This window comes from Flavobacterium seoulense, from assembly GCF_000695795.1.
GTDB classification, from domain to species: domain Bacteria; phylum Bacteroidota; class Bacteroidia; order Flavobacteriales; family Flavobacteriaceae; genus Flavobacterium; species Flavobacterium seoulense.
In genome coordinates, this window is sequence record NZ_JNCA01000014.1 from 1 (window position 1) to 57,671 (window position 57,671).

General features: G+C 32.9%; 68 protein-coding genes (1 of these 68 running past the window's edge). 4 read left to right on the forward strand and 64 right to left on the reverse strand.

The genetic code is table 11. The features are described 5' to 3' along the window. From FEM21_RS16705 to rpsL, 63 genes are all read right to left on the reverse strand, one after another. A partial coding sequence (locus FEM21_RS16705; protein WP_035659171.1) for a hypothetical protein occupies positions 1 to 270 on the reverse strand: 270 nt, incomplete at its 3' end. 68 nt (positions 271 to 338) lie between these two features. Continuing rightward, positions 339 to 1,793, reverse strand: coding sequence for an MATE family efflux transporter (locus FEM21_RS07115; protein WP_160171309.1), 1,455 nt, complete (start codon positions 1,791 to 1,793; stop codon positions 339 to 341). A 77-nt stretch (positions 1,794 to 1,870) separates the two neighbouring features. After that, positions 1,871 to 3,052: a hypothetical protein gene (locus FEM21_RS07120; protein WP_035659173.1), complete on the reverse strand. Its 1,182-nt coding sequence runs from the start codon at positions 3,050 to 3,052 to the stop codon at positions 1,871 to 1,873. Continuing rightward, positions 3,049 to 3,603: an acyltransferase gene (locus tag FEM21_RS07125; RefSeq protein WP_236353568.1), complete on the reverse strand. Its 555-nt coding sequence runs from the start codon at positions 3,601 to 3,603 to the stop codon at positions 3,049 to 3,051. The genes FEM21_RS07120 and FEM21_RS07125 overlap by 4 nt, the downstream gene beginning before the upstream one ends. Beyond that, the gene (locus FEM21_RS07130; protein WP_035659174.1) at positions 3,590 to 4,369 is read right to left on the reverse strand and encodes a HisA/HisF-related TIM barrel protein; all 780 of its coding nucleotides are present in this window, start codon (positions 4,367 to 4,369) and stop codon (positions 3,590 to 3,592) included. The genes FEM21_RS07125 and FEM21_RS07130 overlap by 14 nt, the downstream gene beginning before the upstream one ends. Next, positions 4,369 to 4,980, reverse strand: coding sequence for an imidazole glycerol phosphate synthase subunit HisH (hisH, locus tag FEM21_RS07135; RefSeq protein WP_035659175.1), 612 nt, complete (start codon positions 4,978 to 4,980; stop codon positions 4,369 to 4,371). The genes FEM21_RS07130 and hisH overlap by 1 nt, the downstream gene beginning before the upstream one ends. Then, positions 4,977 to 6,122 (reverse strand): N-acetyl sugar amidotransferase, encoded by a 1,146-nt coding sequence (locus FEM21_RS07140; protein ID WP_035659177.1) that lies wholly within the window; start codon positions 6,120 to 6,122, stop codon positions 4,977 to 4,979. Before FEM21_RS07140 ends, hisH begins: the two co-directional genes overlap by 4 nt. A gap of 33 nt (positions 6,123 to 6,155) precedes the next feature. Continuing rightward, a complete protein-coding gene (locus FEM21_RS07145) occupies positions 6,156 to 6,899 on the reverse strand; it encodes an oxidoreductase (protein ID WP_035659178.1) in 744 nt (247 codons plus the stop codon). Continuing rightward, the gene (locus FEM21_RS07150; protein WP_035659179.1) at positions 6,892 to 7,818 is read right to left on the reverse strand and encodes a Gfo/Idh/MocA family protein; all 927 of its coding nucleotides are present in this window, start codon (positions 7,816 to 7,818) and stop codon (positions 6,892 to 6,894) included. The genes FEM21_RS07145 and FEM21_RS07150 overlap by 8 nt, the downstream gene beginning before the upstream one ends. Next, positions 7,815 to 8,537, reverse strand: a complete 723-nt coding sequence (locus FEM21_RS07155) for an acylneuraminate cytidylyltransferase family protein (protein ID WP_035659181.1) — start codon at positions 8,535 to 8,537, stop codon at positions 7,815 to 7,817. The genes FEM21_RS07150 and FEM21_RS07155 overlap by 4 nt, the downstream gene beginning before the upstream one ends. Position 8,538: 1 nt before the next feature. Then, the gene (locus FEM21_RS07160) at positions 8,539 to 9,585 is read right to left on the reverse strand and encodes a nucleotidyltransferase family protein (protein ID WP_035659182.1); all 1,047 of its coding nucleotides are present in this window, start codon (positions 9,583 to 9,585) and stop codon (positions 8,539 to 8,541) included. Next, entirely contained in the window at positions 9,582 to 10,685 is a 1,104-nt protein-coding gene (gene neuC / locus FEM21_RS07165; protein WP_035659184.1) for a UDP-N-acetylglucosamine 2-epimerase, read from the reverse strand. Before neuC ends, FEM21_RS07160 begins: the two co-directional genes overlap by 4 nt. Beyond that, the gene (gene neuB, locus FEM21_RS07170) at positions 10,685 to 11,704 is read right to left on the reverse strand and encodes an N-acetylneuraminate synthase (RefSeq protein WP_035659185.1); all 1,020 of its coding nucleotides are present in this window, start codon (positions 11,702 to 11,704) and stop codon (positions 10,685 to 10,687) included. The genes neuC and neuB overlap by 1 nt, the downstream gene beginning before the upstream one ends. A gap of 2 nt (positions 11,705 to 11,706) precedes the next feature. Further along, positions 11,707 to 12,330 (reverse strand): acetyltransferase, encoded by a 624-nt coding sequence (locus FEM21_RS07175; RefSeq protein ID WP_035659186.1) that lies wholly within the window; start codon positions 12,328 to 12,330, stop codon positions 11,707 to 11,709. After that, a complete protein-coding gene (locus FEM21_RS07180; protein WP_035659187.1) occupies positions 12,320 to 13,465 on the reverse strand; it encodes a LegC family aminotransferase in 1,146 nt (381 codons plus the stop codon). The genes FEM21_RS07175 and FEM21_RS07180 overlap by 11 nt, the downstream gene beginning before the upstream one ends. 2 nt (positions 13,466 to 13,467) lie before the next feature. Next, entirely contained in the window at positions 13,468 to 14,655 is a 1,188-nt protein-coding gene (locus tag FEM21_RS07185) for a UDP-N-acetylglucosamine 4,6-dehydratase (protein WP_201448282.1), read from the reverse strand. Between the two features lie 3 nt (positions 14,656 to 14,658). Further along, entirely contained in the window at positions 14,659 to 15,726 is a 1,068-nt protein-coding gene (locus tag FEM21_RS07190; RefSeq protein ID WP_035659189.1) for a Wzz/FepE/Etk N-terminal domain-containing protein, read from the reverse strand. A gap of 71 nt (positions 15,727 to 15,797) precedes the next feature. Next, complete coding sequence (locus FEM21_RS07195; protein ID WP_035659191.1) at positions 15,798 to 18,209, reverse strand: polysaccharide biosynthesis/export family protein; 2,412 nt, start codon at positions 18,207 to 18,209, stop codon at positions 15,798 to 15,800. A 27-nt stretch (positions 18,210 to 18,236) separates the two neighbouring features. Then, positions 18,237 to 19,244, reverse strand: coding sequence for a mannose-1-phosphate guanylyltransferase (locus FEM21_RS07200; RefSeq protein ID WP_035659192.1), 1,008 nt, complete (start codon positions 19,242 to 19,244; stop codon positions 18,237 to 18,239). A 10-nt stretch (positions 19,245 to 19,254) separates the two neighbouring features. After that, positions 19,255 to 20,550, reverse strand: coding sequence for a nucleotide sugar dehydrogenase (locus FEM21_RS07205; protein ID WP_035659193.1), 1,296 nt, complete (start codon positions 20,548 to 20,550; stop codon positions 19,255 to 19,257). Positions 20,551 to 20,957: 407 nt separating this feature from the next. Next, on the reverse strand, positions 20,958 to 21,422 hold the full coding sequence (locus FEM21_RS07210) for a UpxY family transcription antiterminator (protein WP_035659323.1): 465 nt from the start codon (positions 21,420 to 21,422) through the stop codon (positions 20,958 to 20,960). 118 nt (positions 21,423 to 21,540) lie between these two features. After that, on the reverse strand, positions 21,541 to 22,932 hold the full coding sequence (locus FEM21_RS07215; RefSeq protein WP_035659194.1) for a UDP-glucose 6-dehydrogenase: 1,392 nt from the start codon (positions 22,930 to 22,932) through the stop codon (positions 21,541 to 21,543). 72 nt (positions 22,933 to 23,004) lie between these two features. Then, on the reverse strand, positions 23,005 to 23,988 hold the full coding sequence (locus FEM21_RS07220) for an SDR family oxidoreductase (RefSeq protein WP_035659196.1): 984 nt from the start codon (positions 23,986 to 23,988) through the stop codon (positions 23,005 to 23,007). A 25-nt stretch (positions 23,989 to 24,013) separates the two neighbouring features. Beyond that, entirely contained in the window at positions 24,014 to 26,449 is a 2,436-nt protein-coding gene (locus tag FEM21_RS07225; protein WP_035659197.1) for a polysaccharide biosynthesis tyrosine autokinase, read from the reverse strand. Between the two features lie 16 nt (positions 26,450 to 26,465). After that, positions 26,466 to 27,257 (reverse strand): polysaccharide biosynthesis/export family protein, encoded by a 792-nt coding sequence (locus tag FEM21_RS07230; RefSeq protein WP_035659198.1) that lies wholly within the window; start codon positions 27,255 to 27,257, stop codon positions 26,466 to 26,468. Positions 27,258 to 27,327: 70 nt separating this feature from the next. Continuing rightward, positions 27,328 to 27,948, reverse strand: coding sequence for a recombination mediator RecR (gene recR / locus FEM21_RS07235; protein ID WP_035659199.1), 621 nt, complete (start codon positions 27,946 to 27,948; stop codon positions 27,328 to 27,330). Between the two features lie 106 nt (positions 27,949 to 28,054). Then, positions 28,055 to 28,420: a CoA-binding protein gene (locus tag FEM21_RS07240; RefSeq protein ID WP_035659200.1), complete on the reverse strand. Its 366-nt coding sequence runs from the start codon at positions 28,418 to 28,420 to the stop codon at positions 28,055 to 28,057. Between the two features lie 94 nt (positions 28,421 to 28,514). Further along, entirely contained in the window at positions 28,515 to 29,450 is a 936-nt protein-coding gene (gene ctlX / locus FEM21_RS07245; protein ID WP_035659202.1) for a citrulline utilization hydrolase CtlX, read from the reverse strand. Positions 29,451 to 29,534: 84 nt separating this feature from the next. Next, complete coding sequence (locus FEM21_RS07250; RefSeq protein ID WP_035659203.1) at positions 29,535 to 30,812, reverse strand: citrate synthase; 1,278 nt, start codon at positions 30,810 to 30,812, stop codon at positions 29,535 to 29,537. A gap of 156 nt (positions 30,813 to 30,968) precedes the next feature. Continuing rightward, on the reverse strand, positions 30,969 to 32,261 hold the full coding sequence (eno, locus tag FEM21_RS07255) for a phosphopyruvate hydratase (RefSeq protein WP_035659205.1): 1,293 nt from the start codon (positions 32,259 to 32,261) through the stop codon (positions 30,969 to 30,971). Between the two features lie 207 nt (positions 32,262 to 32,468). After that, a complete protein-coding gene (gene carA, locus FEM21_RS07260) occupies positions 32,469 to 33,569 on the reverse strand; it encodes a glutamine-hydrolyzing carbamoyl-phosphate synthase small subunit (RefSeq protein WP_035659206.1) in 1,101 nt (366 codons plus the stop codon). A gap of 192 nt (positions 33,570 to 33,761) precedes the next feature. After that, a complete protein-coding gene (gene rplQ, locus FEM21_RS07265; RefSeq protein WP_035659208.1) occupies positions 33,762 to 34,259 on the reverse strand; it encodes a 50S ribosomal protein L17 in 498 nt (165 codons plus the stop codon). A gap of 63 nt (positions 34,260 to 34,322) precedes the next feature. Then, positions 34,323 to 35,315, reverse strand: a complete 993-nt coding sequence (locus FEM21_RS07270; RefSeq protein WP_035659211.1) for a DNA-directed RNA polymerase subunit alpha — start codon at positions 35,313 to 35,315, stop codon at positions 34,323 to 34,325. A 21-nt stretch (positions 35,316 to 35,336) separates the two neighbouring features. Then, positions 35,337 to 35,942: a 30S ribosomal protein S4 gene (rpsD, locus tag FEM21_RS07275; RefSeq protein ID WP_035659213.1), complete on the reverse strand. Its 606-nt coding sequence runs from the start codon at positions 35,940 to 35,942 to the stop codon at positions 35,337 to 35,339. An 89-nt stretch (positions 35,943 to 36,031) separates the two neighbouring features. Then, the gene (gene rpsK / locus FEM21_RS07280; RefSeq protein WP_026714629.1) at positions 36,032 to 36,415 is read right to left on the reverse strand and encodes a 30S ribosomal protein S11; all 384 of its coding nucleotides are present in this window, start codon (positions 36,413 to 36,415) and stop codon (positions 36,032 to 36,034) included. 8 nt (positions 36,416 to 36,423) lie between these two features. Continuing rightward, positions 36,424 to 36,798 (reverse strand): 30S ribosomal protein S13, encoded by a 375-nt coding sequence (rpsM, locus tag FEM21_RS07285; RefSeq protein ID WP_035659214.1) that lies wholly within the window; start codon positions 36,796 to 36,798, stop codon positions 36,424 to 36,426. A gap of 2 nt (positions 36,799 to 36,800) precedes the next feature. Then, entirely contained in the window at positions 36,801 to 36,917 is a 117-nt protein-coding gene (ykgO, locus tag FEM21_RS16400; RefSeq protein ID WP_002987490.1) for a type B 50S ribosomal protein L36, read from the reverse strand. A 10-nt stretch (positions 36,918 to 36,927) separates the two neighbouring features. After that, on the reverse strand, positions 36,928 to 37,143 hold the full coding sequence (gene infA, locus FEM21_RS07290) for a translation initiation factor IF-1 (RefSeq protein WP_026714631.1): 216 nt from the start codon (positions 37,141 to 37,143) through the stop codon (positions 36,928 to 36,930). A 4-nt stretch (positions 37,144 to 37,147) separates the two neighbouring features. Next, positions 37,148 to 38,494, reverse strand: a complete 1,347-nt coding sequence (gene secY / locus FEM21_RS07295; RefSeq protein ID WP_035659216.1) for a preprotein translocase subunit SecY — start codon at positions 38,492 to 38,494, stop codon at positions 37,148 to 37,150. A gap of 14 nt (positions 38,495 to 38,508) precedes the next feature. Further along, positions 38,509 to 38,961 (reverse strand): 50S ribosomal protein L15, encoded by a 453-nt coding sequence (rplO, locus tag FEM21_RS07300; RefSeq protein WP_035659218.1) that lies wholly within the window; start codon positions 38,959 to 38,961, stop codon positions 38,509 to 38,511. An 11-nt stretch (positions 38,962 to 38,972) separates the two neighbouring features. Then, the gene (gene rpmD, locus FEM21_RS07305; RefSeq protein WP_026707002.1) at positions 38,973 to 39,155 is read right to left on the reverse strand and encodes a 50S ribosomal protein L30; all 183 of its coding nucleotides are present in this window, start codon (positions 39,153 to 39,155) and stop codon (positions 38,973 to 38,975) included. A 12-nt stretch (positions 39,156 to 39,167) separates the two neighbouring features. Then, positions 39,168 to 39,692, reverse strand: a complete 525-nt coding sequence (rpsE, locus tag FEM21_RS07310) for a 30S ribosomal protein S5 (protein ID WP_085949269.1) — start codon at positions 39,690 to 39,692, stop codon at positions 39,168 to 39,170. A gap of 3 nt (positions 39,693 to 39,695) precedes the next feature. Beyond that, a complete protein-coding gene (rplR, locus tag FEM21_RS07315; protein ID WP_035659219.1) occupies positions 39,696 to 40,046 on the reverse strand; it encodes a 50S ribosomal protein L18 in 351 nt (116 codons plus the stop codon). 11 nt (positions 40,047 to 40,057) lie between these two features. After that, positions 40,058 to 40,600, reverse strand: coding sequence for a 50S ribosomal protein L6 (gene rplF, locus FEM21_RS07320; RefSeq protein WP_035659220.1), 543 nt, complete (start codon positions 40,598 to 40,600; stop codon positions 40,058 to 40,060). Positions 40,601 to 40,618: 18 nt separating this feature from the next. Beyond that, entirely contained in the window at positions 40,619 to 41,017 is a 399-nt protein-coding gene (gene rpsH, locus FEM21_RS07325; protein WP_035659221.1) for a 30S ribosomal protein S8, read from the reverse strand. A gap of 141 nt (positions 41,018 to 41,158) precedes the next feature. Continuing rightward, positions 41,159 to 41,428, reverse strand: a complete 270-nt coding sequence (gene rpsN, locus FEM21_RS07330; RefSeq protein WP_026714637.1) for a 30S ribosomal protein S14 — start codon at positions 41,426 to 41,428, stop codon at positions 41,159 to 41,161. Positions 41,429 to 41,431: 3 nt separating this feature from the next. Continuing rightward, positions 41,432 to 41,983: a 50S ribosomal protein L5 gene (gene rplE / locus FEM21_RS07335; RefSeq protein ID WP_035659223.1), complete on the reverse strand. Its 552-nt coding sequence runs from the start codon at positions 41,981 to 41,983 to the stop codon at positions 41,432 to 41,434. Between the two features lie 2 nt (positions 41,984 to 41,985). Next, complete coding sequence (gene rplX / locus FEM21_RS07340; protein ID WP_035659224.1) at positions 41,986 to 42,300, reverse strand: 50S ribosomal protein L24; 315 nt, start codon at positions 42,298 to 42,300, stop codon at positions 41,986 to 41,988. 11 nt (positions 42,301 to 42,311) lie between these two features. Beyond that, positions 42,312 to 42,680 carry a 50S ribosomal protein L14 gene (gene rplN / locus FEM21_RS07345; protein WP_026714640.1) on the reverse strand — a complete coding sequence of 123 codons (369 nt, stop codon included), beginning with the start codon at positions 42,678 to 42,680 and terminating at the stop codon, positions 42,312 to 42,314. Positions 42,681 to 42,682: 2 nt separating this feature from the next. Further along, on the reverse strand, positions 42,683 to 42,940 hold the full coding sequence (gene rpsQ, locus FEM21_RS07350) for a 30S ribosomal protein S17 (protein ID WP_024981515.1): 258 nt from the start codon (positions 42,938 to 42,940) through the stop codon (positions 42,683 to 42,685). Positions 42,941 to 42,956: 16 nt separating this feature from the next. Then, a complete protein-coding gene (rpmC, locus tag FEM21_RS07355; RefSeq protein WP_035659227.1) occupies positions 42,957 to 43,148 on the reverse strand; it encodes a 50S ribosomal protein L29 in 192 nt (63 codons plus the stop codon). Between the two features lie 11 nt (positions 43,149 to 43,159). Further along, positions 43,160 to 43,585: a 50S ribosomal protein L16 gene (gene rplP / locus FEM21_RS07360; RefSeq protein ID WP_008464295.1), complete on the reverse strand. Its 426-nt coding sequence runs from the start codon at positions 43,583 to 43,585 to the stop codon at positions 43,160 to 43,162. Between the two features lie 18 nt (positions 43,586 to 43,603). Then, a complete protein-coding gene (gene rpsC, locus FEM21_RS07365) occupies positions 43,604 to 44,353 on the reverse strand; it encodes a 30S ribosomal protein S3 (RefSeq protein WP_035659230.1) in 750 nt (249 codons plus the stop codon). A gap of 6 nt (positions 44,354 to 44,359) precedes the next feature. Next, a complete protein-coding gene (rplV, locus tag FEM21_RS07370; protein WP_035659231.1) occupies positions 44,360 to 44,773 on the reverse strand; it encodes a 50S ribosomal protein L22 in 414 nt (137 codons plus the stop codon). Positions 44,774 to 44,779: 6 nt separating this feature from the next. Next, positions 44,780 to 45,058: a 30S ribosomal protein S19 gene (gene rpsS, locus FEM21_RS07375; RefSeq protein WP_024981511.1), complete on the reverse strand. Its 279-nt coding sequence runs from the start codon at positions 45,056 to 45,058 to the stop codon at positions 44,780 to 44,782. Between the two features lie 7 nt (positions 45,059 to 45,065). Next, complete coding sequence (gene rplB, locus FEM21_RS07380) at positions 45,066 to 45,890, reverse strand: 50S ribosomal protein L2 (protein ID WP_035659232.1); 825 nt, start codon at positions 45,888 to 45,890, stop codon at positions 45,066 to 45,068. 9 nt (positions 45,891 to 45,899) lie between these two features. Continuing rightward, positions 45,900 to 46,190 (reverse strand): 50S ribosomal protein L23, encoded by a 291-nt coding sequence (gene rplW / locus FEM21_RS07385; protein WP_035659234.1) that lies wholly within the window; start codon positions 46,188 to 46,190, stop codon positions 45,900 to 45,902. 6 nt (positions 46,191 to 46,196) lie between these two features. Continuing rightward, positions 46,197 to 46,826: a 50S ribosomal protein L4 gene (rplD, locus tag FEM21_RS07390; protein WP_035659236.1), complete on the reverse strand. Its 630-nt coding sequence runs from the start codon at positions 46,824 to 46,826 to the stop codon at positions 46,197 to 46,199. Further along, complete coding sequence (gene rplC / locus FEM21_RS07395) at positions 46,826 to 47,443, reverse strand: 50S ribosomal protein L3 (protein WP_035659237.1); 618 nt, start codon at positions 47,441 to 47,443, stop codon at positions 46,826 to 46,828. Before rplC ends, rplD begins: the two co-directional genes overlap by 1 nt. Before the next feature lie 155 nt (positions 47,444 to 47,598). Then, a complete protein-coding gene (rpsJ, locus tag FEM21_RS07400; protein WP_007803605.1) occupies positions 47,599 to 47,904 on the reverse strand; it encodes a 30S ribosomal protein S10 in 306 nt (101 codons plus the stop codon). An 11-nt stretch (positions 47,905 to 47,915) separates the two neighbouring features. Further along, positions 47,916 to 50,072, reverse strand: coding sequence for an elongation factor G (fusA, locus tag FEM21_RS07405; protein WP_035659238.1), 2,157 nt, complete (start codon positions 50,070 to 50,072; stop codon positions 47,916 to 47,918). A gap of 11 nt (positions 50,073 to 50,083) precedes the next feature. Continuing rightward, a complete protein-coding gene (gene rpsG / locus FEM21_RS07410) occupies positions 50,084 to 50,560 on the reverse strand; it encodes a 30S ribosomal protein S7 (protein ID WP_026727879.1) in 477 nt (158 codons plus the stop codon). Between the two features lie 115 nt (positions 50,561 to 50,675). Beyond that, the gene (gene rpsL, locus FEM21_RS07415; RefSeq protein WP_007136570.1) at positions 50,676 to 51,059 is read right to left on the reverse strand and encodes a 30S ribosomal protein S12; all 384 of its coding nucleotides are present in this window, start codon (positions 51,057 to 51,059) and stop codon (positions 50,676 to 50,678) included. A gap of 292 nt (positions 51,060 to 51,351) precedes the next feature. Between rpsL and FEM21_RS07420 the strand changes: the two genes are divergently transcribed. The 3 genes from FEM21_RS07420 to rlmB all read left to right on the forward strand — a co-directional run bounded on the left by FEM21_RS07420 (position 51,352) and on the right by rlmB (position 56,649). Beyond that, the gene (locus FEM21_RS07420; protein WP_035659240.1) at positions 51,352 to 54,426 is read left to right on the forward strand and encodes a SusC/RagA family TonB-linked outer membrane protein; all 3,075 of its coding nucleotides are present in this window, start codon (positions 51,352 to 51,354) and stop codon (positions 54,424 to 54,426) included. Positions 54,427 to 54,442: 16 nt separating this feature from the next. Continuing rightward, a complete protein-coding gene (locus FEM21_RS07425) occupies positions 54,443 to 55,846 on the forward strand; it encodes a SusD/RagB family nutrient-binding outer membrane lipoprotein (protein ID WP_081824664.1) in 1,404 nt (467 codons plus the stop codon). A gap of 68 nt (positions 55,847 to 55,914) precedes the next feature. After that, complete coding sequence (rlmB, locus tag FEM21_RS07430) at positions 55,915 to 56,649, forward strand: 23S rRNA (guanosine(2251)-2'-O)-methyltransferase RlmB (RefSeq protein WP_035659242.1); 735 nt, start codon at positions 55,915 to 55,917, stop codon at positions 56,647 to 56,649. 44 nt (positions 56,650 to 56,693) lie between these two features. Here rlmB and FEM21_RS07435 read toward each other — a convergent pair whose 3' ends face one another. After that, positions 56,694 to 57,470 (reverse strand): rhomboid family intramembrane serine protease, encoded by a 777-nt coding sequence (locus tag FEM21_RS07435; protein WP_035659243.1) that lies wholly within the window; start codon positions 57,468 to 57,470, stop codon positions 56,694 to 56,696. A gap of 139 nt (positions 57,471 to 57,609) precedes the next feature. Between FEM21_RS07435 and FEM21_RS07440 the strand changes: the two genes are divergently transcribed. Beyond that, on the forward strand, positions 57,610 to 57,671 hold the 5' end (the start) of the coding sequence (locus tag FEM21_RS07440; RefSeq protein ID WP_035659245.1) for a replication-associated recombination protein A. Its footprint extends 1,216 nt past the window's final position; 62 of the gene's 1,278 nt are visible here — the first part of the coding sequence; it begins with the start codon at positions 57,610 to 57,612; its stop codon lies beyond the right edge, outside the window.

The following is a 57,671-nucleotide window of genomic DNA, read 5'->3' on the forward strand; positions in this document are numbered from 1 at the left end:
AGTTAAAAGTCTGCGGAAAATTTTTAATAAAAAAACAGAATTGAAAATTTTTAAAATAGAATCATTAAAATAATTTACATGAAAATGATTATGCCAGATAAATTCGACTTCCCTTATGATTTCATTTTCATACCTTTTAATTCCTGGATGACTTTTATTACAAATAAGAATAAATTTATCTTTTTTATTTGGCCAATTATTAATTAATGTAATTATATAAGTATCTAACCCTCCAATATAATAATTCTCAGTAAAAAGTGCAATTCTCATTTATTCCAATTATTTTTTATGAACATAATATAAAAAACTTTATAACCATATTTAAAAAGCAAATACATTTACTTTTTTAAAACCTTTAAAGTCTTAATAATCTGCTTTCTCCATTTTTCAGAAACAAAATATTGTATAAAAAAAGAGCTAATTATTAAGCCTCCTATAGTTCCTGATACTATTAATAAATTTATTTTAGACTTTTCCTGTGGCAAATAATTACTAACAAAGAAAGAACCTAAAACTAAAAAAACCATAGGGACTAACATTGGTAGAAAAATAATTCTAATAGAACTTAATACATTATAATCCAAATAATCAGTCATCATCTTAAAGAGAAATAATGCTGAAAAGATAAAAGCCATCAATTTAAAAATCGCAAACGAATTCACCCCAAAAAGATTAATGGTCAACATAATACCTGTCCAGAAAATTACAGGCAATAAAGTACTGATAAAATACAATGTCTTTTGTCTTTCTTTAGCAATTAACATAAAATTCGTTGGATATGTAATAAATGCGAAAATATTACAAAAAACTAATATCTGAATTACTGTAACAGAATTTTCATAATTTGAACCAACCCATGAAAAAACTAGTGGTTTAGCTAAAATCGCTATTGCTACTATTGGAAAAACGACAACAGGTGCCAAAATAGTAACAATTTGTAGATAAAACGTTTTTAATGCTTTTTCATCTCCTATACCTACGAAATGATTGAAACGGACATTGAATGGAGAAAAAAGAATTCCAAAAATACTTCTAAAAAAAGAAAGTATTGTTAGACCTACAGCATAAATAGCTACCTTACTCGCTCCTATAAACATACCAATTGAAATAGAATCCAATTCATAATATAATATCCATGAAATAGTCATAAACAAACTAGCAAAAGCTAATCCTTTGGTTTTATCATATATTATTCTATTAAAATAAATAGATTGAATCAAACTTTTAAAATTATAATTATATCGATTTCTGGCAATTAGTAATGTAAATAATGCCGCAATAAAATTTACTATCTGTGTAAACAAAAAATAACCTACTATATCATATCTTTCCTCTCTAAAAAACCATAAAACGGATAGGATTTTAAACACACTGCCAATAATATTCGTCCGTTGAATAATAAAATCTTCCATCCGGATACCAAATACCATCTGTAACAAACGTTGTAGCAAAGTAGTAGGAGTAAAAACAGCTAAAATCAAAAGTAATGATGAAGCTATATAGTACTGATTAGGAGTATCAATTCCTTTAACCAATAAGTGAGGGTTTGAACTCAAAACAAAAAAACCAACCGAAAATAATACCAGAAAGATTAATAATATGAAATTAGTAAAACCAATCACTTTGATTTCTTCTTCCCTATTTCCTTTTGCAAAATATTCAGCCGCATATTTTTGTCCAGCTCCCAAAAATCCTAAATCAGCATATGCAAGGAATATTGAGAATGAAATACATACTGAATAAATTCCATAACTAACTGGATCTGAAGTAAGATAAGGAATAACTACAAACATGGAAAGAAAGTTCAACACGAGTGAAACACCTTGCCAAAGATAAATTTTAAGATAATTTTTAGTATAGGACTGTTCCATTATAACTTTAAAATTATTTCTATAAAAATTTCAGACGACATTCTGTTTTTACTCTCTTTTGATGTCAAATATTTATATAAATAATCATTATATAATTCTTTGTCAACATACAATTCATTTGACTTTGTAGAATTAACTAAATCAAATTGTGAAACTGTACAATTTAAAACTTTACTTAAGTACAATGTTGTTTCATATAAATCATACATAATTTTCTTTTCAGCTTCACAAGTGATAAAAAAAATAGGTTTCTTAAACAATATTGGAAAACTTATTGAGGTACTATAATTAGTAATAGCAAATTTACTATCCTTAACAAACTCACATGTTTGATTAAAAACAATTTTTCTGCCACAAAAAGGATTCTCTGTTTTATACTTATGTGCTTTAGGATGTGCGCATATCACAACTTTAAGATTATAGGTTTTCTCTATATAATCAAAATAATTATTTAATTGAGAATAATAAATATCAGAGTTAACAGTTTCAATACCTAAAATTGCAATATCAGGATGGTGCGGCAAATACACGTCCAAAAAAACACAATAATCATCACTAGAAGAAACTGGAGTATTTAAAACTAATAAGTACTTATCGTAGTCAAAAAAATTAATCTCTACAATGTGTCCTGTCTTTAAATCATATTCACTACCAATACCTATTGTCCTACCTCCTTCTGATCCTGCTCTAAAAATGACATCAAAAGTCTTTATATAATTATTTTTCTTTAATTGTTTTGCTATTATATTTTTGAAAGCTCCAATTATTTTTTTAAAATTAAAAGACAAAATTGTTCTGGAGATTTTAGATGAAATATTTCTTTCAGGCATGGGAAACATTCCCCTAGCAAAAAAACCTAATTTACAATTAAAAACTGTTAGAAGTCTAAACAACTTCCAAACACGAAATTCATAAGTTATATTCGTTATAAAAAATGTAGAATTAATAGTAGTTAATAATAATTTATTTTTTAATTCTCTTAAAGAATAAATTTGTACAGAATTAAATTTATTAACATCATTTAAATCATAATGATTATTAGGATTATTAGGAAAGTACAATTTTGATACATCCCAATATTCCACAATTAATCCATTATCAATACATTCATTAAGATAATAATCAGTACAATATTTATCCGTAATCGATTGATAATTAATATAAACTACTTTATTAATCATTTCTTTATTTCTTTAATAATTTTTGCGGGGCTTCCGACCGCTACTACACCATCAGGTATAGATCTAGCAACAATTGAACCTGCTCCAATTACAGAGTTTTTACCAACAGTAACACCTGGTAATAAAATTGAATTTGCTCCAATCCAACAACCATTTTTCAAAATTACTGCTTCATCTGGATAATAACCTTGATCAATCAGAGGAATATCCATTTGATCAAATTTGTGATTATTTATATAAATGTGTACTCCACATCCCATCATTACATTATCCTCAATAGTAATTGAAGTTTTTAGACTTTCAGATTCTCCAAATAACATAACTCCTGGGCGGATTACCACACGATCTCCAATTTCTATATTCGAACATCCGACAGCATAGGCTCCAGGTCTAAAATCTGCTGTATCAGAAAAATGCTTAAATTTTCTTTTGCAAAGAGAAAGCATTTGTTTTTTATAGTATAATCTCCAATGAGTAAATGGATGATCAGGTCCAATTCTATCGGCTCCAACATTATACTTTATTTTTTTTATTATATCAATTATCAACATTCCAATTCGCTAAATTTTCGCCTGATTCAATTAATTTTACTCGTGCTTTTGGAAGACCATCTCCTATGAAATTAAATAAATTTGCAGTAGCAACAGCACTAACATTTTTATACTTTAATCCATCCATAAAATGAGATTCGTTTCCAGCCCCCCCTGCAATTATAAGTGGTATCTTAATCTTTGATTCAAACTTTTTAATTGTATCAAAATCATATCCAAATCCGGTTCCATCTTTTTCAATAGAGTTTAGATATATTTCTCCTACTTCAAGTTTTTCCAAATAATGCAAATAATCTTCTAAATCAAGATTTATTTTAGTAGCTCCATCATTAATATAAACTTCATAAATTTCATCACTTTTCTTGTAATCAATTGAAGCTACAATGCTCTGTGAGCCATATCTTTTTATTAATGCTCTAACTAATTCTGGATCTGTATGTAAAATAGTATTTAAAACTATCTTATCAGCCCCACTATTAAAAAGTAATTCTGCATCTTCCATTGATCTAATTCCTCCACCAGCTGCAATAGGAATAAAAACATCATTCACTAAATTTTCAATAGTTTTTGCAAAATATGTAATTGATTTATTATTACGAGTTGCATTTAAAACTACTAATTCATCTAGGGAAAAGGCTATATTTTGAAATTTATAGTTTTTTTCAAGCCAATTTATATCACCCACTTTTTGCAATCTAAAGTTACGGCTCTGCATAAAAAAACCATCACTATAAATTAATGCGAATATTATTCTTTTTCTTAACATTAGAATTTTTCAATAAAATTTTTCAACAACCTTAAGCCATTTTTTTGACTAAGTTCTGGGTGAAACTGTACACCTACAATATTGTTGTATTCAAAACTTGCAATAAAATCGGAACCATAATGACAATAAGATTGGTTTATTTCGTGCTCACTAACCATTTTGTAGCTGTGAGTAAAATAAAAATCAGATTCATCTGACAATCCATCATATAGCTTTGATTTAATATCTGTTTTTAATTGATTAAAGCCTACATGTGGAACTTTTAGGTCTGTATTGTCAAACTTTATACAATGTGCATTCACAAATCCAAGTCCTGTTGTAAAACCATCCTCTGTACTTGAAGTACCTAAAAGTTGCATTCCTAAGCAAATTCCAATTAAAGGCTTATTATTTTTTACGGCAATCTCTTCAAGATATTTATCCAGATTGTTCTCCCTAATTTGAATCATTGCTTTTCTAAACGATCCAACACCTGGAAGAATTATTTTATCAGCGCTTTTAAGGGTTTCATAATCTGCAGAGATTACAATATTATCAGCACCTAGATAGTTCAAAGCGCTAATAATAGATTTTATATTTCCCATGCCATAATCGGCTATCACAATTTTCATATTGTAAAATCTTCTCCTGGTGTAAATTTAGGTGACCAAATACCATCTATTTTCTCAAACAGATCTTTGTTTGCATATTTATCTAAAACAGTATCAAATTCTTCTTTAGTCATTTTGTAATACTCTAAAAACACATTAATTAAATCATGAGGATAAGCATTATCATACATTTTTACTAAGTTTAACGCTTGGTCTCTTGTCATTGATCCTCTTCTGATTTCGATACCTGCATCTTGAGTTGCTCTTCCGAATCCAAATTTCAAGTACATCAAATAAGCATGTAAAGTATATAAAGCCTGATCATTTTGTGAAAAGTTTGTAAATGTATCTAAGCTTCCTTCTTCTTTTTCAATTAATCCGCAGTGTTCTTTTGCTACAACATAATTTCTATAAGAATCCCAAGCTTCAAAATAAGACCAGTGCGTGAAAGAAAGTCCAATTTTCGAGACTTCTTCATCAGTAGGGAATTTAAAAAATGCTAAATCAGCTTCGGAAATATCTCCATCAGCTCTAATTCTGTCAAAAACTATCTGATGTCCTCCTTCTAAATATATCTTTTTCATATACTCGATATCATAAAGAGGATTATTTTTACTTTCTGTCGAACCTCCGTACTCAACTTCACCATCTTCACCATAAAACATCAATGGTATTTTAAAGTTGGCTGCTGTTTTTATACATGCAGTCATAATAGCAATTAACCATCCATAATAAGGAAAACCTTTTTCGATAAAACCATATTTATTAAGTCTGTCTAAAACCACTGGATTAGGAGAAATATGAATATGATCATATCCTGACTGAATAAAATTAAAAAGATTTTGATCTCCAATTGGTAATGATAGTGCAGGACGTACAGTAACTGCTAATGGATTCATGCCATACTTATGCTTTAACATGTATGCAACATAAGATCCATCTTTACCCCCGCTGACAGGAACAATACAATCAAAATTTCCATTTGTAGATTTGTATTTTGTAATCAACTCGTCAAGTTGTTTTTGTCTATGTGACCAGTCAATTTGTTTTTTTTCCTCCATCCACTGACAAGCATTACACCAACCTCTCTCGTCAAATGTAATTCTAGGTCTTGTAGACATGTTTAAACAATTCTTACACCAGGTTATTTTTTTTCCGCTCATTTCTACTATTATTATTTTATACTTTGATTTATATTAAATGGCTGTCCAGCCTCCGTCAACAATTAAATTCTGTCCTGTAATATACTGAGAATCATCAGACAATAAAAAAGCAACTGTTGGCGCAATATCCTCTGGAGTACCTAATCTTCGCATTGGAACTTTTTTACAATAATTATTTACAAAAATTTCATTCTGATTATCAAAAATTCCTCCTGGAGAAACAGTATTTACCCTCACTTGCAGTGGACCAAAATACGAAGCCACATATCTTGTAAAATTTACTAATGCTCCTTTTATTGCCGAATATGCTGCCGGCATTGTCATAGTTGTTCCTTCATAAACATTGAAATCAGCACCAACAACTCCATAAATAGAGGCCATATTAATAATACTTCCATTTTTTTGACTTGCCATTTGCGAAGCAACTTTTTGAGTCAAATAAAAATAACTATTTAATTGCCAGTCAATATTTTGTTTCCATGAATCGAATAGAATATCTTCAAATTTATTTCCCCAATCTTTTGTTCTTGGATAAGCATTATTTACGAGTCCGTCAATTTTATTATATTTTTTTAAAACTAATTCAAATGCTTTGTCAATTGATGAAGTATCTGTTATATCACAGTACACATTAGATAAATCTTCATTTGTTTCATGATTTATTTCAAAATTAACACAAAACGCTCCTTCGGAGATCAGCCGATTTACAATCGCTTTTCCCAAAAGTCCATTCCCTCCGGTAATTATAATTATTTTGTTTTCTAATCTATTATTCATCTTTTAGGATAATCTTTAGTATTTCTATTGACTCTTTAAAAGAGTTCATTGGATGTATATTATTTCTCAAACAACTTATAAAATAATCTAACTGAAAATCATAAGTATTTTTTACCTCAAAATTAGGAGCTTCAAAAACTACTTTATTATCATCGTTTAAAATTCGATTATTTACTAAATCAACTTCTAAAACTTCATTATCAAAAACAACTTCGATTACTCTTTTAGATTTTTTTCTATAGTAATTTAATATAACATTTGCTGTAAATGTATCATACTCTAATATATAATTTGCATAATCAATTGCATCAATTTTTAAATTTGAAACACTTCTCAATGTTAAATTGCCTTTATTAGGAATTCCAAACAACCACGTTGTATAATCAAGTTCATGAAATAAATCTAAATGAACCCCGCCACCCATGGATGCATTTGAGCTGTATACCTTTCTAAAATCTACATTAGGTCTCCAATCCGGTAAATATGAACCACAATATACATTTACTTCATTAATTTTTAAATTTTCATTACTTAATTTGTTTTTTAAAAACTCAATACATGGATGAAATCTTAAATTACAAGCAACATAAGTAACAAGTTGTTTACGTACAATTATCTCAATTAATTTATCAACTCCTTTTAAAGTATGTACTGCAGGTTTCTCAATAAATAAAGGAATATTTAGTCCTGCTAATTTTTCAATAAATTCAAAATGCAAATTAGTTGGATTTGAGATAATAGCAAAATCAAAAGAAGCATTTAAATTTTCAAGATTATAAATATTTTCAATTCCTTCTTCAATTTCTGAATTTAAATTTGATCGTAATGCATAAATATTAATATCCTTTATCTTCAAATTTTGTAAAGCACTGATGTGTTTTCTGGCAATTGAACCTAAACCTATAATCAATATGTTCATAATTCAAAATCAAGTTTGTTATTTTGAAGAAGATATTCCATAAACAGAAAATCAACTGGATGATCTAAGTCAAAACATACATGATTCATTTCATATATTAAAGATCTGTCCGTAATTGCACTTTTTGTATCTTCATTAAAAAAAGATCTTCTATACCAGTAAAATGATGCATTTAACTCGTAGACTTTTGGTGCAGATTGACGAGTCATAACGCTTCCATCAAGATTGGTTTTAACTAACGAATAAAAACCTTCAGCGTTTTTCTCAACCATATTAAAATATGGACTTCTTGCAGCTGGGTTCACAGAAAACAAATTTAATGCTTCAGGATTTTCAAGAATAATATTTAATGCTTTTTCAATATCCTCAAAAGTGCGCAAAGGAGAAGTCACATCAAGATCTAAAATAAAATCGTATTTGTCTTCTGCAATAGATTCTTCATAAAATAATAAATCCCTAATAGTATCTATTTTTCCTGCAGCATCTGTTGCCAAATAATCTGGTCGGGAATAACTAGTCTTTAAACCAAATGACTCCGCTTTTTCTTTTATAGCTTCGTCATCTGTAGACAAAGCTACTTTCACATCAAATTTTTCCTTTATTTTTTTTGTTAAGTCAATTGAATATCCGATTAATGACTTACCGTTAATATCTTTTATATTTTTACCTGGAATACCTTTAGAACCTCCTCTGGCACAAATAGTTATTAATATTTTCATTCTAAAATTTTATGTTATGAATATCTATGTGAGCTTTTTCAAAATCTTCATGTTTTCCAACATCTAGCCAATAACCAGAAAAAGGAAATGAAATAACTTTTAGATTTTTACTAATTAATTCTTCCATCAGATCTGTTGCATTAAAAAATGTTTCTTTTGGGATGAAGTTTAACATTTTCTTTTTAATCAGATATATTCCTCCATTTGAGTAATAGGTATATGTTGGTTTTTCTTTAAAACTTTTTACTTCTCCTTTATTTGTCTCTAAAACTGCGTATGGAATATTGACTTGATATGGAATAGTCAAAACAGCCAAATCGGCATCTTGTCTTATAAATTCAAGAAAAAATTGCTCATAATCTATATTGGTCAATAAGTCAGAATTTGTAACAAGAATGTAATCATGTTCAAAATTCTTAATTTGTGAAACAGCTCCAATAGTCCCTAAAGGTTCATTCTCCCAAACATATTCAATCTTTACATTTTTGTTTTCACCTTTTCCAAAATGTTGTTCAATCTGTTCACCAAGATATTTTACAGAAACCCAAAAATCATCAATTCCAAATAGAGCTAATCGATCAAGATTATGTTCCATTATTGGCTTATCTCCAACTTTTAAGAGTGGTTTTGGAACTGTATCCGTTAAAGGTTGGAGTCTTTGTCCTCTTCCTCCAGCCATAATAACAGCATCAATTGGTAAATATGATCTGATTTTCCTAAAATTGATAACATTTACTACTTTCCGATTTTCATCAACGACTGGTACAATTCTAAAATCACCTTCGCGATATTCTATAACTTTTTTAAGATTATTTTCTCCTTTGACAATATATCGTGGATTATCCTGAATAATCTCATCAACATTACATTCTATTGTAAATCCTTTAAGCAAACCTCTTCTAACATCTCCATCTGTTAATGCTCCTATTAATTTATCTTTATTATCAACAACAAAAAGTATCGCATCTTGTGACAGTTCATTGAACTGAAGTAAAGCTTGCTTTATTTTACTTCCTGAAAGAATTAAGTGGTCTTTATAAATTCTCATGAGAATTGTTTAATGATTTTAATTATATTATCGGCTGCATTTAATCTGAAATAAATATTTTCACCCGTATAAACGTTTAATTCAATTGCTTTGACAACAGAAGAAACAATTACTTTTTCTTCAAATTCACAATTTATAATATTATTGCTTTGTGCGCGTCCTTTTTGTCTATCTCCAACATTCACAACATATTTTCCAAATGAAGCTGCCTCTAAAATTCCGCTAGAAGTATTTCCTAACAATAATGAAGCATAATACATTGCTGAAAAGTAATTTATTTTTCCGAAATTTTCAATTAGTAAAATTCTATCAGGAGCTTCTTCTTTTAATTTTTCAATAGCTTCGCGGTATATCGATCCTTGTGTATCAGCATTTGGCATTGTAATGACAATAAATCTATTTTCAGCTATTTTTTTTAAAGCTTTTTTCATTTCCTCTGCGTATTGAAAATTATCCTGCGTAGACATAGTTTCAGGATGGAAAGTTACTAGAATGAATTCTTCTTCGGGTATTCCAAATTTCTCAAAAAAAGTTTGTTTATCTAATGGAGTAAAACTTTTAATATCATTTAAACTCAAAGACCCTGTTGTGAAAACGTTTTTCGAAGAATCGATAAGATCTGAAACTTTTTCAGTAAAAATATCAGTAGCAGTAAAATGAAAAGTTGAAGCCAAAGAAATTTGATGACGGTATATGTTATCAATCGCCCCTAATGTTGTTTCTCCTCCATGAAGGTGTGCAAATTTAACTCCGAAAGGAATTCCCGCCTGAATAGCTGCACTCATTTCAAAACGATCTCCTAAACAGAAAACTAAATCATATTTATGAATCTGCCAAAAATCTGCAAATTTTAAAACAGTTAAACCATAAGATGAAGCTATAGATTCTTCAATATCATTTGAAATCAGAGATGATATAGCATGAATACAATTGTAAGAATCCTTTTCTATATCTTTTAGTGTATAACCATGACTTCTGGATAAATGTGTTCCAAAAGCAATAATTTCCAACTCAAAAAAATTATCTTTTTTAATTTTATTAAGTAAGGGAAGATATATACCGTAATCGGCTCGTGAACTTGTTAAAACACCTATTTTCATTAAATATCAGAAAATGAAAGTTTATCAAATTCAATCTTATCCACAATCAGCTTTTTACCGATAACTTTTTCCCATTCCATCGGAGAAATTCCATCTCCTGGTCGTAATGGGATAAGATCATCATCGGTTAAGATATGTCCTTTTGGTAAATTCTTATTTAAGTGGATACTTTTTCTTGCAATAGCAATATTTTTTGTTTCACTTTTACTTGGAACTTTCTCTCCATCTCCACTTATAGCCTTTTCAATATTACGTATTGCCAAAACCATTTCTTTCAATTCATGTGGCTCTAACGAAGCTACATGATCCGGACCAGATAAAGTCTTATCTAAAGTGAAATGTTTTTCTATAATTTGTGCTCCCAAAGCAACAGCAGCAACAGGAACTTCAATACCAAGTGTATGATCAGAATATCCTATCTGAGTCTTGAATTTTTCTTTAATAGACAGCATTGCTTTAAGGTTAACATCCTTCATTGGAGTCGGATATTCTGTATTACAATGTAAAATTGAAACCATTTCCTTTGAAAGTCCAAATTTTACTAATACTTCTAAAGCATTTTCAATATCTTTTTCAGAACACATTCCGGTAGACATTATAACAGGCTTTTTACATTGAGCCACAGCTTTAAGGTAAGGATAGTTCGTTATTTCTCCACTTGGAATTTTAAAAAATGTAAGCCCTAAATCATTTAGGTATTTTACTCCTTCAACATCGAATGCTGTAGAGAAAAAATTAATATTTCTTTCCGAACAATAAGATATTAACTCCAAATGATTCTCGTGACTTAACTCTAGATTTTTCAACATTGTATATTGAGAGTCATCACCATCATTAATATTTACACTTTGATAAGTTGCTTTTTTTGCAGATTTACTTACCAAATTATCAGCCTTAAAAGTCTGAAATTTGACATAATCCACTCCAGCTTCTACAGCAGCATCAATTAATTTTTTTGCTATCTGGATGTCACCATTATGATTGACTCCAGCTTCAGCTATAATAATTACTTTGTCCATTCTTAAATTATTCTCCCGGGATTACCTACAACTTTTTTTCCATCTGGAATATTAGTAATAATGACAGATCCTGCACCTATTATTACATCCTTCCCAATATTAACACCTTGCTTAACAACAGAATTTGCTCCCACAAAACTTCTTTCTCCAACTGTTACATTTCCAGCTAGAACAGCTCCAGGAGCAATATGGACTGCATCATGTAAACTGCATTCATGTTCGATAATACAGCCAGTATTTAAAATTACATTTTTTCCAATTTTTGCGAGAGAATTAACAGTTACATTTTTATTAATAAAAGTACCTGATCCTATTGAAACATTTTTAGAAATAACTGCCGTTTTATCGATAATAGTTTGAACTACTTTACCTTTTTCTTCAATTAAATTTGAAATATTTTGTCTCAATTTATTATCACCTATACCTAGCGCAAAAGGAATTTCTCTAGACCAACCTACGAAATTAGTTTCTATTTCGAATCCTAAATAAATTAAGTCGTAAGGATTCGAATTTGCTTCTACTTTATCTGAATATCCAACAATATTTAAACCTATATCCAGAATAGCATCTGCAACAACATATGCATGTCCAGAATAGCCAACAAGAATAACTTCCTTATCTAACACTACTTGGTATATTTACAATTCTCTCTTCTAAAAACTCCGCGTTAAGCTGTTTATCTCTTTGACAATTACTGTACATTGGTAAGCGGTACATCAACTGCCAGATAGGTCTTGTCATTACGTTATTATCGTTTGTTACTTTCAAAAACAAATCACGATCTGACTTATTTTCAAGTTCCACACACATTAACCAATAGTTGGCTTTTGTGTTTGGAGTTTCAGTTCTAAATTTCACACCATTTGATGCAAAAAATGATTCATACTGTTTTGCTAATGTTCTTTTGTTCTCAAGAAAATTATCTAATTGCTCTAATTGAGCACATGCGAGAGCAGCGTTTAGATTGGGCATTCTAAAATTATACCCCATTTCATCGTGAACATATTCGTATGGATGTGGAATCTTCGCTGTAGTTGTCAAGTATTTACCTTTTTCTCCTAATTTCAGATCATTTGTAACAATTGCACCGCCACCTCCGCATGTTACTATTTTATTTCCATTAAATGAAAATGCGCCAAGCTTTCCAAAACTACCTGTCGATTTTCCTTTATATTCACTACCTAAAGATTCTGCCGCATCTTCTAGTACTGGAATTTTCCATTTATCGCAAACCTCTATTAATTCATCTAAATGTACAGGAAAACCAAACGTATGCATTGGTAAACAAGCACTTATTTTTTTTCCTGTTTTTTTATTATAACAACCATCTTCTCTTAAATCACCAAATTCTTCTAAAAAAACTGCAACGGAATTTGGTGACAATCCCATCGTATCCAAATCCACATCTAGAAAAACCGGGGTTGCATTTTGGTACGCGATTGCATTAGCTGTTGCTACAAAAGTTAAAGCTTGGGTTAAAACCTCATCACCAGCTTTTACTCCAATTAATCGTAAAGCTACCTGAATTGCAGCTGTACCATTTACAACAGCAACTGCTCTTTGAGTATTGGTAATATTTTGCATCATTACTTCAAATTGATCCACATACGCACCAACTGAAGAAACAAAAGTAGAATCTATTGTCTCAAGTAAATATTTTTTTTCATTACCCCCAAAATGAGGAACATGCAGAGGTATGAAATTTTCTGTCTTATATTGTTCTTTTATAAAAGAAATCGTAGCTTTAATAGCATTATTCATAATTACATTTTTGAATCTAAATACTTACCTGTTTCCTTATGCCCGAAATTAGGTATCATACTATGAAATAAATCCACTATTTCTTCCTTTTTCCATTCTTTATTGCATTTCATTTCCTTTACTCTTTCTGAAAAATTCACCAACTTATCTTGTTCAAAAATAGCATCATTCTTTATAACGCCCAAGTTCTCGAAACGTTGCATGTCAAGTATTTCATTTTCGGTAAAAAATTCTTCAAAATCTTTTTCACCAGTAGTATCACTAGACGTAAACAAACATGGCCATTTTTTTTCTTTGATTAGTTCTTCAGACATAGTCCTGGCTTCTTCTTCAGAACCACAAGGATAAGCTTCATACCCCAATTCTGCTAAATATTTAACTGCAATATCTGCAAATGTAATTAAATGTAAATTTTCACTTAATTTAGGAAAAAAAACATCTCGGTTCTCCCCAAAAATACAAGACATTAAACAAAGTTCACCAGACTCTTTCGGGGTAACAAAATATCTTTTAATATCGTTTGGCGCTACAATTGGTTGTTTTTTTATAATTCGTTGATTAAACCCATGTAACAATGATCCATCTGAAAAGGCAACATTTGCAAAACGAGCTGTTGAAATTTTAATTTTTTCGCTTTTACGCATCAAATACATTTCCATGATTCTTTTTGAAGCCCCCATCATATTAACAGGATTAGCAGCTTTATCTGTAGAAACACAAAAATATTTTTTAGCACCATTTTCTATTGATTGTTCTAACGTTTTTTCTGTATTGAAAACATTTACATCAATCATTCTCATTAAAGTAAAAGGATCTTTTTCACTTCGAACATGTTTCAATGCTGATAAATTTAAAACATAATCATATTGTCCATCAGATTTAATAAAAGCATCATATTCAATTGAGCCTATATCTAAGGCAAATGTTTGAAAATCTCCGTCAATATAACCAAAAGAGCTTCTGATATCTCTTACAAGCTCAACCATATTGTTCTCACTAATATCAACAACGTGCAATTTAGCAGGATTTCTTTTGAATATCTCTTTAGTAACGGCTTGACCAATTGAACCCGCACCACCAATAACTAAAAATGAAGAAGATTCAACTATTTTTTTTAGTTCAGCTTCATGTGTTAAAATATCTTTTTCAAATATTTCTTCTTCTCTGCCAATTAATTTTAAAATGTTCACTATTTAATAATTTAAATTATTGAGCTCTTTAAAAATCTTTTTAAGTATCAAATATAACACTATAAAAAAACCACTTAAAAAACCACCTAAAATGATTCCTTTTGCTTTACCAAATCTTTCTTTTTTTAATGGTAAAATTGGTTTGTCAATTACTTGAATTAATGGTGTTTCTTTACGTAAAGTAACCTTGGCTAGCTCGGTCTGTTTAACTAACTCTGTAAGTATAGCTGTATTAGCCTGTACATCCACCTGCCTGCGGGCAGAAGGCGCACGACGTACATTCATTGCTGGGTTTAATCCAAAGGTATTATCATTTGCTACAGCTACTCCTGTAATCGCTCCATTAAGTTCACGACGAATAGAATCTGTTTGACGTTCTAAAATCAACATGTTTTCACGGGATTTTTTACTTTTGGTATGGATATAAAAATCAGATACTTCTTTAGCTAAAGCTTCACAAAAATATTTAGAAAACAATTCATTTTCAGAAGTCACATCAATACTGATTATAGCAACTTTTTTATCCTTTTGAGCTACTGCCAAAGCTGACTTTGATAAATTAGCATATATAGCTCCTATAATACTATCCTGAACCCGGGTAAATTTTTGACGATTGGCATTGGGTAAAAACTCTAATTTAGCGAAATCCGGCTTTTCATCCCAGCTTTTTCGCCATTCATTATTCTGAATATACATTTCGGCTAAAGAGATATTCTTCCCATTGACATTAACAGGAGACAATAAGGTTTTCTCCACCATAGACCTGGATTTAAACAACTCTGTCAAATTAGAGCCTGAAAAAACACCACCACTGCTTCCTCCTAAATCTAATCCAAAAGAACTAGCCAAACCTAAGGCTCCTCCTACACCTCCTCCTTTTTCATCTTCCAAAGCAAAGGTCATGGTAGCTGTATACACCGGCTTTTTTATAAAAGAATAAGCTAATCCTAAACCAGCACCTATGACTCCCGCTAACACAATAATCTTCCATTGAGACAGTAAATAATCATACCACTCTTTTACTTTCAAAATAAGTTCCTTTAAACTTATTTCGTCATTTTGTACTTCCATCAATTCTTTATATTTTTAATAAGCAGCTGTTAATCATAACTAAAAACAGCTAACTGATAACAGACAAGATTTTATCTAAAAGCAGTTATAATCAATAAGGCCAGACTAGAAAATATACTTCCAAAACCAACCCATTCACCTGCAGTCAATTTCTTACGCTCTGGTTTTTCGGGTACTATGATTTGAGAATCGGGCATTACTTTAGGATAGGATCTAAAAAACAAAAATGAACTAGCAACATCGGCTTTACCATTAGGATAAATAATGTATGCTTTCTTTTTCCAGCCTTTAGCATCTACACCTCCGACCGAATTTAAATAGTATCTAAATGATTTCCCTTCGCGGTAAGGAATTTCAGAATTTAATAGCACATTCCCTGTCACTTTTATTCCTTCATTAAATTCAGCGATTTCAATCTGATCCCCTGGAAATAAGGTAACATTAGAATAATGCTTTGGATCTTTCGTTATCTTATTCCAATCTACCGGTATTATAGTATATTTCATTTGATTCTTCAATTTTTCACTTAACTTAACCGATGTAGAATCTGAATTCGATAAATTTAAATCGATGCTTTGTATTTTTTCTATTTGTTCTGCTTTAATAGGTCGTTTAATTTTTACTCCCTGAATATTAGCCACATCTTTTAAGCCTCCTGCACGGGAAACAATATTATAAACGGTTTCTTTTTTATTCTGCAAAACATAATTACCTGGATAAACTACTGCTCCTGTTATACTAACCATTTCCGGTTTTTCATAAACTGCTACTCTCCTAATGTTAATGACATCAAAAGGCATCAAAGCATAATTTTTAAGCTGTTCATTATTTTCCGGAGTCAATTCTAAGTTAATTAGTTCTATACGATTTGGATTAGAATTATCAATATTATCTGATTTAATCATTCTGGCTATTTCAACACGTTTAGAAGCTGAACCTGTTAAACCACCTGCTTGTACTAATAAATCATTAAGAGTTAAATTATCTAAATAATCATATTCTCCCGCATTTCTAACCTCACCAGCAATAGTAACTTTGTATTCTTCCCTAAAATCTAAAACAGAATACACAGTAACAATATCTTCTCTTTTTAATAAAACATCTGCATTTAGATCTCCTGAAAGTGCTGCCCCTAAATCGGCGTTAATAATCTCTGTACTCAAATCGTTTTTTAAACGAACAATACGCGCACGTTTACTATAGGCATCTTCTTTTAATCCTTCTGCCTGAGCTATCAAATCAGAAATTCGCATTCCCTCAGTAAATGAATAAAAATTAGGTCTAAAGACTGCTCCTTCAATTTTAATACGATTTTCAAAACGATTTAAAATTTTAGTTACTCTAAAAACGTCTCCTGATTGAGGAAGATAGCTATTAAAATCTTTTTGAAGAATATCACGAACTTTAAACTCTTTTGCTGTTTTTTGAGTAACATTCACCGAAGCAGTATATGCAAACTCATTAAAGCCTGAAGCGAAATTTAAAAGCTGAGCAAATGTCTCACCTTTTTTCATTTCAAAAATACCTGGTCTTTTTACTTCACCATTGATAGTGACACGCTGACTGTAGGCCGGAATACGAATAACATCATTCTCTTTCAAACTCACATTATCCGACTGATCGCCTTTAACCAGAAAATTATAAATATCAACATTACGATATACTTTATTATTTCTGATTAATTCGATATTTCTGTAACTTCCGTTTTTACCAGGCCCTCCTGCTAAATGTAACGCATTATAAACAGTAGCCAAAGAAGAAACCGAATAATTACCCGGTTGTTTTCCTCCTACTACGGTAATTTTAATAGTACGAATGCGGCTTAAACTCACACTAACCTTAGACTGTCCTGAGCTAACAGTACTATACACTCTTGCAATAGCCGCTTTTATTTTTTGGGTAGCTGCTTCAATTGAAATTCCAGAAACAGCAATTTGCCCCACATATTGAATGGTAATTTTACCTTCAACACTTACAGGAATACTTTCATTATATTCTTGCACTCCATAAACACTCACTTGTAACTCATCTCCGGGACCTAGAATATAATTCATTGGAGTAGCTAATTTCAAATCTGGTTCAAAATTTAAAGTTGGATTATCAAATAGCTCCGAACCAAAAATTTGAGCATTTAATGAATCTTTTATTTTAATATTAGAAACCTTTTCTTGTTTTCTTGTTCTTTCAGCAGTTGAACTATTAGTATTTACTAAAGAGTTATTTAATGTAGGTTTATCAATTCGGGCACGCAATTTTGAAAACTCAGCTGATGACATTCCTTTAGACAATGCAATAGACTCAAGCTGATTCAATGTCATGCTCTTACTTTGTAATTGTGTCTTTATTTTTACTACATCAGCTTCTGATAAATTATCAACTTTTACCGAACTTAAATCATTCATATTTAAGAAATCCTGAGCTAACATCTCAGGAGACTGTAAAAATGTAAATAATATAATAATGACTGTAATTATTTTTTTCATAAAATTTTATTATAAACCAGTATATTTTTAATTTAATAATTTTGAATTCGTTGATTCTAATTCATTATACAAATCTTTAACATCCTGAGAATATTCTTTTTGCAATACTAAATTAGCATCTTCTGTGGCTACCAAAATGGTATTTTTCATCCCAATAAAAGCAGTATAATTATTTACTCCAATAACCATGTTCCCATTAGCATCTACCTGATGTCCCATCGCTTTCAGATAATCATAAACCGATTCAAAAGAACCTAAATCAGACCATAAAAATTGAGAAGGAACAACTTTTATTTTTTTACTTCTTTCCATTACCGCATAATCGATACTGATAGATGGAATAGCCAATGATAATTCTATATCTAATTTACCATCTTTATTAGCTTCCCAGACTTTTTTAGATTTTTTATACACTTTTGGTTGAAATGCTTTTAATTCTTCTAACAGAACACTTGCTTTAAAACAAAACATACCGCTATTCCATAAAAAATTCTTTTTGGCAATAAAATCTTTAGCTGTTTCTAAATTTGGCTTTTCTCTAAACGAAAGTACATTCTCTCCTTTGTATTCTATATATCCAAATCCCGTTTCCGGCTTTGTAGGTACAATTCCAAACGTTACAATAGCACCATTTGCTGCTTTTTCGACAGCCTGAGCAATAGCTTCATTGTATTTTTCCTCATCATCAATAATATGATCTGAAGGTGTAATAATTAAAATATCATCCGGTTCAGCAGAAAATGCGGCAAAAGCAATAGCTGCAGCCGTATTTCTTGGAGTTGATTCTACAATATTAACATAAGGCATCTGGAATTTATCCATCACTTTTTGACTTAAATGGCAGTTATCAATATTCCCTACCACAATTACCTTATCAGTAATAACTCTGTTACGTTCAACAGTCAATTCAAAAAGTGATTTTCCTTCAAATATTTCTAAATATTGCTTAGGCTGACTTTTTCTTGATAAAGGCCACAACCTGCTACCTACACCTCCGGTTAAAATTACATGAACAACTCTATTGACTTTTTTCATATTTTACTTTTTATAATCTACCATCAACATTATCTCCCAAAACTCCTTTTACATCATAGACAATGCTATTTGTATTTTGAAGTTCAGACAAATCTATAGATAAAAACGAAGTATGTGCAACCCCTAGTATAATGGCGTCAAATTTATTTTCTGGTATTTGATTTACGGTATTTAACTGATATTCTTTTTCAACTTCAGCAGGATTGGCTAAAGGATCAAAAACCGTAACTATAATTCCGTACTCTTGTAATGCTTTAATGACATCAACAATTTTAGTATTACGTACATCAGGACAATTCTCTTTAAAAGTAATTCCAAGCATTAACAACTCCGCTCCATTAACCTGAATCTCTTTTTTGATCATCAATTTAACAACCTGAGCGGCTACATACTCCCCCATACTATCATTTAAACGTCGTCCAGCTAAAATTATTTCAGGATGATACCCTAATTCCTGTGCTTTCTGTGCCAAATAATAAGGATCGACCCCAATACAATGTCCTCCTACCAGTCCTGGTTTAAATGGAAGAAAATTCCATTTTGTTCCGGCAGCTTCTAAAATGGCCTGAGTATCAATTTCCATCAAATTGAATATTTTAGCCAATTCGTTTACAAAAGCAATATTAATATCTCGTTGGGAATTTTCGATTACTTTAGCCGCTTCAGCCACTTTTATAGAAGGAGCCAAATGCGTACCTGCAGTAATGACCGACTGGTACAAAGCATTAACTTTTTGTCCAATCTCCGGAGTAGAACCGGCAGTCACTTTCAAAATTTTATCGACAGTATGTTCTTTATCGCCCGGATTGATTCTCTCTGGCGAATAGCCCGCAAAAAAATCAACATTAAATTGTAATCCTGATATTTTTTCTAAAACCGGTACACATTCCTCTTCGGTTACTCCGGGATATACTGTTGATTCATAAATTACAACATCTCCTTTTTTTAAGACCTTCCCAACAGTTTTACTTGCCTTATACAAGGGTATCAAATCGGGCAGGTTATTTTTATCAACAGGTGTTGGAACTGTTACAATATAATAATTGCAATCAGCAATATCATCTAATTGACTTGTACAATAAAGTCCTTTTTGATTTTCATCAAAAATTACTTCCTTAGTCACTAAAACCGACTTCAAAACCTCCTCTTCTACTTCAAAAGTAGTATCGATTCCAGACTGTAATTCTTTAATCCGATTTTGATTAATATCAAATCCAATAACAGCATACTTCGTAGCAAATAAGCGCGCCAATGGCAAGCCTACATACCCAAGACCTATAATTGCAATTTTAGATTTCAAATTAATCTTTATTAGGATTTATATTGTTATTAATTAAAAACTACCAACGCTTCGCGGTTCCAACCCACATAAAACGGGCAGAAAAGTATTATTTTTTTTGTGTGCAAATATAGCTACTATATATCGAATTTCCATTACTTATTTCATAGTTAGATTATCATTATAAAACAGAAAACAACAAAAAAAACATAAATAACTATTAATCAACAAAAAAAACATTTTTATACTTCACCACTCCTTAAAAATATCACCTAATTTAGTGATGAAAAAAATCAATAATAAAAGATTAATCCTACTCACTTATATGCTTTAATAAACGGAAACTTCTTGCAAATTAATCTAACCGAAACAATAATTAACTAGCAAAAGCTACTAATTTTAAAATTCTGTAATAAATATTTAGAGGCTTTCAATCAATTAAGTTTCATCTTCAATACACATCCCATAGATTCCAAAACAAGCACATAATGATTTTTATTCACTTCCTGAACAATTGCTTCTTGAGATTTAAAAGGACCTGACTCTAAAGTCACTTTATCCCCTACTTGGATTGAAGAAACTGAAATTTCATATTTATCAGGAGTTGTTAACCATTTCTTTATGGTATTAATTTCTTCTTCGCGCACAATAGCCGGCTTTCCTAACCAAAAAAGATAACGAACCACACCTGATGACTGAAAAACCAAATTCCTATCCGCTTCTTTTAAACACACAAAAACATAGGAATTAAACAAAGGTACTTCTACCTTTTTTTTTCTGTCTGACCATTGACGCACCTGAGTAATTATAGGACAATAACACTCTATTCCTCTTTGAGCTAATTGTTCTGCTACCTTTTTTTCCCATTTCGGTTTTGTATACACCACATACCAATTCATCACAATATTTTTTAACAATCCTAAAACAATACAAGCTATTGTAAAGAAAACACAGCCCTATTACTTCTCTAAAGAAAAACAGAACTGTGCAAATTAAATTAATTTTTTTCAATTTTATTTACGAACCTATTGCATGATAAACAAATCCTATCTTTTGTAAATCAGAAGCGTTCAATATATTTCTTCCATCAAATGCAAATGCTGGCTTTTGCATCGAATCGTATATTTTTTGCCAATCATAAGCAACAAATTCATCCCATTCGGTCAACACAGCAATTGCATGAGCTCCGGCACAAGCCTCATAAGGATTTTCGAAAGACAACACATTATCTGCATTCTCCTCAGAATTTCGGGTTTGTAAATAATCTAAATCAGCCAAAACTTTTTTTCTAGATACTTTAGGGTCATAAACTGAAATTTTAGCATTTTCGTTTATCAAATCATCAGCAACATAAATGGCGGCAGACTCTCTGGTATCATTAGTATCTTTCTTAAAAGCCCAACCTAAAAATGTTATTTTTTTACCCGAAACCGTATTGTAAAGTGTTTTTACAATATTATCCGAAAAACGTCTTTTTTGATGATCATTCATTATAATGACCTGCTCCCAATAATCAGCCACTTCATTTAACCCATACGATTTTGCGATATAAACCAAATTCAAAATATCTTTTTGAAAACAAGATCCACCAAAACCTACTGAAGCTTTCAAGAACTTTGGCCCAATTCGGCTATCCATACCAATTGCCCTGGCAACTTCATTCACATCTGCTCCTGTTTTTTCACAAAGTTCAGACATCGCATTTATTGAAGAAATTCTTTGTGCTAAAAAAGCGTTCGCTGTTAATTTTGACAACTCAGACGACCAAACATTTGTTGTTAAAATTCTATCTTTATCAACCCAATTCGCGTAAACATCAACCAATGCCTGAATTGCTTTTTGTCCTTCATCTGTTGTTTCTCCTCCAATTAAAATTCGGTCGGGATTTAGCAAATCCTGAACCGCTGTTCCTTCTGCTAAAAATTCGGGATTAGACAAAATTTGGAATTTTACTCCGTTTCCTGTATTATCTAAGATACTTTTTATTGCTTCGGCAGTTCGAACCGGCAAAGTTGATTTCTCAACAACTATCTTATCCGTTTTAGAAACTTTTGCAATTTGCCTGGCACATAATTCGATAAACTTCAAATCGGCAGCCATTCCTTTTCCTTTTCCGTAAGTTTTTGTCGGCGTATTTACCGAAATAAAAATCATTTCTGCTTCGTCAATTGCTTTTTCGACTTCTGTAGAAAAAAATAAATTTCGCCCTCTCGCTTCTTTAACAATATCCGAAAGCCCCGGCTCATAAATTGGAATATTATTTACATCCTCATCATTCCAGGCTGCTATTCTCTCCTGGTTTAAATCCACTACAGTAACTTGTATCTGTGGACATTTTTGTGCAATAATTGCCATTGTAGGCCCTCCAACATAGCCTGCTCCAATGCAACAAATTTTTGTAATTCCCATTATTTTTCTGTTATGTGTTATACGTTATGGCTTATAAGTTAACAACTAACCCCTAACTTCTAACTTCCTTTTCTATTTTAAATTATTCCAATACCAGTCTACCGCTATCTTAAGTCCTTCTTGCAATGAATATTGAGGATTATAGCCTAATAACTCTTTTGCTTTATCAATACTTGCTAACGAATGCGGAATATCTCCTGCTCTATTAGGACCATGAATTACATTTACGTCTGCAATTTTGGAATCATAATTACTCAAATACTCTTTTAAATAACCAACTAAATCATTCAGTGTATTTCTATCTCCATAAGCCGTATTATATATCGCATTCACAGCTTCAATTTTATCTGTCGAAATTGCCAACTCATTCATTTGGATCACATTATCAATATAGGTGAAATCGCGGGAATGATTCCCATCTCCGTTTATAGTAATGCTTTCGTTATTCATTAATTGCATTACAAATTTAGGAATCACCGCCGCATAAGCACCATTTGGATCCTGCTTTCTTCCAAAAACATTAAAATAACGCAAACCAATCGTTTCTATTCCATAAGTTTTACTAAAAATATCAGCATACAATTCGTTTACATATTTAGTAATTGCATATGGAGAAAGCGGCTTTCCAATAACATCTTCTACTTTTGGCAATCCTATTGAATCTCCATAAGTAGACGAACTTGCTGCATAAACAAAACGTTTTACTTTGGCTTCTGTTGCTGCCTGAAGCATATTTAAAAAACCCGAAACATTAACATCATTAGTCGTAATTGGATCATTTATTGAACGAGGAACTGATCCAAGAGCTGCCTGATGCAACACATAATCTACTTCGTTCACTGCCTTTTTGCAATCTTCAAGATTTCGAATATCACCTTCTATCAAAAGAAAATCAGGATTATCAATACAATTTTCCAGATTATGACGATGACCTGTGGCAAAATTATCCAAACAAACAATCTGATTACCTTTCGACAAAAAATATTCGCATAAATTGGAACCGATAAAACCAGCACCACCAGTAATTAAAATTCTGTATCCTGTTATTGCTCTCATTACTCTTTTTTGAAACTTACACTAATTAAGCTTTTCTAATTTTTTCAATTATTTTAGCTAAAACTCCTTTTGGTTTTTCCTCTTCATGGTAGCCATTCGAATAATTTCCATAACCATATCCGTAACCGTATTTTGCTTTATTTTCGAAACCATTCAAAATAATACTAACATTAGTCATTTCGCCTCTTTTAACCCTGTTATTCAATAATGGAATCATCTCTTTTTTAGTAACATTTTGCCTTACTATATACAAAGTAACATCGGCATACTGAACTAATTCTAAAGAATCAGAAACCAAACCTACTGGCGGAGTATCTAAAATAATATAATCATATTCTTTTTTCAAATCAGCAATTAAATCAGCCATAGCTTCTCCAATAATCAATTCGGAAGGATTAGGCGGAACGGGACCAGAAAGAATAACATCTAAGCAAGGAATCTTCGTTTTATTAACTATTTCGCTCAAGCTTTTTTGCTTGATTAAATAATTAACAACCCCTATTTCATTCGACAATTCAAATTCTTCAGCTAATTTTGGTTTTCTTAAATCCAAACCTACAATTACCGTTTTCTTTTCGCTTAAAGCAAAAACAGTAGCGATGTTTATCGAACAAAAAGTTTTTCCTTCACCACTTATTGAGGAAGTAATCATTAAGGTTTTCCCTCCTTCACCAATCTGTTTTTTGTATAAAAATTGTAATGAAGAGCGAATCGCCCTGAATGCTTCAGACAAAGCTGATTTTGGTTTATCAAAAACTGCTAACTCTCCTTTTTCTTTGTATAAACCTACAACTCCAATTACAGGAATTTGTGTTTGCCTATTAACATCCTCAGCTTTTTGAATCGAATTATTGATAAAAAACAGCACTAACACAAAAGACAATGGAATAAGAATTCCAAGGAAAAGAGCCGAAACATAATTCACTGAAGTTTTAGGCCCAATCAATCCTCCGCCTACATCTTTAGCAGGATCAATAAAGTGAATATCTGATAAATTAGCCGCTTTTACAATATCGGCTTCGCTTCGCTTTTGTAAAAATGTACTGTAAATATTATCACTTAAATCATATTTTCTTTTGATTTTAACCAATTCCTGCTGGTCATCCGGTAACTTTTTAATATTACTTTCAACCTGATTAATTTTACTATTAATCAAACCTAAATCAAACTGCAATGCCGATTTTGCACTAGCAATATTTTCCAGCAAAACACTTTTAACCGCTTCCATTTGATTATCAAAATCACGGAATATTTTATCACTTTTTACAGTATAAGCCATTTCTGAACGCTGTGTAGAAAGCGAAATTAATTTAGAAATATTAGCTACAATATTAGGATCCTCAATTCCTGCCACTGATGGCGCTGGCAATTTAGAATAATCAACACTGTTTTTTAAATAGGCTTTAAGCGAATTATAATAGGTAATTTTTCGGGTAATGGCATCTTTTTCAACATCGTATTCCAGGATTTTCTCTGAGAATTTTGTTCCGCCATCTTCTAGATTTATAACATCTTTATCTTTTTTGAAAGATTTTAATTCATCGCCAGCCGTTTTTAACTGCGATTCCATAGCGACAAGTGTGCTGTCAATAAAAGCAATGGTATTAGTAGCAAATCTATTTTTGCTATCTAATTGCCTTTTGATAAGCATATTTACGGTCGCATTAAGATATTCGACCATTCGGGCTTTATTAGTTCCCTGTAATTTTAATGTTAAAATAGAAGCTCCTTTTTCATCCGGAATTACATTTACACCGCGATAGCGACCAACAGCTCCATTAAAATCATTAAAACGTACAAAGTATTCGTTCCCTTTGTAAAAACCCGGATTATCTTTTATTTCTAATTTCCAATTCAAAAAAGGTAAGGAGACCTGTTGTCCTACTTTATATTTTTTTACAAAATCGCCAGCAGCAACTGCTGTTTCACTATATGAATTGTCTGAATAGGTAATTAATGAAGCTGAATTAGCCGCAAACGGAATTTTAATTTGGTATTCTGATTCGCTCAAAAAAGTAATACTAATCAAGTTTCCTGCTAATTGCCCTTTCTTTTTATCAATAGTTACATAAAAAGGAACTGCTCCATAAGCATCAACCATATTATATTTTTCCTGCTGTAAATAATCAATATAATACTGCAATTGATCGACAACTAATTCATTATGAGATCTGGATTGTAATGTAGTAGAAATAGTTTGCATTTGGTCTGAAACTCCGCCCCAATTAAATGTCAAACTCGTATTTGAAGTAAATAAAGGATTATTTTCTTCTTTAATAGAAATTAAAGTTCCCATTTCGTAAATTTTCTCTTTACGAATATTGGTTTGGTATGCAATTGTAAATGTAATAATCAAACTTACCAAAAACCATTTCCAATAACTTAAGATTTTTATCAACAAACCTTTAAAGTCAAAGCTAACCTGATTTTCAAAAATGGAAAAGTCTTTTATATCTAACATTTTTTCGAAATGTATTTTATCTTCTTAATAATAAAAAGGCAGTTGTTGCTAACGATATTAATGTTAATATCGTACCTAAAGATTCTATACCTGTTTTTCCCGTTCCCCAAGTTTTTTGCTTGAGCGGTTTTACATAAATATAATCATTAGGCTGTAAATAAAAATAAGGCGAATTCACCACATTGCTATCCGTTAAATCAACAACATGGGTTTCGCTTCCTGTTGGTGTTTTTCTAATAATAGCAACTTCTTTTCTATTTCCTACTAATGTAATATCTCCGGAATTAGCAATAGCTTCCATAATATTTACATGTTCCTGAAACAAAGTTTTAGTTCCAACACTCCCAACTTCTCCATTTATTGTATATCTAAAACCGGCCAATTTTACTATCACGAAAATATTAGCTTCTTTTTTAAAATATTCAGCTAATAATTGTTTCTCTATATTTTGTCTGACTTCATCCAGCGTGTAACCTATTACATTCAATTCTCCCAGAATAGGCATCCTGATATTTCCATGATCATCAACAGTAAAACCATCAAAATACAATGACGCTTCAGATTTTCCTACTTCTGCTCCACCATTCGTTGTGCTAAAAATCTCAACAAGCTTTGGATCATTTGCTTTAATACTAATACTTAAAACATCATTAATTTGCAAACGATACGGTTTAGCCGCAACAGCCGAAATTGAAGTTTCAACATCAGTTTCGTTTTTATTTTGTAGATAAATCAAATCTCTTGTAGGTATACAAGAAGAGAATAACACACTAATAATTAGCAATAAACCAAATAGATTTTTACCCATTTTATTATTTTAAATACAAATATAGCTTTTCAATTAATTATATAAAAAGCCTCCTTATTATTAAACCAAATTAATTGTTTTTTATAGCTTTCTCAAAAGGCAAACGCTGTAAAATACTTCTTCCCAGAGTTACTTCATCGGCATATTCTAATTCGTCTCCCACAGCAATTCCGCGTGCAATTGTTGAAATTATAATTCCTGAATCAGCGATTTGCTTGTAAATATAAAAATTGGTCGTATCTCCTTCCATCGTAGAACTCAATGCAAAAATAACCTCAGTCAATTGCCCCGATTTTACTTTCTCAACTAAACTGGAAATCTTTAACTGACTAGGCCCAACTCCATCAATTGGCGAAATTTTTCCACCCAAAACATGATAAATACCTTTAAACTGCCCAGTATTTTCAATTGCCATTACATCGCGAATATCTTCAACAACACATACTAACTGATGATTTCTGTTTTTATTACTACAAATTTCACAAATAGCTGTATCTGAAATATTATGACAGCTTTCGCAAAACTTAATTTCCTCACGCATATTTACTAATGCCTGAGTCAAAAAACTCGTCTGTTCTTTAGGCTGTTTCAACAAATGCAATACTAATCGCAAAGCCGTTCTTTTTCCTATTCCCGGCAATTGCGAAATTTCATTTACTGCTTTTTCTAATAATTTTGAAGAAAATTCCATAGTTGCAAATGTAGCGATTTGTTATTTGAAATTAATATAAATCATCAAAATGAAAAAAGCCATTTTCATAACAAAAACGGCTTTATAATTTTTAAAGTCAAATCGATTAATATTGATTTGTAGCCAATAAAACTAAGGTACAGGCAACATCAACTTTTATATTATTCAGTTCCAAAAGTTGGTACAACTCCGGATTTTCAGTTCCGGGATTAAAGATTACACGTTTTGGCTGCGCTTCAACTATATAATTATAATAATCACGTTGGTTTTTTGGATTTAAATACAAAGTAACGGTATCAATATTTTTAACAGGAACAGCTTTAGTATATATTTTCACCCCTGCAACTTCTCCTTGATTCTGACCAATAGCCAGTACCGTATGTCCTTTTTGCGTTAACATATTTATAGCTTTATAAGCATATCTGTCAGGTTTTGTCGTCGCTCCTAAAACTAAAGTTTTTTTGTTTTTCATTTGTTCATTATTTCTACAAATGTACTCAAATAGATTTTAAATAAGTGAGTACTTTAGTGTATCGCTTTTCGAAAGCAATATTCGACTATTTTTTTTATCCTCTTGGAAGAAAAATTTCAGCCATCATACATCTAGCACTTCCACCGCCACAAGTTTCAATTGTTTGCAAATTGGAACTCAAAATAGCAGCATGTTTTTCTATTTGCTTTTTTTGTCCTGCATTTAACGATTCCAAAGCGGTCGAACTCATTATGACATATCGTTTATCATCAGCTCCTGAAAGTTCGAGAATGTTCCCTGCAAAATCAGCAACTTGTTTTTCGCTAATCAAAATAATTTCTTTTCCACTGGTTCTTAGATTATCCAAAACCATTTTTCGTTCCTGTTTATCAGTAATCATATCAGCACAAATTATTGCAAAATCCTGCCCGATACTCATCATAACATTAGTATGGTAAACTAACTTTTGCTTTCCATCAACCGTATGAAAAGCTTCAAAAATCACAGGAGCATAATCAAAATCCTCACAGAATTCTATAAAAAGTTCTTCATTAGCTCTTGGAGACAAAGCGCAATAAGCTGTCGAATTTGCCCTGTCCAAAACCATACTACCTGTTCCTTCAAGAAAAATTTCTTCTTCTTCCGCCGAAGTAAAATCAATACTATTTTCGATTACAAAACCTTTTTCTTCGAGAATATCTAAAATATCCTCCCGACGTTCGGCCCTGCGATTTTCAGCAAACATAGGATATAAAACCACATCCCCATTATCATGAAATGAAATCCAGTTGTTTGGAAAAATACTATCCGGAGTATCTCTATCCAAAGTATCATCGACTACAACCACATCAACCCCTACTTCCTGCAACTGATTTACTAAAGCATCAAATTCTTGTTGCGCTTTAGCATTTACAGCAGCAGGCAACATTCCGTTTAATTCTTTTTGGAAATGATTATTGACAATGGTTTGCTCATTCATTCGAAAAGCTACCGGACGAATCATTAAAACTGAATTAGTTACTTGTTTCATTTTGTTCACTATTATTTATTGCTTATTCCAAAGATAAAAAAAGCTCCACTTTTCAGTGAAGCTTTCATTTAATATAACTTATAATTATACTGGTTTTTTAAACTCTCTTAACGGAGATCCAGTGTAAACTTGTCTTGGTCTTCCAATTGGTTCTTTGTTTTCACGCATTTCTTTCCATTGTGCGATCCAACCTGGTAATCTTCCAATAGCAAACATTACTGTAAACATATCAGTAGGAATTCCTAATGCTCTGTAGATAATTCCAGAATAGAAATCTACGTTTGGATATAAGTTTCTAGCTTTGAAATATTCATCCTCTAAAGCTGCTGCTTCTAATTTTTTAGCAATTTCTAAAATTGGATCATCAACACCTAAAGTTCCTAAAACTTCATTAGCTGCTTTTTTAATAATTTTAGCACGAGGATCGAAGTTTTTGTAAACTCTGTGTCCGAATCCCATTAATCTAAATGGATCGTTTTTATCTTTTGCTTTAGCTAAATACTTTTCAGTATCACCGCCATTTTGGTGAATTTCTTCTAACATTTCTAACACTGCCTGATTAGCACCTCCGTGTAAAGGCCCCCATAAAGCAGAAACTCCAGCAGAAATAGAAGCAAATAAACCAGCGTGAGAAGAACCAACCATTCTTACTGTAGAAGTAGAACAGTTTTGTTCGTGATCAGCATGTAAAATAAATAATTTATCAAGTGCTTCAGTAACCACAGAACTTAATTTATACGGTTCCGTTGGTAATGCAAACATCAAGTTCATGAAATTCTCAACATATCCTTTAGTATTATCGTAATAATTTAAAGGATAGCCCATTGATTTTCTGTAAGTCCAAGTTGCAATAACCAAGAATTTACCCATAGTTTTACAAACTGCCTGGTACAATTCTTTTTCATTCTCAACATTTACGGATTTAGGATTAAAAGCAGTTAAAGCACTTGTTAAAGCAGCTAAAACTCCCATTGGGTGAGCTGTTTTAGGAAAACCATCAATAATGCCTTTCATCTCCTCATTTACTAAGCTATGCTTTCTGATGTCTGTTTCAAATTGTTGCAATTGAGCAGCTGTTGGCAATTCACCAAAAATTAAAAGATAAGAAACTTCTAAAAAGTTAGCATTGTCTGCTAAATCCTCGATAGCATATCCTCTATAACGTAAAATTCCTAATTCTCCATCTAAGAAAGTAATTCCACTAGTACAAGAACCTGAATTTTTATAACCCGGATCAATAGTGATTGCCCCTGTTAAATCTCTTAACTTGTTAATATTGATTGCTTCTTCGTTTTCACTTCCTTTAATAACAGGAAACTCATACTTCTTGCCATCAATTTCTAATATAGCTGTTTTTGACATAATAATTTGAAATAATTCTTTACACTTAATAATTTACCAAATCTAAGGATAATAACGTTAATTAAAAAGAGAAAAAATCAGTGATATTGTTAAATTTAAATAAAAAGCCATTCGCTAAAAAACGAATGGCTGTTAAAAAGAACAAATACTATGTTCTTATTTTATTTTGAATGCTTTTAATCCTGGAAAATAAGCAGTATTAGCTAATTCTTCTTCGATTCTTAGCAATTGGTTGTATTTAGCCATACGGTCAGAACGTGAAGCAGAACCAGTTTTAATTTGACCACAGTTTAATGCAACTGCTAAATCAGCAATTGTATTATCTTCAGTCTCTCCTGAACGGTGAGACATTACTGAAGTATAACCTGCATTTTTAGCCATGTTAACTGCTGCAATAGTTTCAGTTAAAGTACCAATTTGGTTTACTTTAATAAGGATTGAGTTAGCAATTCCTTTTTCGATTCCAGTTGACAAACGTTGAACGTTAGTTACAAACAAATCATCACCTACTAATTGAACTTTATCTCCAATTTTTTCAGTTAATAATTTCCAACCTTCCCAGTCATTTTCATCCATACCGTCTTCGATAGAGATAATTGGGTATTTAGTTGTTAATTCAGCTAAGTATTCAGCTTGCTCAGCAGAAGTTCTTACTTTTCCAGTTTCTCCTTCAAATTTAGTGTAGTCGTATTTACCATCTACATAAAACTCAGCAGAAGCACAGTCTAAAGCAATCATAATTTCGTCACCGAAAGAATAACCTGCTTTTTCAACAGCTAATTTGATCGTATCTAAAGCATCTTCAGTTCCACCAGCTAAGTTTGGAGCAAAACCACCTTCGTCACCTACAGCAGTAGAAAGACCTCTATCGTGTAATACTTTTTTCAAGTTATGGAAAATCTCTGTACCCATTTGCATAGAGTGAGAAAAAGAAGTTGCTTTTACAGGGAAAATCATGAATTCCTGGAAAGCAATAGGAGCATCAGAGTGAGAACCACCGTTGATGATGTTCATCATTGGAACAGGTAATGTATTAGCAGAAACTCCACCTACATATCTGTATAATGGTAATCCTAATTCAGCAGCAGCAGCCTTAGCAACAGCAAGAGAAACTCCTAAAATAGCATTAGCTCCTAATTTAGATTTATTTGGAGTACCATCTAAATCAATCATTAACTGATCGATTAAATTTTGTTCAAAAACAGAAGTTCCTACTAATTCTTCAGCAATAACAGTATTAACATTGTTCACTGCATTTAAAACTCCTTTTCCTAAAAAAGCTTTTCCTCCATCACGTAATTCTACAGCCTCATGCTCTCCAGTTGAAGCACCAGATGGTACTGCGGCTCTACCTAAAACACCGTTTTCTGTAATTACATCCACCTCTACAGTAGGATTACCTCTTGAATCTAGAATTTGTCTTGCATGAATTTTGATAATAATACTCATATTACTTTAGTTTTTAAATTTTCGGTTACAAATATATTCTAAGTTTTTCAAACAGCGTATTTATTTTTTTAATCTTATCAACGAAAACGTTATAAAAACTTTTTTTAAACATAATTTAAAATAAAGTTTACAAATTAAAAACAATACCAAAACTTAGAGCAAAAAATAGGCTAAGCAAAACTGCTTAGCCTTATGATCTTAAAAAGATTATTTTTTTAGACTCTCTACAAATTGATCAAACAAATAAGAAGAATCATGAGGACCCGGACTTGCCTCTGGGTGATACTGAACTGAAAAACAGTTTTTATTTTTCATTCTCATACCACCAACGGTACCATCATTTAAGTGAAGATGCGTAATTTCCATCTCCGGATTAGCTTCTAACTCTTCTCTATTCACTGCAAAACCGTGATTTTGAGAAGTAATCTCTCCTTTTCCTGTAATAACATTAATTACCGGATGATTAATTCCACGGTGACCGTTAAACATTTTATAAGTCGAAATTCCATTTGCTAAACCAATCACTTGGTGACCTAAACAAATTCCGAATACTGGTTTGTTATTAGCCAAAATTTCCTTTGCAATTGCAATAGCACCATCTAAAGGTTCCGGATCACCAGGACCATTTGAAAGGAAGAAACCATCAGGATTAAACGAATCCATATCAGCATAAGAAGCATCATAAGGAAACACTTTAATATAACAATCTCTTTTAGCTAAATTGCGAAGAATATTCGTTTTAATACCTAAATCCAAGGCTGAAACTTTGTATTTTGCATTTTCATCTCCGTAGAAATAAGGCTCTTTAGTTGAAACTGTTGAAGCCAGCTCTAAACCTTTCATATCAGGTACGCTAGCCAAAGCAGCTTTTAATTCTTCAATAGGAGTATCATCTGTACAAATAACAGAATTCATCGCTCCATTTTCTCTAATATAACTTACTAATGCACGAGTATCAACATCAGAGATACAGATTAAATTGTGCTTTGTAAAATAATCTTCTAAACTACCAGAAGCATCTTCTCTTGAATAGTTAAAACTGAAATTTTTACAAACCAAACCAGCAATTTTAATTCCGTTTGATTCTACTTCATTGTCATTAACGCCATAATTCCCAATGTGCGGATTAGTGGCAACCATAATTTGTCCATAATAAGATGGATCAGTGAAAATTTCCTGATAACCAGTCATTCCTGTGTTAAAACAAACTTCACCAAAAGTGGTTCCGCTGATTCCGATAGATTTTCCGTGGAATATAGTTCCGTCACTTAATAAAAGGATGGCGCTTTTTCGTGTTGTGTATTTCATTTGTTGTTAAATATGGTGCAAATTTAATTCATTAAAGCAGTGAAAGCAACAATTTTAAAAATTATTTTAAAACAGCTATTTTTAGCTCTTTAAAAGCAACTCTCAGCTACTCTATTTAATAAAAAGTCAAAAAAAAAGGATAAACTAAAAAAATAGTTTATCCTTGATTTTATTGAATGATTACTCTCATAATTATTCAGCAGCTTCAGCAGTAGTATCAGTTTCAGCAGCTGGAGCTTCAGTAGCAGGAGCTGCTTCTTCAGCTTTTTTAGCTTTACCACCACGACGGCTTTTTGCTTTTTTAACTTCTTTTTTACCTCCGTTGTAAAGTTCATTGAAATCTACTAATTCGATCATTGCCATATCAGCATTATCTCCTAAACGATTTCCAACTTTAATGATACGAGTGTATCCTCCCGGACGGTCACCAACTTTAGCAGCAACATCTCTGAACAAATCAGTTACAGCATATTTACTACGTAAGTTAGCAAAAACAATACGACGGTTGTGAGTCGTATCATTTTTAGATTTTGTTATAAGCGGCTCAACAAATTGTTTAAGCGCTTTAGCTTTAGCAACAGTAGTATTAATACGTTTGTGCTCGATAAGAGAACAAGCCATATTAGCTAACATAGATTTTCTATGTGCAGTCTGTCTGCTTAAGTGATTGAATTTTTTTCCGTGTCTCATGACATGCTTTTTTTAAACTTCATCTTGCTGCAATCCACTATGGAGAGCAAAATATGAAGCAAATTATTCTTTATCTAGTTTGTATTTCGCTAAATCCATTCCGAAAGTCAAATTCTTAACCGCTACAAGTTCATCTAGCTCTGTTAAAGATTTTTTACCGAAATTACGGAATTTCATTAGGTCATTTTTATTGAACGATACTAAATCACCAAGTGTATCAACTTCAGCCGCTTTCAAACAATTTAAGGCTCTCACAGAAAGATCCATATCAACAAGCTTAGTTTTAAGCAATTGTCTCATATGTAATGATTCTTCATCATAAGATTCTGTTTGTGCAATCTCATCAGCCTCAAGTGTAATTCTTTCGTCAGAGAACAACATGAAATGGTGAATTAAAACCTTAGCAGCTTCAGTTAAAGCATCTTTTGGATTAATAGATCCATCAGTTTTAATTTCAAAAACTAATTTTTCATAATCTGTTTTTTGCTCCACACGGAAGTTTTCGATTGCGTATTTTACATTCTTTACCGGAGTAAAGATTGAATCTGTAAAAATGGTTCCAATTGCAGCATTCTGTTTTTTGTTCTCCTCAGCAGGAACATATCCTCTACCTTTTTCAATTGTTAAATCAAGGTTCAATTTGATTTTACTATCTAAATTACAGATAACTAGTTCTGGATTTAAAACTTGGAAACCTGAAATGAATTTTTGAAAATCACCAGCTGTTAATTGATCTTTACCAGTAACTGAAATAGAAACTGACTCGTTATCAATATCTTCAATTTGACGTTTAAAACGTACTTGTTTTAGATTAAGGATGATTTCTGTTACATCCTCTACAACTCCTGAAATAGTAGAAAACTCATGATCTACACCTTCTATGCGAACAGATGTAATTGCATAACCTTCCAATGCTGAAAGCAAAACTCTTCTAAGTGCATTACCAACAGTCAATCCATAACCAGGCTCTAAAGGTCTAAATTCGAATTTACCTTCAAAATCGGTTGAATCGATCATGATAACTTTATCGGGCTTTTGAAAATTAAATATTGCCATAAATTTCGACTAAGTCAATTATTATTTGTTGTACAACTCTACGATTAATTGTTCTTTAATGTTTTCTGGAATTTGAAGTCTAGCAGGTACAGCTACGAAAGTACCTTCTTTAACGTCATTGTTCCAAGTAATCCATTCATAAACTTGACTTGAATTAGATAAAGAACGTTCGATAGCCTCTAAAGATTTAGATTTTTCACGAACAGCAACTTTGTCACCAGGTTTAAGGTGGTAAGAAGGAATGTTTACAACTTCACCGTTAACAGTAATATGTCTGTGAGAAACTAATTGTCTAGCACCTCTTCTAGAAGGAGCAACACCCATTCTAAATACTACGTTATCCAATCTTGCTTCACATAATTGTAAAAGAACCTCACCAGTAACACCTTTAGTAGCTGATGCTTTTTTAAATAGGCCTCTGAATTGTTTTTCTAAAATTCCATAAGAATATTTAGCTTTTTGCTTTTCCATTAACTGGATAGCGTACTCAGATTTTTTACCTCTTTTTTTAGCCATCCCGTGTTGTCCAGGAGGGTAATTTCTTTTTTCGAAAGATTTGTCATCTCCGAAGATTGCTTCGCCAAATTTACGAGCAATTCTAGTTTTAGGACCAGTATATCTTGCCATTTCTAATGAATTAATTAAGGTAGAGACTATGAATTCAGGTCATATCCTTCGATAATCGTGATTCTACCTAGTTATACTTAAATTTAATATTAAACTCTACGTCTCTTTGGAGGACGACAACCGTTGTGAGGCATTGGAGTAACGTCGATAATTTCAGTTACTTCGATTCCTCCGTTATGAATAGAACGGATAGCAGACTCACGTCCGTTTCCTGGTCCTTTTACATAAACCTTAACTTTTTTCAATCCTGCTTCAAGAGCTACTTTACTACAATCTTCAGCGGCCATTTGAGCTGCGTATGGAGTGTTCTTTTTAGAACCTCTAAATCCCATTTTACCAGCTGAAGACCAAGAAATAACTTCACCTTTTTTGTTAGTCAAAGAAATGATGATGTTATTGAAGGTAGCAGAAATATGAGCTTCTCCCGTTGATTCAACGATAACTTTACGTTTTTTTGTAGTTGCCTTAGCCATATTACTTATTATTTAGTTGCTTTTTTCTTGTTAGCAACAGTTTTTCTTTTACCTTTTCTAGTTCTAGAGTTGTTCTTAGTTCTTTGTCCTCTTAATGGAAGACCAGTTCTATGACGGATTCCTCTGTAACATCCGATATCCATTAAACGTTTGATGTTTAAAGATACTTCTGAACGTAATTCACCTTCAATTTTGAATGCTCCAACAGCCTCACGAATTGCTCCGATCTCGTCATCATTCCAATCTTGAACTTTTTTATCCTGGCTAACTTGAGCTTTCTCTAAAATCTCTATAGCTCTACTTTTTCCTAATCCGAAGATATAGGTAAGTGCAATAACACCTCTCTTGTTTTTTGGGATATCTACCCCTGCTATTCTTGCCATAATTATCCTTGTCTTTGTTTAAATCTAGGATTCTTTTTGTTTATTACGTATAATCTTCCTTTTCTACGTACGATAATGCACTCGGCACTTCTCTTTTTTACTGATGCTCTTACTTTCATTGTAATATCTTTAATATCTATAAGTAATTCTTGCTTTAGACAAATCGTAAGGACTCATTTCTAATTTCACTTTATCACCAGGTAATAATTTGATGTAATGCATACGCATTTTTCCAGAAATATGAGCAATTACAACATGTCCGTTCTCTAATTCTACACGGAACATTGCATTAGATAATGCTTCAATGATTGATCCGTCTTGTTCTATTGCTGATTGTTTTGCCATAAAATTAAGCTACTGCTTTTCTATTTTTTCCGCTTTTCATTAAACCATCATAATGTTTATTCAACAAGTATGAATTGATTTGTTGAATTGTGTCAATTGCAACACCTACCATAATAATTAATGAGGTACCTCCAAAAAACATTGCCCAAGATTGTTGAACATCCATAAGACTTACAACTATCGCTGGGAACACAGCTATTAGAGCAAGAAATAAAGAACCAGGAAAAGTTATCAAAGACATCACTTTGTCTAAAAAATCAGAAGTTTCAGCTCCAGGTCTAACTCCAGGAATAAAACCACCGCTTCTCTTCAAATCATCAGACATTTTATTAGTAGGAACAGTAATTGCGGTATAAAAGTATGTGAATACAATAATTAATGTTGCAAAAACAAAATTATACCAAAAACCGAACATATTACTAAATGCACCTACAATAGATTGTGAAGTATCGGAAGTTGACAATCCTGCTAAAGCCGCAGGTATAAACATAATTGCTTGTGCAAAAATGATAGGCATAACCCCGGCAGCATTAAGCTTTAAAGGAATCCATTGTCTATTTCCACCTAACATATCTTGTTCAAAATCACCAGAAGCAGTACGACGAGCGTACTGAACTGGTATTTTTCGAATAGCCATAGTTAACAATACACATGCAATGATAACTAGAAGCCAAATAATTATTTCAATAACTAACAACATAGGTCCTCCATTGTTATTAGTAACTCTAGTTGTAAATTCTTGAATAAATGCTTGAGGAAATCTTGCAAGAATACCCACCATAATTAATAGTGATATACCATTACCAATTCCTTTATCAGTTATCTTTTCCCCTAACCACATGGCAAATATTGTACCTGTAACTAAGATTACTACTGAAGAAAATAAGAATTCAAAAGAATCAAACCCTAGTAAAAATGCACTACCAGGTAATGTTCTGTATAGATTATAGATATACGTAGGTCCTTGTACCAGAGTAATTCCAATAGTCAACCAACGCGTGATCTGATTAATCTTTTTTCTACCACTTTCACCATCACTTTGTAATTTTTGTAAATAAGGAATAGCAATCCCCATTAACTGAACAACAATAGATGCTGAAATGTAAGGCATAATTCCTAAAGCAAAAACGGATGCTTGAGAAAAAGCTCCACCAGTAAACATATCTAAAATAGAACCAATACCACTTTTAGTCTGACCTTCTAAATTAGCTAACTGTGTTGCATCAATCCCAGGAAGCGTTACGTGAGCTCCAAAACGATAAACTAAAAGCAGACCTAATGTAATTAGGATTCTGTTTTTTAGTTCCTCGATTTTCCAAACATTACTTAATGATTCAAAAAATTTCTTCATAATTAATTGAAAAATTATAGTGTTACAGCCTCTCCACCAGCAGCTTCAATAGCAGCTTTTGCAGTAGCAGTAAATTTGTGAGCAGTTACTTTTAATTTAGCTTTCAATTCTCCTCTTCCTAAAATCTTTACAATCTCATTTTTAGTAGCTAAACGGTTTGCAACAAAAACTGTCATATCAACAGTATCTGTAACTACACCATTATCAACTAATAATTGAAGTGTATCAAGATTTACACCTTCGTATTCTTTACGATTGATGTTTGTAAAACCAAACTTAGGCACACGTCTTTGAAGAGGCATTTGACCTCCTTCAAAACCAATCTTTTTAGAATAACCAGAACGAGATTTTGCTCCTTTGTGTCCACGTGCAGCGGTACCACCTTTTCCAGAACCTTCTCCTCTACCTAATCTTTTATTTTGATTATGTGTTGACCCTTCAGCTGGTTGTAAGTTACTTAAATTCATAACAGTATTTGTTATTTAGCTTCTTCTACAGAAACTAAGTGTTTAACTTTGTTTATCATCCCAAGGATTGCAGGGTTTGAGTCATGCTCTACAACTTGTCCCATTTTACGTAGACCTAAAGCCTCTAATCCTCTCTTTTGATCAAGTGGACAGTTGATTTTACTTCTAACTTGTTTTACTAATAATTTAGCCATAATTTCCTTGAATTAACCTTTAAAAACTTTCTCTAAAGAAACACCTCTTTGTTTTGCAACAGTGTGAGCACTTCTCATTTGTAATAAAGCATCAAAAGTTGCTTTTACTACGTTGTGAGGATTTGATGATCCTTGAGATTTAGACAATACATCGTGAATACCTACTGATTCAAGAACTGAACGAACAGCTCCACCAGCAATAACTCCTGTACCATGAGAGGCAGGAATTAAGAATACACGTGCACCACCAAATTTACCTTTTTGTTCGTGAGGAACTGATTGACCATTCAAAGGAATTCTCACTAAGTTTTTCTTAGCATCTTCTACTGCTTTCGCAATTGCTTCAGAAACGTCTTTAGATTTTCCTAATCCGTGACCAACTACTCCATTTTCATCACCTACAACTACAATAGCAGAAAAACCGAAAGCTCTACCTCCTTTTGTAACTTTAGTAACACGATTAACACTAACTAGACGATCTTTTAATTCAAGACCACTAGGTTTTACCAATTCTACATTTTTGTATTTAGACATAATATATTAGAATTTAAGTCCAGCGGCTCTTGCGCCTTCTGCTAATGATTTAATACGACCGTGGTATAAGTATCCTCCTCTATCGAATTTTACTGTTTCAACCCCAGCTTTCAACGCTTTTTCTGCAACCAATTTTCCAACTGCAGCAGCTACTTCAACGTTAGTACCTTTTCCTATTTCTTTTTCTCTTGAAGAAGCAGACAACAATGTAACACCGTTTACGTCATCAATAAGTTGAGCGTAAATTTCTTTGTTACTTCTAAATACAGATAATCTTGGATTAGCAGCAGTACCACTTATCGTTTTTCTGATTCTGAATCTGATTCTCTGTCTTCTTTCAGGTTTTGTTAATGACATAATCTTATTTTTTAAGCTGATTTACCTGCTTTTCTTCTTAATACTTCACCTACAAATTTAACACCTTTTCCTTTGTATGGTTCTGGCTTACGGAAACCTCTGATTTTCGCAGCAACAGCTCCTAAAAGTTGTTTATCTAATGATGTTAATTTTACAATTGGGTTCTTACCTTTTTCAGATATAGTTTCAACAGTAACTTCTGGAGCAACTTCTAAAACAATATTATGAGAAAATCCAAGCGCCAAATCTAATTTTTGTCCTTGATTAGAAGCTCTGTAACCTACCCCTACCAATTCTAATGATTTAGTAAAACCTTCAGTTACACCAACAACCATATTGCTGATTAAAGATCTATATAAACCGTGTTTTGCTCTTTGATCTTTGTGATCAGATGATCTTTCTACTAGAACTTGATCACCTTCAACCTTTACAGTTACGTCCGAAAACTCCTGAGATAGTTGACCATTTTTTCCTTTTACTGTAATAATACCGTCTTTAACTTCTACAGTTACTCCAGCAGGGATTACAATTGGGCTTTTACCTATTCTTGACATCTTATTTAGTCTTTAAAATTAGTATACGTAACAAATTACTTCACCACCTACATTTAATTGCTTAGCTTGTTTTCCAGTCATCAAACCTTTTGATGTAGAAACAATAGCAATTCCTAATCCGTTAAGGATTCTTGGTAATTTGGCAGCACCTGCATACTTACGTAAACCTGGTTTACTAATTCTTTGGATATCTTTAATTACTGGCTCTTTAGTATCTTTATCATACTTTAAAGCAATTTTAATTGAACCCTGAACTGTGTTCTGTTCAAATTTGTAACTCAAGATATAACCTTGATCAAATAAGATCTTAGTTATTTCTTTTTTAAGATTAGAAGCTGGAATTTCAACAACTTTGTGGTTTGCAGCCACAGCGTTACGAACTCTAGTCAAATAATCTGCAATAGGATCTGTATTCATATTTATTAATTTGCGACAACGGTTTTCAAAAGAACTATTCCCTTGAACCTGAAGTCATTAAACTCAAGCTTAAAGCAGATGATTGCACGATTACCGGCAAAAATCCGGCAAATGTACAATTATCTGCTGACATACCAACTATTACCAGCTAGCTTTTTTCACACCTGGTATCAATCCATTGTTAGCCATTTCACGGAAAGTAACACGTGAAATACCGAATTGACGCATATAACCTCTTGGTCTACCTGTTAATTTACAACGATTGTGCAAACGAACTGGTGAAGCATTCTTTGGTAATTTTTGCAAACCTACGAAATCTCCAGCCTCTATCAAAGCTTTTCTTTTCTCAGCATACTTCTCTACCGTTTTTTGTCTTTTAACCTCGCGGGCTTTCATTGATTCTTTTGCCATGTCTTAGTTCTTTTTAAAAGGTAAACCTAGTTCAGTTAATAATGACTTTGCTTCTTTGTCTGTTTGAGCAGTAGTAACAAAAGTAATATCCATTCCTGAAATTTTGTTAACTTTATCAATATCAATTTCTGGGAAAATGATTTGCTCTAAAACTCCAAGGTTATAATTACCTCTACCATCGAATCCAGTAGCTTTGATACCACCAAAATCTCTTACACGTGGTAAAGCAGAAGTAATAAGTCTATCTAAAAACTCATACATTCTTTCTCCACGTAAAGTAACTTTTGCTCCAATTGGCATTCCTTTTCTCAATTTGAAAGACGCAACGTCTTTCTTAGAAATTGTAGAAACTGCTTTTTGTCCAGTGATCTTAGTTAACTCATCAACTGCATAGTCAATAAGTTTTTTATCAGATACAGCTGCACCTACTCCGCGGCTCAAAACGATTTTTTCAAGTTTAGGAACTTGCATTACGTTTGTGTATCCGAACTCTTCTTTAAGAGCAGAGATTACTCTACTCTTATATTCTTCTTTTAATCTAGGTATATACGCCATTACTATAGTACTTGATTAGATTTTTTTGAAAATCTTACTTTCTTATCTCCTTCAACTCTTACACCTACTCTTGTTGTTTCCTTAGTTTTAGGATCAATTAGAGAGATATTAGAAATTTGAATAGGAGCTTCTTTTTTCACGATACCACCTTGAGGGCTTTTTGCACTTGGCTTCGTATGTTTTGAAACTAAGTTTACACCTTCAACAATCGCTTTGTTTTTCTCACGGTCTACACGCAATACTTTGCCTTCAGCACCTTTGTGATCTCCAGCAATTACTCTTACGATGTCACCTGATTTTATTTTTAGCTTTATCATCTTATAACGAATTAAAGCACTTCTGGTGCTAATGATACAATTTTCATGAATTGTTTTTCACGAAGTTCTCTTGCTACCGGACCAAAAACACGAGTTCCTCTCATTTCACCTGCAGCATTCAAAAGAACACATGCATTGTCATCGAAACGGATATAAGAACCATCAGCTCTTCTCACTTCTTTTTTGGTACGTACAACAACTGCAGTCGAAACAGCTCCTTTTTTAACGTTTCCGTTTGGAGTTGAATCTTTGATAGAAACTACAATTTTGTCTCCAACAGAGGCATACCTTCTTTTAGTACCTCCTAAAACACGGATAGTTAAAACTTCTTTAGCTCCTGTGTTATCTGCTACTTTTAGTCTTGATTCTTGTTGTACCATAATTATTTAGCTCTTTCTAGGATTTCAACCAATCTCCAACATTTTGATTTACTTAAAGGACGCGTTTCGCTAATTCTTACAGTATCTCCAATGTTACAATCGTTTGTTTCGTCATGTGCAACAAATTTCTTTGTTTTCAATACGAACTTACCATATAATGGGTGTTTTACTTTAGTAACTTGTGCAACAACAATAGATTTATCCATTTTGTTAGAAGTTACAACACCAATTCTTTCTTTTCTTAAATTTCTTTTTTCCATCTTTCGCAGATTACAATTATTGCAATTCTCTTTTAGTAAGCTCTGTAGCCAATCTAGCAACTGTTCTTCTTAAACTTCTAATTTGAAGCGGATTCTCAATTGGAGATATTGCGTGAGCTAATTTTAGGTCAGCATAAGTTTTCTTAGCCTGGCTAAGATTTTCTTGCAACTGTGCTGCAGAAAGACCTTTTATTTCTGATTGTTTCATAATAATATAGATTATGCTTCGAAATCTCTAGCAACAACGAATTTAGTTTTTACTGGAAGTTTTTGAGCTGCAAGACGTAATGCCTCTTTTGCAACTGACAATGGAACTCCTCCTACTTCAAACATAATTCTTCCGGGTTTAACAACAGCTGCCCAATATTCAACGGCACCTTTACCTTTACCCATACGTACCTCAAGAGGTTTCTTAGTAATTGGTTTGTCTGGAAATATTTTAATCCATAATTGTCCCTCTCTTTTCATGTAACGAGTTGCAGCAATACGTGCAGCTTCGATTTGACGAGAAGTTAAGAACATACCATCTTCATGAACAGATTTAATACCAAACATTCCGTTAGAAAGTTCATGCCCTCTTTGAGAGTTCCCTTTCATTCTACCTTTTTGTACCTTACGGTATTTTGTTCTTTTAGGCTGTAACATTTTTCTTTAATTTAAAAATTACTTTCTTTTACGAGCGTCTGGTTTACCACCTTTTGAGAAGTTTGATTTTCCACGAGGAGCATCACCACCTTTTCCACCAGATTGTTTTTTGTCCATTCCAGCAAGCGGAGAAAGCTCTCTCTTTCCGTAAACCTCACCTTTCATGATCCACACTTTGATACCCATTCTACCATAAGTAGTATGTGCTTCAGCAAGTGCATAATCAATATCAGCTCTGAAAGTTGACAAAGGAATTCTTCCTTCTTTGAAACCTTCTGAACGTGCCATCTCAGCTCCATTCAAACGACCAGAAATCAAAACTTTGATACCTTCAGCGTTCATACGCATAGAAGCAGCAATAGCCATTTTGATTGCACGTCTGTAAGAAATACGGCTTTCGATTTGACGAGCGATGCTAGTTGCAACTAAATAAGCATCTAACTCAGGTCTTTTGATTTCAAAGATGTTGATTTGAACTTCTTTGTCAGTAATTTTCTTAAGCTCTTCTTTTAACTTGTCTACCTCTTGACCTCCTTTACCAATGATGATACCTGGACGAGCCGTAGTGATAGTAACGGTTACAAGTTTCAAAGTTCTCTCGATAATTACCTTTGATACACTAGCTTTTGATAAACGAGCATGTACATACTTTCTGATTTTGTGATCTTCAGCGATTTTATCACCATAATCATTTCCACCATACCAGTTTGAGTCCCATCCTCTGATGATACCAAGTCTATTTCCAATTGGATTTGTCTTTTGTCCCATCTTGTATTAATTTGCTTGTGTGTTATTATTAATAGCTCCTAACACGATAGTTACGTGATTAGAACGTTTTCTAATTCTGTGTGCACGACCTTGCGGAGCTGGACGAAGTCTTTTTAACATCATTCCACCATCTACTCTGATCTCTTTAACAAATAATCCAGCTTCTTCTAAATTATCTTCACTATTTTTTTGCTCCCAGTTATTGATTGCAGACAATAATAGTTTTTCTAATTTTCTTGAAGCTTCTTTAGAACTGAATCTTAAAATGTTAAGTGCTCTTTCTACCTTCTGACCTCTTACCAAGTCCGCTACTAAGCGCATTTTTCTAGGTGAAGTAGGGCAGTTATTCAATTTCGCGAAAGCAATAGACTTATTAGCCTCTTTTCTCGCATCTGCTGTTTCTCTTTTACGAACTCCCATTGCTTCTTATTTTTTACCTTTATTTTTTGCTCCAGCATGACCTCTAAAAGATCTAGTTGGTGAAAATTCTCCTAATTTGTGTCCTACCATGTTTTCTGTTACGTAAACCGGTACAAATTGACGACCGTTATGAACTGCGATAGTTTGCCCAACAAAGTCCGGAGTAATCATAGAAGCTCTAGACCAAGTCTTAACCACTCCTTTATTTCCACCTGCGATGTTTTCTTCAACTTTCTTTTCTAACTTATAATGAACGAAAGGTCCTTTTTTTAATGAACGTGCCATATCTTAATTATTTCTTTCTACGTTCTACGATATACTTACTACTCGGGTTTTTCGGAGAACGAGTTCTGTAACCTTTAGCCGGTACTCCGTTTCTAGAACGTGGATGACCTCCAGAAGAACGACCTTCACCACCTCCCATAGGGTGATCAACAGGGTTCATCGCTACTGGTCTTGTTCTTGGTCTTCTACCTAACCATCTTGTTCTACCTGCTTTACCAGATACTACTAATTGATGATCAGAGTTAGATACTGCTCCAATTGTAGCCGAACAAGTCAACAAGATTAATCTTGTTTCTCCAGAAGGCATTTTAATTGTAGCATATTTTCCATCTCTTGCCATTAATTGAGCAAAAGTTCCTGCAGAACGAGCAATAACAGCTCCTTGACCAGGTCTCAATTCAATACAAGAAATTACAGTTCCTAGAGGAACTTTACTTAAAGGTAATGTATTCCCAATTTCAGGTTGAGCATCAGCACCAGAAACTAATTTCTGACCAACTTTCAATCCGTTTTGAGCAATAATATACGTTTTCTCTCCATCAGCATATGCTAATAAAGCAATAAAAGCAGTTCTGTTTGGATCGTACTCGATTGACTTCACTGTAGCTGGAATTCCATCTTTAGTTCTTTTGAAATCAATGATACGATATCTCTGCTTGTGACCACCACCCGTGTAACGCATGGTCATCTTTCCTTGACTATTTCTACCTCCAGAGTTTTTTATCGGCGCTATCAAAGAGCGTTCCGGCTTATCAGTTGTAATGGCGTCATAACCATTCACAACTCTAAATCGCTGACCTGCGGTAATAGGTTTTAATTTTCTTACTGACATTGTTATATCTTAGATATTGTTGTAAAAATCAATTGTTTCTCCTTCTTGTACTTGAACAATTGCTTTTTTGATTGCATTTGTCTTTCCACTGATTAAACCACTTTTAGTGTATTTTGTAGTTCTATCCGGTCTTACATTAATTGTGTTAACACTTAAAACAGTTACTCCATAAGCAGCCTCTACAGCTTTCTTAATCTCAACTTTGTTTGCTTTTTTGTTAACAACAAATCCGAAACGGTTTAAAACTTCACTTTCTTTGGTTACTTTTTCCGTTACTATAGGTTTAATTATGATACTCATATCCTATTATTTACTTAAATTTTCTTCAATTACCTCCAAAGAACTCTCTAAAAGCACTAAATTATTAGCATTTAAAATAGCGTAAGTGCTTAATTCTAAAGAACTTACGACATTAGAAGCTTTTAAATTGCGTGACGACAAATATACATTTTTATTGGTATCACCCAACACAAATAATGATTTTTTATTTTCTAACTCTAAAGCTTTCAAAACGTTAATGAAATTTTTAGTGTTTGGCGTTTCAAAATTAAAATCTTCAAGAACAATAATATTTGACTCTTTTGCTTTAATTGAGAAAGCAGATTTTCTTGCCAATCTTTTCAAGTTTTTATTCAATTTGAATGAATAACTTCTTGGTCTTGGCCCAAAAACTGTTCCACCACCTTTAAACAATGGATTCTTTGCACTACCCGCACGAGCAGTACCAGTTCCTTTTTGTTTTTTTATCTTACGAGTACTTCCCGCTACTTCAGCTCTTTCTTTAGCTTTGTGCGTTCCTTGACGTTGATTAGCAAGATATTGCTTTACATCAAGATATACTGCGTGATTGTTTGGCTCTATACCAAATACTGAATCAGAAAGTTGAACTTTTCTTCCAGTATCTTTTCCGTTGAAATCTAATACTTTTGCTTCCATTACTTCTGAATGATTACATAAGAGTTGTTATGACCAGGAACACATCCTTTAATAACAAGTAGGTTCTTATCAGCCACTACTTTTAAAACTCTAAGGTTTTGAACTTTTACATTATCTCCTCCCATTCTTCCAGCCATACGCATTCCTTTGAATACTCTAGATGGATAAGAAGAAGCTCCTACAGAACCTGGCGCTCTTAAACGGTTGTGCTGACCATGAGTAGCTTGCCCAACACCACCAAAACCGTGACGTTTAACAACACCCTGAAAACCTTTACCTTTAGATACACCTTGCACATCTACAAATTCTCCTTCTTCAAAAATAGAAACATCGATAAGATCTCCTAATTTTTGTTCAGTTGCAAATTCTTTGAATTCAACGACTTTTTTCTTAGCAACAGTTCCAGCTTTTTTAAAGTGACCTAAAGCCGCTTTTGTGGAATGTTTCTCGTTTTTGTCATCGAAACCAAGTTGCAACGCTTCATACCCGTCAACCTCATTGGTTCTGACTTGGGTAACAACACATGGACCTGCCTCAATAACAGTACAAGGAATATTCTTCCCGTTCTCATCAAAAAGACTAGTCATGCCGATTTTTCTACCAATTAACCCAGACATAAATATTAATTATTAATTATTAAATATAAAAACAGAACACAATCGTTTAAGTGAAGCTGTTTTTAAAAGTGGTGCAAAAGTATAACTTATTTACACACAAACCAAAAAAAACTTTTCACTTAAACGAAGTGCTCTAATTTACTCTTGAAAAAAACTTAAACTTTGATTTCTACTTCAACTCCACTAGGCAATTCTAATTTCATTAAAGCATCGATAGTTTTAGATGAAGATGAATAAATATCAATTAATCTTTTATATGACATTACTTCAAATTGCTCTCTTGCTTTTTTGTTTACGTGCGGAGAACGCAATACTGTAAACAATTTTTTGTGAGTTGGCAAAGGAATTGGTCCTGTTACCACTGCTCCGGTAGTCTTAACCGTTTTTACAATCTTTTCAGCAGACTTATCTACCAACATATGATCGTAAGATTTTAATTTTATTCTGATTTTTTGACTCATTTTCTTAAAGATTAAGCGTTTCCTTTTGCTTTTTTGATTACTGCTTCTGAAATATTAGAAGGCGTTTCTGAATAGTGAGAGAATTCCATTGTAGAAGTAGCTCTACCAGAAGACAATGTTCTCAATGTAGTTACATATCCAAACATTTCCGATAAAGGCACATCAGCTTTAATAGTTTTCGCACCATTTCTATCACCCATGTCATTAACCTGACCTCTACGACGGTTAATATCACCTACGATATCTCCCATGTTTTCTTCTGGCGTAATAACTTCCATTTTCATGATTGGCTCAAGAATAACAGCTCCAGCAGCTTTAGCCACTTCTCTATAACCCATTCTAGCCGCTAATTCAAAAGAAAGAGCATCAGAATCCACCGGATGGAAAGATCCGTCTAATAAAGTTACTTTTAAACTATCAACTTGGTATCCAGCCAAAGGACCTGTTTTCATAGCCTCACGGAAACCTTTTTCAACAGCAGGGATATATTCCTTAGGAACGTTACCACCTTTAACCTCATTCACAAACTGTAATCCAACTGGAACTTTACCATCAACTTCATCAGCAGGCTCAACTCTAAATACGATATCACCGAATTTACCACGACCTCCAGATTGTTTCTTGTAAACCTCTCTATGTTGAGCTGATCTTGTAAACGCTTCTTTGTACTCAACCTGAGGCTCACCTTGGTTAACCTCAACTTTGAATTCACGTTTCATACGATCTACTAAGATATCTAAGTGAAGCTCACCCATACCAGAGATAATAGTTTGCCCAGAAGCCTCATCAGTTCTAACCGTAAACGTTGGGTCTTCCTCAGCTAATTTAGCCAAAGCCATACCCATCTTATCTACGTCAGCCTTAGTTTTAGGCTCAATAGCAATACCAATTACCGGTGCAGGGAATTTCATAGACTCAAGAATAATTGGGTGTTTTTCATCACACAATGTATCTCCAGTTTTGATATCTTTAAATCCAACAGCAGCTCCAATATCTCCAGCCTCAATATATTCGATTGGATTTTGCTTGTTAGCATGCATTTGGTAGATACGAGAAATTCTTTCTTTATTTCCTGAACGAGTGTTTAAAACATAAGAACCAGCATCTAACCTTCCTGAGTAAGCACGGAAGAAAGCTAAACGACCTACGAACGGGTCAGTAGCAATTTTAAATGCTAAAGCAGCAAACGGCTCTTTAACATCTGGCTTACGCAAGATTTGAGTTTGATCTTCTTCTAACAATTCAGCATCGTCTGGATGAATTCCTTTGATACCTTCTTTATCCATTGGAGATGGCAAGTATTTACATACCGCATCTAACATGAATTGAACTCCTTTGTTTTTGAAAGAAGAACCAGCAATCATAGGAATGATAGCCATATCCATAGTTGCAGCTCTCAATGCATTGTTGATTTCTTCCTCAGTAATAGAGTTTTCATCTTCCATGTACTTATCTAAAAGATTCTCATCATAAGTAGCAATCTCTTCAATAAGGATAGAACGATAATGTTTCACATCATCAACCATATCAGCAGGAATATCAACAATATCAAAAGTAGCTCCTTGAGTAGCATCATGCCATACAATAGCTTGATTTTTCACCAAGTCAACTACTCCTTTGAAATCATTCTCTTCACCAATTGGCAAAGTAATAGCAACTGCATTTGATTTCAACATATCTTTAACTTGTTGACAAACTGCCAAGAAGTTAGAACCTTGACGGTCCATTTTATTTACGAATCCCATACGAGGAACTCTATATTGATCAGCAAGTCTCCAGTTAGTTTCTGATTGAGGCTCAACACCATCAACAGCAGAAAACAAGAAAACTAAACCATCAAGTACACGCAAAGAACGATTTACCTCTACAGTAAAGTCAACGTGCCCAGGAGTATCAATAATATTAAAGTGGTACGGCAATGATTCTGGCAATAATTTACCTTGCTCAGTTGGAAAATTCCACTCACAAGTTGTAGCAGCAGAAGTAATAGTAATACCTCTTTCTTGCTCTTGCGCCATCCAGTCCATTGTTGCTGCACCATCGTGCACCTCACCAATTTTATGTGATTTACCTGTATAAAAAAGAATACGCTCAGTTGTTGTTGTTTTACCAGCATCAATGTGAGCAGCAATTCCTATATTTCTTGTATATTTTAAGTCTCTAGCCATTTCTTTATGAATTAAAATCTAAAGTGAGAGAAAGCTTTATTAGCCTCTGCCATTTTGTGAGTATCCATTCTTTTCTTAACAGCAGCTCCTTCTTCTTTAGCCGCAGCTAAACACTCAGAAGCCAACCTTTGAGCCATTGACTTTTCGTTTCTTCTTCTAGAATAAAGTATCAACCACTTCATTGCCATAGAAATTTTTCTGTCTGGACGAATTTGCATTGGAATTTGAAATGTAGCTCCACCTACTCTACGACTACGTACTTCTACGTGAGGCATAACGTTAGTCAAAGCATCTTTCCAGATTTCTAATGAAGTTTTTTCGTCATTTTGCTTTTTAGTTTCAATGATATCAATTGCATCATAAAAAACTTTAAAAGCTGTAGATTTTTTACCATCCCACATTAAGTTGTTCACAAAACGCGTTACCAGCTGATCATTAAATCTTGGATCTGGTAAAAGTGGTCTCTTTTTTGCCGCTCTTTTTCTCATGTCTTTTTTTTAATAAAAAGTTATGGGTTATCCGTTAAATGTTAGTGTTAGAGATTTTAACTCATGTCTCAATCCTAACCCTCAACTCCTAACCTCCAACTCTTAACGTTTTAAATTACTTTTTTGCTTCTTTTGGGCGTTTAGCACCATACTTAGATCTTCTTTGCGTTCTTCCGGCAACACCTGATGTATCAAGCGCACCACGAACGATGTGATATCTAACTCCTGGTAAATCTTTTACCCTTCCACCCCTAACTAATACTATCGAGTGCTCTTGTAGATTGTGACCTTCACCTGGGATGTAAGCATTCACTTCATTACCATTTGTCAAACGTACACGCGCTACTTTACGCATCGCTGAGTTTGGTTTTTTTGGTGTAGTAGTGTAAACACGCGTACAAACTCCTCTTCGTTGAGGGCAAGAATCTAAAGCAACCGATTTACTCTTCTTAGTTATCTGAGTTCTTCCTGTTCTTACTAATTGTTGAATTGTTGGCATAATTAATACTAAAAATTATTATGTAAATATAAATCCCGCTTTTTACGGGGTTGCAAATGTATAAATTATTTTTTACTCTACAAATGTTAATCCATTAATTTTCAACAAGATTATATACCAGCATAAAATATTAAAAAAAAGACAATGTTTTTATAACATTTGATTTAAAAAAAAGCAGTAATCATTAAGTCATTCTCAAAAAACACAGCAAAATCAAAAAACAATCAGCAAACACTAGGATGTTTAACAAAAAATTAAGAAATTTACAGCAAGAACCCAAATAACAAATTAAATGAAAGTAAAAATCAAAAAATTATTACTACTGGCAATAGTAATAATAACTCAGTTTTCTTACGCACAAGAAAGAGCCGTAACAGGAATTGTCTCAGACAATGCTGGACTACCCCTACCAGGCGTTAGCGTTTTGATCAAAGGAACACAATCAAGTACACAAACAGATTTTGATGGCAAATTCAGCATCAAAGCTTCTCCTTCCCAAACACTAGTTTTTAGTTATATTGGCATGAAACCCCAAGAAAGACTAGCCAATTCAACTACAATATCCGTAAAACTAGCAGAAGATGCTGTAGAATTAGAAAGCGTAGTTGTTACGGCTTTAGGAATTAAAAGATCTGAAAAAACACTTGGGTACGCAGTGTCAAAAATAACCTCAGACGAAATTTCAAAATCAGGAGAACAAAACGTAATGCAAGCCTTAGCTGGAAAAGCTGCAGGTGTTCAAGTTATTGGATCAGGAGGTACACCTGGAGCTTCTAGTAAAATCATCATTAGAGGAGTTAACACCATCACAGGTTCTTCAGATCCTTTAATAGTAATTGATGGCGTACCAATTGACAACACTACCAGCCAAACTACAGCAGGAGACAATCCTTTTAACGCTGATTTGTCCGGAATTAACAACTCTAACAGAGCATTGGACATCAATCCTGACGACATAGAAAGCGTAAGCATACTTAAAGGACCAGCTGCAGCTGCCCTTTATGGAGAAAGAGCAGGTAACGGTGTTATTCTTTACACTACAAAAAAAGGAAAAATTGGTAAAGGTTTAGGAATTGATTTCTCAACCTCCCTAGCTATTGACAAAGTAAGTCAATTGCCATCTAGACAAAATAAATATGCTCAAGGTGACATTAACACAACCACAAAAATTCCTGAGTACAGAACAAACACTCCACAAAGTTGGGGACCGACTGCTGAGTCTTTAGGAATACCAATGTATGACAATGTTGGAAACTTTTTCAAAGAAGGTTTAACTTATACAAACAACATTTCTTTTTATGGTGGTGATAACAAAGCTACTTATAGAGCTTCTTATGGAAATGTTACACAAACAGGAATGATTCCTGAAACTGGATTAAAAAGAAATACTTTAAGAATCGTAGGAGACTTAAAACTAAGCGAAAAATGGAAAACAGGTGGTAGTTTACAATACACTCACACCACCAACACTTTAGCACAAAACGGAAGTAATGTTTCTGGGGTGATGCTTAGTTTATTACGTTCAGTAGGAAGCTACGATCTAAGAAATTATAAAGACGCTGAAGGAAACAATACTAACTATTTTGGGTCTTATGATAACCCATATTTTACAGTAAACGAAAATCCGGCCACAAGTGACGTTAACCGTGTATTCGGTAACATGTTTTTAACTTACACACCAGCTGACTGGTTATCTTTAACAGCAAAAGCAGGTATTGATACCTACTCAGATTATCGAAAACAAATTTTTGCAATCTCATCAAACGGTGATAATCTTGGTGGTATTGGAGAAGTAGCTCTTAACAACATCACCAACAAACAATATTATGCTGATTTTATTGCATCTGGTTTGTTACCATTAGATTCTGAATGGCTAAAAATCAATTACACAGCAGGTCTTAACTTACGTTCTTCTCAAGAAACCAATGTGTTTTCAAGAGGTAAAGAACTTGCTGTAAGAGGAAATTACAACCTGTCTAATGCAACACAATTATTTACTTCAAACGAAGACGAAAATATAATGTCAAGAGCATTATTTGGACAATTAGAATTTGACATTAAAAATCAATTATTCGTTACAGGATCTGTAAGAAAAGAATGGTCTTCAACTTACGGAACTTCAGTAAACAGTGCCATATTTCCTGCTGCATCAGCAGCTTGGATTCTAACTAGTACTTTCGACTTACCTGAAGTAATCAATTTTGTAAAATTAAGCTATGGTTATGGTGAGGTTGGTATAGCACCGCAAGCTTACAAAACACTTAGCACCTACACCCAACCTTTTATGACAGATGGTTTTACCGATGGACTTTCTTTTCCTTACAATCAAGTTAACGGAATGACACTTGAAGGTAGCCTAGGAAATCAAAATTTAAAACCAGAAAGAGTATTAGGTCATGAATTAGGATTAAGTACTAAATTTCTTGAAAACCGCTTAACTTTTGACATTAATGCATACTACAAAACTTCAAAAGACTTATTAATTACTTTACCATTACCTACTTCAAGCGGATTTTCATCAGTATATCAAAACGCTGCAGAATTAGTTAATAAAGGTCTTGAAATTGAGCTAGGATATGACATTTTCAACAAAAGCAATCCATTTCAATGGAACATTAACCTGAATTGGTCTAAAAACGAAAATGAAGTTACCGATATAGCAGGAGGTTTAAATGAAGTTGAAATTGAAGCAGCATTTGGTTCGATAGGATATTACGCAGTAAAAGGACAACCTTTAGGTAGTTTTTATGGAAGAAAATGGGCTCGTGACGACAATGGCAATAAAATTATTGGTAGCGATGGTTTAGCTATAATTGCTGATGAAGTTGGAAACCTAGGTAATTCAGCACCAAAATGGACAGGAGGACTTAGAAACACTTTCTCATATAAAAGAGTAACAATTTCAGGTTTATTAGATTTTAGACACGGCGGCGCTGTATACAACGGAACGCTTGCAAGACTACATAATTTTGGAGTTTCTGAAGCTTCAGCAGACAGAGAGCGTACCTATATTATTGATGGTGTTAAAGAAGACGGAACAACCAACAACATCTCAATAAGTGCTCAGGATTATTACAGAAAATACCTAGGAGATGGTGGTGGAGCTGAAGAACAAGCAGTAACTGATGTAAACTGGATCAGATTAAGAGATGTTACCTTAAGCTATGATTTCAATGTAAAACGCTTTTCATTTCTTAATTCAGCACAAATCTCATTCACTGGAAGAAATCTATGGCTAAATACTAACTATAAAGGTGTTGATCCTGAAACAAGTTTAACAGGAGCAGGATCTAGAATTAACGGATTAGATTATTTCAACAATCCAGGAAGCAAATCATTCATCATGTCTCTTAAAGTTGGTTTCTAATATAAAAAAAATAAAAATGAAAAAATATATCAAAACAATACTATTATCAACACTAAGCGCTGGCTTCTTATTTAGTTGCCAATCAGAGTTAGATAATTTTAACGAAAACCCAAATGAGCCAACCACAACAACACCTAGCTTACTATTATCAGCTATGGAAGTGTCTACATTTTCGACACACACGAGTGGATTAATAAGAACTTCAAATATTTTTGATCAACATCTTGCCGGAACAAGTATTGGACAATTAGGCGAACTTCAACGCTATATTCTCACCGAACAAGACTTAAATAATGAATGGAATACTCTATATGGGACAACACTTGTATCTGGTCATATATTAAATCGTGATTTTGCCGATGATTATCCTTACTACAATGGTATTGGCCAAATATTAACTGCTATTAACCTTGGATACGCGACTGATCTTTGGGGAGATGTACCTTATGATGAAGCTTTTTTAGCTGAAGAAGGAAATAGAACTCCAGCTTATAATACTCAGGAACAAATCTATCAAAGATTACAAACAATTTTAGATAATGCTATTACAAATCTAAACAAACCAGAATCTAGTAACATTTCAGTACCTGATAAAGCTGATTATATTTTTAACGGTGATGTTGAAAAATGGATTAAAGTTGCCTATGTTTTAAAAGCCAGGTTTGCATTAAGATTAACTGAAGTTGACAATAATGCTGCTCAAAAAGCTTTAGATTTTATAACAGCATCAGGAATGACATCAAACTCTGATGACGCCAATACTTTTTTCCCAGGAACAGCAAACGGCCTTAATCAATGGAATGCTCTTGACATAAGCCGTGAAAATTACCTAAAAACCGGTGCTTTTTTTGTTGATGCCTTAAAAAACAACAATGATCCAAGGTTAGCATTCTCGATAGCTAACTCTAATAAAGATGCAGATGGAAAACCTATTCTTCCTGCAATTTATGTTGGGAATGCTCCAGACGATTTATCTACTACTTCATCTTCTTACATTGGGCCAGCCTATGCAAGTCCTAGCTCTCCTATTGGAATTGTAACTTATGCAGAAGCAAAATTCATTGAAGCTGAAGCAAAACTTAGATTAAGTCAAAATGCCAAACCTGCATTAGAAGAAGCTATTGCTGCTTCTGTATTAAAAGTGACAGGCACAAATGCAACTCCAAGTTTCTTAGCTGCAGCTACATCGACTGTTAACTTAGCAACAATTATTCAACAAAAATACAATGCTCTTTTCTTAACTATGGAACCTTACAACGACTATAGAAGAACTGGTTTGCCTGCTTTGATTCCTAATCAAAACACTAACACCAAAGCAATCCCTGTTAGATTCCCTACACCTTCAGAAGAAAGAATCTACAACCCAAAAGCAACAGTTGTTAGTAATGTTACCACAAAAGTATGGTGGGATAAAAACTAATTTAAACACCTAACATTTTTAATAAAAACCATCCGCCGAGGCGAATGGTTTTTTTATATATTTGCGCCATGGAAAAAGAACATCAAATATTCGGGATTAGAGCCATTATAGAAGCAATTCAAGCAGGCACAACAATAGACAAAGTATACATTCAAAAAGAAGCTTCTGGCGAATTGATGAAAGACTTAATGAAAGTCATGAAACGTGCTAATGTTAACTTTTCCTATGTTCCTGTTGAGAAATTGAACAAACTTACCCCTAATAATCATCAAGGGGCTGTTGCTTCAATCTCTCCTATTTCATTTTTTGACTTAGAAACTTTGATTGAAACAGTTATCGAAAATGGTAAAAAACCATTATTTTTAATTCTTGACCAAATTTCAGATGCACGTAATTTTGGCGCTATTATCAGAACTGCCGAATGTACCGGAGTAAACGGAATTATCATCCAAAAATCAGGTTCTGCTCCTGTAAATGGTGATACTGTTAAAACTTCTGCCGGTGCGGTTTTTAATATTCCAATTTGTAAAGTCGAACACATTAAAGACGCTATCTTTCTTTTACAGGGAAGCGGGATAAAAACTGTTGCCGCAACTGAAAAAACAGATGACACTATTTACAATGTAGATCTAAAAGAAGGAGTTGCTATTATTATGGGTTCTGAAGACCGCGGCGTAAATCCTTCTGTTCTGAAAATTGTAGATGAGAAAGCAAAATTGCCAATGTTTGGAACAATCGGTTCATTAAACGTATCTGTAGCTTGTGGAGCATTTTTATACGAGGCGGTAAGACAGAGAAGCTAATGATTTTAGATTGCAGATTTAAGCTTTAAAACATATAAAACGAATTAAGACTCTGGTTTTGATTCGTTTTTTTCATTTGGAATAATATCATAATTTACTTCCTGACTGGAAATATAATAATAATTCGAAAAAGTGTCAAACTCCTCTTCTTCTATTTTTGGAAGATTTACAAAATTACCGCCCTCATCAAATCGCTGCATAAACTTATCTTCTGCAGGATTATAATCAGGCATTTCCCATTCGTATTTTGGGACTTTTTTAAATTCAGGCGTTTGGTATAAAACAGCCAAAACAAAGCCAGTTATCAAACCTGCCAAATGTCCTTCCCAGGAAACACTATCATCAACCTTTGGAAAAACATACCAAATCATCCCACCATACATTATAATTACTGCTAAGGACAAAGCTACCAAACGATAATATTTCGTTAGTATCCCTTTGATAAAAATAAAAGCAAACAACACATAAATCAAACTGCTTGCGCCAATATGGTAACTTTCTCTCCCAATTAACCAGGTTAAAATTCCTGAAAATAAAATTCCGTAACCAATAACCGGAATTGATAATTTCGAATAAAAGAACTTTAAAGCAGCTAACAAAACCAAAAGCGGAATCGAATTATTATAAAGATGATTTAAATCAGAATGGATAAAAGGGCTAAAAATTACGCCTTGTAATCCTGAGAAAGTCCGTGGATAAATTCCGTTTTCGACAAAATCAAAATCAAAACGGATTTCGAGCCAATACACAAACCAAAGGAACAACACGAAAAAAAGTGGCAATCCTATAACCCAGTTTGTAAATTTGAAATGCTTATCCATTTTATTTTTAGAAAATTTAAATCAATTATGTAACCAAAAAACAATATAATGCTATTTTGTCATAAAGTTGTTTCGGTAATTCGAATATTTGTTGATGAAATAGCTTTAATGTCATAAATTTGGAATTCAGAAAAAACAAATGGAAGCACCACTAGCAGAACGCATACGCCCGCAAAAATTAGACGAATATATCAGTCAATT

Coding starts and splice junctions, on each gene's coding strand:
- FEM21_RS07115 (WP_160171309.1), bottom strand. CDS start 1,793: ATGTTTGTAGTTATTCCTTATCTTACTTCAGATCCAGTTAGTTATGGA.
- FEM21_RS07120 (WP_035659173.1), bottom strand. CDS start 3,052: ATGATTAATAAAGTAGTTTATATTAATTATCAATCGATTACGGATAAA.
- FEM21_RS07125 (WP_236353568.1), bottom strand. CDS start 3,603: ATGTTGATAATTGATATAATAAAAAAAATAAAGTATAATGTTGGAGCC.
- FEM21_RS07130 (WP_035659174.1), bottom strand. CDS start 4,369: ATGTTAAGAAAAAGAATAATATTCGCATTAATTTATAGTGATGGTTTT.
- hisH (WP_035659175.1), bottom strand. CDS start 4,980: ATGAAAATTGTGATAGCCGATTATGGCATGGGAAATATAAAATCTATT.
- FEM21_RS07140 (WP_035659177.1), bottom strand. CDS start 6,122: ATGAGCGGAAAAAAAATAACCTGGTGTAAGAATTGTTTAAACATGTCT.
- FEM21_RS07145 (WP_035659178.1), bottom strand. CDS start 6,899: ATGAATAATAGATTAGAAAACAAAATAATTATAATTACCGGAGGGAAT.
- FEM21_RS07150 (WP_035659179.1), bottom strand. CDS start 7,818: ATGAACATATTGATTATAGGTTTAGGTTCAATTGCCAGAAAACACATC.
- FEM21_RS07155 (WP_035659181.1), bottom strand. CDS start 8,537: ATGAAAATATTAATAACTATTTGTGCCAGAGGAGGTTCTAAAGGTATT.
- FEM21_RS07160 (WP_035659182.1), bottom strand. CDS start 9,585: ATGAGAATTTATAAAGACCACTTAATTCTTTCAGGAAGTAAAATAAAG.
- neuC (WP_035659184.1), bottom strand. CDS start 10,685: ATGAAAATAGGTGTTTTAACAAGTTCACGAGCCGATTACGGTATATAT.
- neuB (WP_035659185.1), bottom strand. CDS start 11,704: ATGGACAAAGTAATTATTATAGCTGAAGCTGGAGTCAATCATAATGGT.
- FEM21_RS07180 (WP_035659187.1), bottom strand. CDS start 13,465: ATGAATAATGCTATTAAAGCTACGATTTCTTTTATAAAAGAACAATAT.
- FEM21_RS07190 (WP_035659189.1), bottom strand. CDS start 15,726: ATGGAAGTACAAAATGACGAAATAAGTTTAAAGGAACTTATTTTGAAA.
- FEM21_RS07195 (WP_035659191.1), bottom strand. CDS start 18,209: ATGAAAAAAATAATTACAGTCATTATTATATTATTTACATTTTTACAG.
- FEM21_RS07200 (WP_035659192.1), bottom strand. CDS start 19,244: ATGAAAAAAGTCAATAGAGTTGTTCATGTAATTTTAACCGGAGGTGTA.
- FEM21_RS07210 (WP_035659323.1), bottom strand. CDS start 21,422: ATGAATTGGTATGTGGTGTATACAAAACCGAAATGGGAAAAAAAGGTA.
- FEM21_RS07215 (WP_035659194.1), bottom strand. CDS start 22,932: ATGGGAATTACAAAAATTTGTTGCATTGGAGCAGGCTATGTTGGAGGG.
- FEM21_RS07220 (WP_035659196.1), bottom strand. CDS start 23,988: ATGAGAGCAATAACAGGATACAGAATTTTAATTACTGGTGGTGCTGGT.
- FEM21_RS07225 (WP_035659197.1), bottom strand. CDS start 26,449: ATGTTAGATATAAAAGACTTTTCCATTTTTGAAAATCAGGTTAGCTTT.
- FEM21_RS07230 (WP_035659198.1), bottom strand. CDS start 27,257: ATGGGTAAAAATCTATTTGGTTTATTGCTAATTATTAGTGTGTTATTC.
- recR (WP_035659199.1), bottom strand. CDS start 27,948: ATGGAATTTTCTTCAAAATTATTAGAAAAAGCAGTAAATGAAATTTCG.
- FEM21_RS07240 (WP_035659200.1), bottom strand. CDS start 28,420: ATGAAAAACAAAAAAACTTTAGTTTTAGGAGCGACGACAAAACCTGAC.
- ctlX (WP_035659202.1), bottom strand. CDS start 29,450: ATGAAACAAGTAACTAATTCAGTTTTAATGATTCGTCCGGTAGCTTTT.
- FEM21_RS07250 (WP_035659203.1), bottom strand. CDS start 30,812: ATGTCAAAAACAGCTATATTAGAAATTGATGGCAAGAAGTATGAGTTT.
- eno (WP_035659205.1), bottom strand. CDS start 32,261: ATGAGTATTATTATCAAAATTCATGCAAGACAAATTCTAGATTCAAGA.
- carA (WP_035659206.1), bottom strand. CDS start 33,569: ATGAAATACACAACACGAAAAAGCGCCATCCTTTTATTAAGTGACGGA.
- rplQ (WP_035659208.1), bottom strand. CDS start 34,259: ATGAGACACGGAAAAAAATTCAATCACTTAAGCAGACAGACTGCACAT.
- FEM21_RS07270 (WP_035659211.1), bottom strand. CDS start 35,315: ATGGCAATATTTAATTTTCAAAAGCCCGATAAAGTTATCATGATCGAT.
- rpsD (WP_035659213.1), bottom strand. CDS start 35,942: ATGGCAAGATATACTGGTCCTAAAACTAGAATTGCTCGTAAATTTGGC.
- rpsK (WP_026714629.1), bottom strand. CDS start 36,415: ATGGCTAAGGCAACTACAAAAAAACGTAAAGTTATCGTTGAATCAACG.
- rpsM (WP_035659214.1), bottom strand. CDS start 36,798: ATGGCAAGAATAGCAGGGGTAGATATCCCAAAAAACAAGAGAGGTGTT.
- ykgO (WP_002987490.1), bottom strand. CDS start 36,917: ATGAAAGTAAGAGCATCAGTAAAAAAGAGAAGTGCCGAGTGCATTATC.
- infA (WP_026714631.1), bottom strand. CDS start 37,143: ATGGCAAAACAATCAGCAATAGAACAAGACGGATCAATCATTGAAGCA.
- secY (WP_035659216.1), bottom strand. CDS start 38,494: ATGAAGAAATTTTTTGAATCATTAAGTAATGTTTGGAAAATCGAGGAA.
- rplO (WP_035659218.1), bottom strand. CDS start 38,961: ATGAATTTAAGTAACTTACAACCAGCTGAAGGGTCAACACATAATCAA.
- rpmD (WP_026707002.1), bottom strand. CDS start 39,155: ATGGCTAAATTATTAGTAAAACAAGTTAGAAGTAAAATCAACTGTCCA.
- rplR (WP_035659219.1), bottom strand. CDS start 40,046: ATGTCATTAACAAAACCTGAAAGAAGACAGAGAATCAGATTCAGAATC.
- rplF (WP_035659220.1), bottom strand. CDS start 40,600: ATGTCAAGAATAGGTAAAAGCCCAATTGTAATCCCTGCTGGAGTAACT.
- rpsH (WP_035659221.1), bottom strand. CDS start 41,017: ATGAATACAGATCCTATTGCAGATTATTTGACTAGAGTTCGTAACGCT.
- rpsN (WP_026714637.1), bottom strand. CDS start 41,428: ATGGCAAAAGAATCAATGAAAGCCCGCGAGGTTAAAAGACAAAAAACG.
- rplE (WP_035659223.1), bottom strand. CDS start 41,983: ATGGCGTATATACCTAGATTAAAAGAAGAATATAAGAGTAGAGTAATC.
- rplX (WP_035659224.1), bottom strand. CDS start 42,300: ATGATAAAGCTAAAAATAAAATCAGGTGACATCGTAAGAGTAATTGCT.
- rplN (WP_026714640.1), bottom strand. CDS start 42,680: ATGGTACAACAAGAATCAAGACTAAAAGTAGCAGATAACACAGGAGCT.
- rpsQ (WP_024981515.1), bottom strand. CDS start 42,940: ATGGAAAAAAGAAATTTAAGAAAAGAAAGAATTGGTGTTGTAACTTCT.
- rpmC (WP_035659227.1), bottom strand. CDS start 43,148: ATGAAACAATCAGAAATAAAAGGTCTTTCTGCAGCACAGTTGCAAGAA.
- rplP (WP_008464295.1), bottom strand. CDS start 43,585: ATGTTACAGCCTAAAAGAACAAAATACCGTAAGGTACAAAAAGGTAGA.
- rpsC (WP_035659230.1), bottom strand. CDS start 44,353: ATGGGACAAAAGACAAATCCAATTGGAAATAGACTTGGTATCATCAGA.
- rplV (WP_035659231.1), bottom strand. CDS start 44,773: ATGGGAGTTCGTAAAAGAGAAACAGCAGATGCGAGAAAAGAGGCTAAT.
- rpsS (WP_024981511.1), bottom strand. CDS start 45,058: ATGGCACGTTCATTAAAAAAAGGACCTTTCGTTCATTATAAGTTAGAA.
- rplB (WP_035659232.1), bottom strand. CDS start 45,890: ATGTCAGTAAGAAAATTAAAACCTATTACCGCAGGTCAGCGATTTAGA.
- rplW (WP_035659234.1), bottom strand. CDS start 46,190: ATGAGTATCATAATTAAACCTATAGTAACGGAAAAAGTAACCAAAGAA.
- rplD (WP_035659236.1), bottom strand. CDS start 46,826: ATGGAAGCAAAAGTATTAGATTTCAACGGAAAAGATACTGGAAGAAAA.
- rplC (WP_035659237.1), bottom strand. CDS start 47,443: ATGTCTGGGTTAATTGGTAGAAAAATCGGCATGACTAGTCTTTTTGAT.
- rpsJ (WP_007803605.1), bottom strand. CDS start 47,904: ATGAGTCAAAAAATCAGAATAAAATTAAAATCTTACGATCATATGTTG.
- fusA (WP_035659238.1), bottom strand. CDS start 50,072: ATGGCTAGAGACTTAAAATATACAAGAAATATAGGAATTGCTGCTCAC.
- rpsG (WP_026727879.1), bottom strand. CDS start 50,560: ATGAGAAAAAGAGCGGCAAAAAAGAGACCACTTTTACCAGATCCAAGA.
- rpsL (WP_007136570.1), bottom strand. CDS start 51,059: ATGCCAACAATTCAACAATTAGTAAGAACAGGAAGAACTCAGATAACT.
- FEM21_RS07420 (WP_035659240.1), top strand. CDS start 51,352: ATGAAAGTAAAAATCAAAAAATTATTACTACTGGCAATAGTAATAATA.
- FEM21_RS07425 (WP_081824664.1), top strand. CDS start 54,443: ATGAAAAAATATATCAAAACAATACTATTATCAACACTAAGCGCTGGC.
- rlmB (WP_035659242.1), top strand. CDS start 55,915: ATGGAAAAAGAACATCAAATATTCGGGATTAGAGCCATTATAGAAGCA.
- FEM21_RS07435 (WP_035659243.1), bottom strand. CDS start 57,470: ATGGATAAGCATTTCAAATTTACAAACTGGGTTATAGGATTGCCACTT.